This is a genomic window from Methylophaga sp. UBA2496, assembly GCF_002341635.1.
GTDB lineage: Bacteria > Pseudomonadota > Gammaproteobacteria > Nitrosococcales > Methylophagaceae > Methylophaga.
In genome coordinates, this window is record NZ_DDOK01000005.1 from 115,344 (window position 1) to 173,014 (window position 57,671).

52 protein-coding genes and 1 pseudogene (1 of these 53 only partly in view) are annotated in these 57,671 nt (G+C 45.8%); 44 read left to right on the forward strand and 9 right to left on the reverse strand.

Annotated features, from left to right (window positions below):
* Positions 1–70: 70 nt before the first annotated feature.
* A complete protein-coding gene (locus B2W60_RS07675) occupies positions 71–2,365 on the forward strand; it encodes a TonB-dependent receptor (protein WP_292360002.1) in 2,295 nt (764 codons plus the stop codon).
* Between the two features lie 54 nt (positions 2,366–2,419).
* Here the strand turns inward: B2W60_RS07675 and nadC are convergent, their stop codons facing one another.
* Positions 2,420–3,265, reverse strand: a complete 846-nt coding sequence (nadC, locus tag B2W60_RS07680) for a carboxylating nicotinate-nucleotide diphosphorylase (RefSeq protein WP_292360000.1) — start codon at positions 3,263–3,265, stop codon at positions 2,420–2,422.
* 86 nt (positions 3,266–3,351) lie between these two features.
* Here nadC and ampD point away from each other — a divergent pair, with 86 nt between their 5' ends.
* The gene (gene ampD, locus B2W60_RS07685) at positions 3,352–3,903 is read left to right on the forward strand and encodes a 1,6-anhydro-N-acetylmuramyl-L-alanine amidase AmpD (protein WP_292359998.1); all 552 of its coding nucleotides are present in this window, start codon (positions 3,352–3,354) and stop codon (positions 3,901–3,903) included.
* Between the two features lie 43 nt (positions 3,904–3,946).
* Here the strand turns inward: ampD and B2W60_RS07690 are convergent, their stop codons facing one another.
* Complete coding sequence (locus B2W60_RS07690; protein WP_292359996.1) at positions 3,947–4,570, reverse strand: FKBP-type peptidyl-prolyl cis-trans isomerase; 624 nt, start codon at positions 4,568–4,570, stop codon at positions 3,947–3,949.
* 232 nt (positions 4,571–4,802) lie between these two features.
* Here B2W60_RS07690 and B2W60_RS07695 point away from each other — a divergent pair, with 232 nt between their 5' ends.
* The 24 genes and pseudogenes from B2W60_RS07695 (at position 4,803) to B2W60_RS07805 (ending at position 29,784) form a co-directional block, all read left to right on the forward strand.
* Positions 4,803–5,291, forward strand: a complete 489-nt coding sequence (locus B2W60_RS07695; RefSeq protein ID WP_292359994.1) for an SUF system Fe-S cluster assembly regulator — start codon at positions 4,803–4,805, stop codon at positions 5,289–5,291.
* The gene (sufB, locus tag B2W60_RS07700; protein WP_292359992.1) at positions 5,284–6,732 is read left to right on the forward strand and encodes a Fe-S cluster assembly protein SufB; all 1,449 of its coding nucleotides are present in this window, start codon (positions 5,284–5,286) and stop codon (positions 6,730–6,732) included. The genes B2W60_RS07695 and sufB overlap by 8 nt, the downstream gene beginning before the upstream one ends.
* 80 nt (positions 6,733–6,812) lie before the next feature.
* A complete protein-coding gene (sufC, locus tag B2W60_RS07705) occupies positions 6,813–7,580 on the forward strand; it encodes a Fe-S cluster assembly ATPase SufC (RefSeq protein WP_292360230.1) in 768 nt (255 codons plus the stop codon).
* Positions 7,577–8,875: a Fe-S cluster assembly protein SufD gene (gene sufD, locus B2W60_RS07710; RefSeq protein WP_292359990.1), complete on the forward strand. Its 1,299-nt coding sequence runs from the start codon at positions 7,577–7,579 to the stop codon at positions 8,873–8,875. Before sufC ends, sufD begins: the two co-directional genes overlap by 4 nt.
* Complete coding sequence (locus tag B2W60_RS07715) at positions 8,872–10,095, forward strand: cysteine desulfurase (protein ID WP_292359988.1); 1,224 nt, start codon at positions 8,872–8,874, stop codon at positions 10,093–10,095. Before sufD ends, B2W60_RS07715 begins: the two co-directional genes overlap by 4 nt.
* A complete protein-coding gene (sufU, locus tag B2W60_RS07720) occupies positions 10,095–10,541 on the forward strand; it encodes a Fe-S cluster assembly sulfur transfer protein SufU (RefSeq protein ID WP_292359986.1) in 447 nt (148 codons plus the stop codon). Before B2W60_RS07715 ends, sufU begins: the two co-directional genes overlap by 1 nt.
* Positions 10,542–10,545: 4 nt before the next feature.
* Entirely contained in the window at positions 10,546–10,881 is a 336-nt protein-coding gene (locus B2W60_RS07725; RefSeq protein ID WP_292359984.1) for an SUF system Fe-S cluster assembly protein, read from the forward strand.
* A gap of 450 nt (positions 10,882–11,331) precedes the next feature.
* On the forward strand, positions 11,332–13,104 hold the full coding sequence (locus B2W60_RS07730) for a PglL family O-oligosaccharyltransferase (RefSeq protein ID WP_292359982.1): 1,773 nt from the start codon (positions 11,332–11,334) through the stop codon (positions 13,102–13,104).
* A gap of 327 nt (positions 13,105–13,431) precedes the next feature.
* Positions 13,432–13,662: a hypothetical protein gene (locus B2W60_RS07735; protein WP_292359980.1), complete on the forward strand. Its 231-nt coding sequence runs from the start codon at positions 13,432–13,434 to the stop codon at positions 13,660–13,662.
* 189 nt (positions 13,663–13,851) lie between these two features.
* On the forward strand, positions 13,852–14,955 hold the full coding sequence (locus tag B2W60_RS07740; RefSeq protein WP_292359978.1) for a type II secretion system protein: 1,104 nt from the start codon (positions 13,852–13,854) through the stop codon (positions 14,953–14,955).
* Between the two features lie 310 nt (positions 14,956–15,265).
* Complete coding sequence (locus B2W60_RS07745) at positions 15,266–16,090, forward strand: prepilin-type N-terminal cleavage/methylation domain-containing protein (protein WP_292359977.1); 825 nt, start codon at positions 15,266–15,268, stop codon at positions 16,088–16,090.
* Positions 16,091–16,103: 13 nt separating this feature from the next.
* Positions 16,104–16,229, forward strand: a pseudogene (locus tag B2W60_RS14345) (prepilin-type N-terminal cleavage/methylation domain-containing protein); the annotation flags it as partial.
* A 6-nt stretch (positions 16,230–16,235) separates the two neighbouring features.
* Positions 16,236–17,135: a hypothetical protein gene (locus B2W60_RS07750; RefSeq protein ID WP_292363407.1), complete on the forward strand. Its 900-nt coding sequence runs from the start codon at positions 16,236–16,238 to the stop codon at positions 17,133–17,135.
* Complete coding sequence (locus B2W60_RS07755; RefSeq protein ID WP_292359974.1) at positions 17,132–18,919, forward strand: hypothetical protein; 1,788 nt, start codon at positions 17,132–17,134, stop codon at positions 18,917–18,919. The genes B2W60_RS07750 and B2W60_RS07755 overlap by 4 nt, the downstream gene beginning before the upstream one ends.
* Positions 18,916–19,599: a hypothetical protein gene (locus B2W60_RS07760; RefSeq protein ID WP_292359972.1), complete on the forward strand. Its 684-nt coding sequence runs from the start codon at positions 18,916–18,918 to the stop codon at positions 19,597–19,599. Before B2W60_RS07755 ends, B2W60_RS07760 begins: the two co-directional genes overlap by 4 nt.
* A gap of 64 nt (positions 19,600–19,663) precedes the next feature.
* Entirely contained in the window at positions 19,664–21,331 is a 1,668-nt protein-coding gene (locus tag B2W60_RS07765; protein ID WP_292359971.1) for a GspE/PulE family protein, read from the forward strand.
* Positions 21,318–22,541, forward strand: coding sequence for a type II secretion system F family protein (locus B2W60_RS07770; RefSeq protein ID WP_292359969.1), 1,224 nt, complete (start codon positions 21,318–21,320; stop codon positions 22,539–22,541). Before B2W60_RS07765 ends, B2W60_RS07770 begins: the two co-directional genes overlap by 14 nt.
* A 4-nt stretch (positions 22,542–22,545) precedes the next feature.
* Positions 22,546–22,983 (forward strand): hypothetical protein, encoded by a 438-nt coding sequence (locus tag B2W60_RS07775; RefSeq protein WP_292359968.1) that lies wholly within the window; start codon positions 22,546–22,548, stop codon positions 22,981–22,983.
* On the forward strand, positions 22,984–25,140 hold the full coding sequence (locus B2W60_RS07780; RefSeq protein ID WP_292359966.1) for a DUF3438 family protein: 2,157 nt from the start codon (positions 22,984–22,986) through the stop codon (positions 25,138–25,140). It abuts the gene before it with no gap.
* Entirely contained in the window at positions 25,130–26,230 is a 1,101-nt protein-coding gene (locus tag B2W60_RS07785) for a TonB-dependent receptor (protein WP_292359964.1), read from the forward strand. Before B2W60_RS07780 ends, B2W60_RS07785 begins: the two co-directional genes overlap by 11 nt.
* Before the next feature lie 184 nt (positions 26,231–26,414).
* Entirely contained in the window at positions 26,415–27,743 is a 1,329-nt protein-coding gene (locus B2W60_RS07790; RefSeq protein ID WP_292359963.1) for an ATP-binding protein, read from the forward strand.
* Positions 27,736–28,392 (forward strand): response regulator, encoded by a 657-nt coding sequence (locus tag B2W60_RS07795; RefSeq protein ID WP_292359962.1) that lies wholly within the window; start codon positions 27,736–27,738, stop codon positions 28,390–28,392. Before B2W60_RS07790 ends, B2W60_RS07795 begins: the two co-directional genes overlap by 8 nt.
* 228 nt (positions 28,393–28,620) lie before the next feature.
* Positions 28,621–29,058, forward strand: a complete 438-nt coding sequence (locus B2W60_RS07800) for an Hsp20/alpha crystallin family protein (RefSeq protein ID WP_292359961.1) — start codon at positions 28,621–28,623, stop codon at positions 29,056–29,058.
* Positions 29,059–29,223: 165 nt separating this feature from the next.
* Entirely contained in the window at positions 29,224–29,784 is a 561-nt protein-coding gene (locus B2W60_RS07805; RefSeq protein WP_292359958.1) for a PepSY domain-containing protein, read from the forward strand.
* Positions 29,785–29,870: 86 nt separating this feature from the next.
* Here B2W60_RS07805 and metG read toward each other — a convergent pair whose 3' ends face one another.
* Positions 29,871–31,889 carry a methionine--tRNA ligase gene (gene metG / locus B2W60_RS07810; protein ID WP_292359957.1) on the reverse strand — a complete coding sequence of 673 codons (2,019 nt, stop codon included), beginning with the start codon at positions 31,887–31,889 and terminating at the stop codon, positions 29,871–29,873.
* Positions 31,890–32,100: 211 nt separating this feature from the next.
* Here metG and B2W60_RS07815 point away from each other — a divergent pair, with 211 nt between their 5' ends.
* The 5 genes from B2W60_RS07815 to B2W60_RS07835 all read left to right on the forward strand — a co-directional run bounded on the left by B2W60_RS07815 (position 32,101) and on the right by B2W60_RS07835 (position 37,878).
* On the forward strand, positions 32,101–32,604 hold the full coding sequence (locus B2W60_RS07815) for a hypothetical protein (RefSeq protein ID WP_292359955.1): 504 nt from the start codon (positions 32,101–32,103) through the stop codon (positions 32,602–32,604).
* On the forward strand, positions 32,604–33,191 hold the full coding sequence (locus tag B2W60_RS07820) for a succinate dehydrogenase (RefSeq protein ID WP_292359953.1): 588 nt from the start codon (positions 32,604–32,606) through the stop codon (positions 33,189–33,191). The genes B2W60_RS07815 and B2W60_RS07820 overlap by 1 nt, the downstream gene beginning before the upstream one ends.
* On the forward strand, positions 33,192–35,132 hold the full coding sequence (locus B2W60_RS07825) for a fumarate reductase/succinate dehydrogenase flavoprotein subunit (RefSeq protein ID WP_292359952.1): 1,941 nt from the start codon (positions 33,192–33,194) through the stop codon (positions 35,130–35,132).
* Positions 35,129–35,854 carry a succinate dehydrogenase/fumarate reductase iron-sulfur subunit gene (locus B2W60_RS07830; RefSeq protein ID WP_292359950.1) on the forward strand — a complete coding sequence of 242 codons (726 nt, stop codon included), beginning with the start codon at positions 35,129–35,131 and terminating at the stop codon, positions 35,852–35,854. The genes B2W60_RS07825 and B2W60_RS07830 overlap by 4 nt, the downstream gene beginning before the upstream one ends.
* A gap of 101 nt (positions 35,855–35,955) precedes the next feature.
* Positions 35,956–37,878 (forward strand): TIGR00341 family protein, encoded by a 1,923-nt coding sequence (locus B2W60_RS07835; RefSeq protein ID WP_292359949.1) that lies wholly within the window; start codon positions 35,956–35,958, stop codon positions 37,876–37,878.
* A 46-nt stretch (positions 37,879–37,924) separates the two neighbouring features.
* Here B2W60_RS07835 and B2W60_RS07840 read toward each other — a convergent pair whose 3' ends face one another.
* Positions 37,925–38,740, reverse strand: a complete 816-nt coding sequence (locus B2W60_RS07840) for a class I SAM-dependent methyltransferase (protein WP_292359947.1) — start codon at positions 38,738–38,740, stop codon at positions 37,925–37,927.
* A gap of 223 nt (positions 38,741–38,963) precedes the next feature.
* Between B2W60_RS07840 and B2W60_RS07845 the strand changes: the two genes are divergently transcribed.
* Genes B2W60_RS07845 through B2W60_RS07860 form a run of 4 tightly spaced genes read left to right on the forward strand, consistent with a single transcriptional unit; the run spans position 38,964 to position 44,844 of the window.
* Entirely contained in the window at positions 38,964–41,120 is a 2,157-nt protein-coding gene (locus tag B2W60_RS07845; protein ID WP_292359946.1) for an HAD-IIB family hydrolase, read from the forward strand.
* A complete protein-coding gene (locus B2W60_RS07850; RefSeq protein ID WP_292359944.1) occupies positions 41,121–41,978 on the forward strand; it encodes an HAD-IIB family hydrolase in 858 nt (285 codons plus the stop codon).
* A complete protein-coding gene (locus tag B2W60_RS07855; RefSeq protein ID WP_292359942.1) occupies positions 41,975–42,847 on the forward strand; it encodes a carbohydrate kinase family protein in 873 nt (290 codons plus the stop codon). Before B2W60_RS07850 ends, B2W60_RS07855 begins: the two co-directional genes overlap by 4 nt.
* A 41-nt stretch (positions 42,848–42,888) precedes the next feature.
* Positions 42,889–44,844, forward strand: coding sequence for an amylosucrase (locus B2W60_RS07860; RefSeq protein WP_292359941.1), 1,956 nt, complete (start codon positions 42,889–42,891; stop codon positions 44,842–44,844).
* Between the two features lie 8 nt (positions 44,845–44,852).
* Here B2W60_RS07860 and B2W60_RS07865 read toward each other — a convergent pair whose 3' ends face one another.
* Positions 44,853–45,239 (reverse strand): thiol-disulfide oxidoreductase DCC family protein, encoded by a 387-nt coding sequence (locus B2W60_RS07865; protein WP_292359940.1) that lies wholly within the window; start codon positions 45,237–45,239, stop codon positions 44,853–44,855.
* Between the two features lie 134 nt (positions 45,240–45,373).
* Between B2W60_RS07865 and B2W60_RS07870 the strand changes: the two genes are divergently transcribed.
* The 4 genes from B2W60_RS07870 to B2W60_RS07885 all read left to right on the forward strand — a co-directional run bounded on the left by B2W60_RS07870 (position 45,374) and on the right by B2W60_RS07885 (position 49,837).
* Positions 45,374–46,687, forward strand: coding sequence for a DASH family cryptochrome (locus tag B2W60_RS07870; RefSeq protein ID WP_292359939.1), 1,314 nt, complete (start codon positions 45,374–45,376; stop codon positions 46,685–46,687).
* Positions 46,688–46,852: 165 nt separating this feature from the next.
* Positions 46,853–47,821: a calcium/sodium antiporter gene (locus B2W60_RS07875; protein ID WP_292359938.1), complete on the forward strand. Its 969-nt coding sequence runs from the start codon at positions 46,853–46,855 to the stop codon at positions 47,819–47,821.
* 12 nt (positions 47,822–47,833) lie between these two features.
* Positions 47,834–48,718: a mechanosensitive ion channel family protein gene (locus B2W60_RS07880; protein WP_292359937.1), complete on the forward strand. Its 885-nt coding sequence runs from the start codon at positions 47,834–47,836 to the stop codon at positions 48,716–48,718.
* Positions 48,719–48,850: 132 nt separating this feature from the next.
* Positions 48,851–49,837: a sensor domain-containing diguanylate cyclase gene (locus B2W60_RS07885; RefSeq protein ID WP_292359936.1), complete on the forward strand. Its 987-nt coding sequence runs from the start codon at positions 48,851–48,853 to the stop codon at positions 49,835–49,837.
* A 293-nt stretch (positions 49,838–50,130) separates the two neighbouring features.
* Here the strand turns inward: B2W60_RS07885 and rimO are convergent, their stop codons facing one another.
* The gene (gene rimO, locus B2W60_RS07890; protein WP_292359934.1) at positions 50,131–51,441 is read right to left on the reverse strand and encodes a 30S ribosomal protein S12 methylthiotransferase RimO; all 1,311 of its coding nucleotides are present in this window, start codon (positions 51,439–51,441) and stop codon (positions 50,131–50,133) included.
* Between the two features lie 228 nt (positions 51,442–51,669).
* On the opposite strand from rimO, the gene B2W60_RS07895 reads away from it, so the two are divergent.
* Positions 51,670–52,431, forward strand: a complete 762-nt coding sequence (locus B2W60_RS07895) for a TIGR01458 family HAD-type hydrolase (protein WP_292359933.1) — start codon at positions 51,670–51,672, stop codon at positions 52,429–52,431.
* Between the two features lie 2 nt (positions 52,432–52,433).
* On the opposite strand, the gene amrB is transcribed toward B2W60_RS07895, so the two are convergent.
* From amrB to B2W60_RS07910, 3 genes are all read right to left on the reverse strand, one after another.
* A complete protein-coding gene (amrB, locus tag B2W60_RS07900) occupies positions 52,434–53,222 on the reverse strand; it encodes an AmmeMemoRadiSam system protein B (protein WP_292359931.1) in 789 nt (262 codons plus the stop codon).
* A gap of 320 nt (positions 53,223–53,542) precedes the next feature.
* Positions 53,543–54,199: a pyridoxamine 5'-phosphate oxidase family protein gene (locus B2W60_RS07905; RefSeq protein WP_292359929.1), complete on the reverse strand. Its 657-nt coding sequence runs from the start codon at positions 54,197–54,199 to the stop codon at positions 53,543–53,545.
* 71 nt (positions 54,200–54,270) lie between these two features.
* On the reverse strand, positions 54,271–55,176 hold the full coding sequence (locus B2W60_RS07910; protein ID WP_292359927.1) for a LysR family transcriptional regulator: 906 nt from the start codon (positions 55,174–55,176) through the stop codon (positions 54,271–54,273).
* 116 nt (positions 55,177–55,292) lie between these two features.
* On the opposite strand from B2W60_RS07910, the gene B2W60_RS07915 reads away from it, so the two are divergent.
* The 4 genes from B2W60_RS07915 to B2W60_RS07930 all read left to right on the forward strand — a co-directional run.
* Positions 55,293–55,691 carry a DoxX family protein gene (locus B2W60_RS07915; RefSeq protein WP_339612358.1) on the forward strand — a complete coding sequence of 133 codons (399 nt, stop codon included), beginning with the start codon at positions 55,293–55,295 and terminating at the stop codon, positions 55,689–55,691.
* A 2-nt stretch (positions 55,692–55,693) separates the two neighbouring features.
* Positions 55,694–56,275, forward strand: coding sequence for an FMN-dependent NADH-azoreductase (locus B2W60_RS07920; RefSeq protein ID WP_292359923.1), 582 nt, complete (start codon positions 55,694–55,696; stop codon positions 56,273–56,275).
* Between the two features lie 10 nt (positions 56,276–56,285).
* Positions 56,286–57,128 (forward strand): pirin family protein, encoded by an 843-nt coding sequence (locus B2W60_RS07925; RefSeq protein WP_292359921.1) that lies wholly within the window; start codon positions 56,286–56,288, stop codon positions 57,126–57,128.
* Between the two features lie 73 nt (positions 57,129–57,201).
* Positions 57,202–57,671, forward strand: partial view of a MarC family protein gene (locus B2W60_RS07930; protein WP_292359919.1) — the 5' portion only. Its footprint extends 175 nt past the window's final position; 470 of the gene's 645 nt are visible here — the first part of the coding sequence; the start codon lies at positions 57,202–57,204; its stop codon lies beyond the right edge, outside the window.

The window sequence follows — 57,671 nt, forward strand, 5'->3', positions numbered from 1 at the left end:
TAGCATCGCCATAGGCTTCATAGAAAGCTATTAAAAAAGTACTACAAAATATTAATCTGGGAGATTAAAAATGGCGATTCCATTTCGACGCAGCGTCCTGCCTGCGTTATTAGCAACGGCGTTAAGTCCCGGTTTCAGTCTAGCTGCTGAACCGGATCTGCAACTGGAAAACATCGAAGTCATCAGTCTCACACCATTACATGGTGTGGGACTGGAGGCTGATAAGATTCCAAGCAATGTTCAAACGGCTACAGCTGAAGATATCGAACGAAATCAGGCGTTGGATATTTCTGATTTTATGAATCAGACAATGGGTAGCATGAGTATCAACCATGCACAAAACAACCCGTTCCAACCTGATTTGAAATTCCGTGGCTTTACAGCCTCTCCATTAGTGGGTAATGCGCAGGGTATTTCTGTTTATCAGGATGGTGTCCGTATTAATGAACCTTTTGGTGATGCGGTTAATTTTGAATTATTACCAAAATCAGCTATTGCCAGTATGAATATGATGTCTGGTTCAAATCCATTATTCGGTTTGAATACATTGGGTGGTGCCTTATCGATTCAAACCAAAAATGGTTTTACCCATCCTGGACATAGTCTGGAAGCTTATACCGGTTCTTTCGGCCGTGATTCCGGGACTATAGAAAGTGGTGGCAGTGATGGTAACCTGGCTTATTTTGTGACCGGTTCCATTACCAAAGAAGATGGTTGGCGGGATTTTTCACCTTCCAGAGTTGAACAGTTCTTTTCCAACTTAAGCTATCGTAACGAAACCAGCAGTCTGGATTTTGGTATTACAGCCGTAGACAGTGATTTGAATGGCAATGGGGCTTCACCGATTGAACTGGTGAGAGAAGATCGTGAAGCGGTCTTTACTCATCCCGACAATACCAAAAATGAATTACGAATGTTTACCCTCAATGGTTCACATTGGGTAAATGACACCATGATGCTATCGGCCAACACTTATTATCGACGCAGTGATCGTTCTACCTTCAATGGTGATGGTTCAGAACTGGAAATTGATGGTGCCAATATTGTAGACGATGATGGTGAAGTGGTTACGCCGTTTGCACCTTTGGGTTTTGATGGCAGTGAAGAATTTATTGCATTAAACAATACCAGTAAGACTAAGCAGGACAGCTATGGCTTTGGTTTACAATCCACTTTTCTAGATGATTTGTTTGGACGTGAAAACCAGCTGATTGTGGGCGCTTCCTACGACAGATCAGATGTAAAACATGCTTCACAATCTGAAATCGCACAGTTTACCGATAGCCGTGGCACCGACGGCACCGGTTTTATTATCGATGAGACAGTGGTTGATGGTGATATTGAAACGGATACCTTTAGTCTGTTCTTTACCAATACACATTCGTTGACTGAACGTTTGGATTTGACTGTTGGTGGCCGTTACAACTGGATCCAGATTGATATTTCCGGCACCAGCGAAGGCGGTGAACAGGACCTGAACGAAACGGGTAACAAGCATGTATTCAAACGCTTTAATCCGACGGTCGGTTTAACTTATGCTTTGCGGGACAACCTGACGGTATATGGTAACTACAGCGAATCAAATCGTGCGCCAACACCATCTGAGTTGACCTGTTCTGAAGAAAGCAGTCCTTGTTCTTATCCCAATGCATTTTTGGCTGATCCACCGTTGGATGATGTTGTTGCAAGAACTATCGAGGCTGGTTTCAGGGGACAGAATGGTTCAATCAATTGGAATACCGGAGTGTTTTATACTCAGCTGAAGGATGATTTATTTTTCTTCCCGGATGTTGAAGATGATGTGAGCGACCCACGTTTGACCTTGGGTAACTTCGATAATATCGATAAAACAGCACGTGCCGGTCTTGAATTAGGCGTGAATGGTCAGCAAGACAAGCTGCTATGGTTTGCCAACTATTCTTATGTTCGTGCAACGTTTGAAGATTCTTTCCTCTATGCTCGTGAAGTTGATGACGAGGTAGAAACCTTTGAAGTGAAAAAAGGTGATCGGCTGCCGGGAATTCCCGAACACAATATTAAAATTGGTGTCGATTATGCGTTTACACCGAAATTATCTTTAGGTGCAACGGCGTCTTATCACTCAAGTCAGTACTACCGTGGTGATGAAGCCAACGAAGACAAAAAAATCAGTGGCTATGGGCTGGTTAATCTGCACGGTCGTTACAAGCTGAACAAACATGTTCAGTTCTTTGCCAAAGTCGATAATCTGTTTGACAGTGAATATGAAAACTTTGGTTTATATGGCGAACCGGATGAAGCGCCAGGTCTGGACTTGGATGATCCGCGTTTTGTTGGTGCCGGTGCGCCAAGAGCTGGCTGGATTGGCTTTAAAGTTACACTTTAATTCAATCGTTTAGATAAGAAGAAAGGTCGCTATAGGCGGCCTTTCTTTTTTAATTTAATCAATAAACCGCATCGATAAATCTACAGCCTGCAAGTCTTTGGTTAATTGACCGACCGAAATTCTATCAACACCTGTTTCTGCAATGCCACGAATCGTATCCGTACTGACTCCACCAGAGGCTTCAAGAGCGACTTTGCCATTGGTAAAGCTGACGGCTTCTCGTAACATCGTTAACGAAAAATTATCCAGTAATACAATATCAGCAGCGGTATTAAGTGCCTGCTCAAGTTCATTCATGGATTCGACTTCAACTTCAACCGAGACATTGGGATGCAAGGCTTTGGCCTGGGCAACGGCTGCTGCAATAGATCCTGTGGCAAGGATGTGATTCTCTTTGATCAATATGGCGTCATACAAACCGAAACGATGGTTGACTCCGCCACCGCAACGAACAGCATATTTCTGTCCCAGTCTCAGGCCTGGCAGGGTTTTTCGGGTATCCAGCAGTTTGACCGGTAAATCCTGGACCAGGTCAGCATAGCGTTTGGTCTGAGTGGCCGTGCCGGAAAACGTCTGCAAAAAATTCATCGCGGTGCGTTCTCCGCTCAATAATGCCCGGGCATTTCCGGAAAGCTCACATATCACTGCATTTTCACGCAGCAAATCAGCATCCTTAAAAAACCAGTGGATTTGGATGTCTGGATCCAGCTGATTGAAGACTTCATTAAACCAATCCTGGCCACATAAAACAGCAGTCTGTCGACTGATTAATCTGGCTTTGGCTATTGCCCCGACCGGAATAAGATCCGCGGTGAGATCCTGTTGGCCAAGATCTTCTAATAAAGAGAGTTTGACCTGCGAGCTGATAAAGTTTGCCGGAATGAAATTGTGGATGGTCATAGTTTTGCGAGCTTCAGTTTAAACAGCCGATAGGGTAACTGTTAAAGCTCTGATAATCTATTCACAAACCCAAGTTGGAGCAAAAAGTGATTATTGACAGACAGAGTGGATGGCTTGATGCGGCAGAAATTTTACCTTCGCCAAATTATGATGATCGGCCAGATGAAACCGATATCAGCGGCATCATTATTCACAATATCAGTTTGCCTCCAGGCCTGTTCGGTGGGAGCTGGATTGCCGACTTGTTTCTGAACCAACTGGATCCCAATGCGCATCCTTATTTTGCAGAGATCGCTCATTTACGGGTGTCATCGCATTTACTGATAAGACGTGATGGTTTGATGCAGCAGTTTGTGCCATTTCATAAACGCGCCTGGCATGCAGGTGTGTCGTGCTGGGATGGGCGTGAAAAATGTAATGATTTTACAATAGGTATTGAACTGGAAGGTGATGATGAGACAACTTTTACTGAAATTCAATATTCGCAGCTGGCGGCAGTCAGCAAGGCTATTTTTGCTGCATATCCATTATTGTCCAGTGAGCGCATAACCGGCCATGAACATATCGCTCCTGGTCGTAAAACGGATCCGGGTCCTTATTTTGATTGGGCGCAGCTGAAGCAATTATTGCAGACATAAAAAAGCCGCCCGTGGGCGGCTTCAAAATGACTTCTAATAATGGTTACTGAGTGATTGCAATCAGCTCAATATCAAAAATCAATGTTTCGTTAGGGCCAATCATTTCACCGGCGCCTTGTGGGCCATAAGCCAGATTACCCGGAATGACCACACGCCATTTAGCACCTTCCTTCATCATTTGCAGAGCTTCCTGCCAACCTTGAATAACACCGTTAACAGGGAAAGTAGCCGGCTCACCCCGTTGGATAGAGCTATCAAAAACTGTACCGTCTAATAAGGTACCTTCGTAATGAGCAATAACGCGATCAGATGCAGTTGGTGTTGCGCCATCGCCTGCTTCGATGATTTCATATTGCAGACCACTATCTGTGGTAACAACGCCATCTTTTTTCGCATTTTCTTCCATGTAAGCTTTGGATTCAGCCTGTTTTTTGTTCATTAGCGCAGCCAGTTCCTGCGACTTTTTCTGCTGGTATTTGCCGATAATTTCCTGCGCAGTAGCCTGATCCATTTGTGGTTGGCGACCCGCCATCATGTCGGCTACACCGGCACTAAACGCATCCATTTCAAGCTCTACGTTTTCCATCATCATTTGCTGACCGACTTGTATGCCGAAGATATAGCTGAGTTTTTGTTGTTCTGTATCGAGGGTGGCGTTTTCTGCCATTACATTAGCTCCAAATAAAACGGGAAGGAAAGCGAGATATTTCAGTTTCATGTCTTAAGACTCTCATATTGTTATAAAAATAGGTTGTCATGGCTTAGAGATATTATCAGCCGCGAAGTTCGCTACGCGATTGTCTCATATTTTTCTGCCGGTTTCAGATTGAATAGCCGAGTAATACACTTGGTTATTCAGTTAAATGATACTATAATGGTATCAATTAGGAGGGCGTGACATGTTACGCATGGGTAAACTGACAGACTACGGCATTGTGCTGATGAGCTACATTGCCGAGCACCGTAGCAAGCAGCACAGCGCGCATATGTTATCAGATGCGGTGCATATGCCGTTGCCTACGGTCAGAAAAATATTAAAAGTGTTGTCAGCTGGAGGTCTGTTAACTTCCGAGCGGGGAGCGCAAGGTGGCTATATTTTAAGTGGTGATCCAGCCGATATTTCTGTTGCGCAGATCATTACCGCAATAGAAGGACCGATTGCACTGACTGAATGTGTCAGCAGTGCATCGCAGTGTGATCAGGAAACCCATTGTGCCGTGCAGACAAACTGGAACCAAATCAATAACGCCGTTTTCCATGCTCTGGATGAAGTGAAATTAGCCGATATGCTGACACCGACACTTTCAGCGGCTCGTCCAGTTCGATTTTACCCGCCCAGCTACAGGGCAAAAGCAGTTTCTTTACAGGATGGTGATCAACATGAATGATCAAACACAACAACTTGAAGCAATTACGCAGAAAGAATACAAAGCCGGCTTTTTTACTGATATTGAGTCAGATAGTCTGCCACCCGGATTGAGTGAAGACGTGGTCCGCCAGATATCCCTCATTAAAGGTGAGCCGGAGTTTATGCTGGAATGGCGTTTGAAAGCCTACCGTCACTGGTTGACCATGGAGACCCCGGAATGGGCACATGTGCATTATCCGGAAATCGATTATCAGGCGGTCAGTTACTATTCTGCACCGAAGAAAAAAACCGATGGACCAAAAAGTCTGGATGAAGTTGATCCGGAATTATTGCGTACCTACGAAAAACTCGGTGTACCGCTGGATGAGCGTGCCCGTTTAGCCGGTGTCGCAGTAGATGCGGTTTTTGATAGCGTATCCGTATCCAATACGTTTAAAGATAAACTGGCCGAGCAGGGCATTTTGTTTATGCCGATATCCGAAGCCATTCAGGAACACCCGGAACTCATTAAAAAATATCTGGGCAGCGTGGTTCCACAGAAAGATAATTATTATGCGGCCTTGAATTCAGCGGTGTTTACCGATGGTTCGTTTGTTTACATTCCAAAAGGTGTGCGTTGCCCGATGGAGTTGTCGACCTATTTCCGTATTAATGCGGCGAATACCGGGCAGTTCGAGCGTACGTTGATTATCGCCGATGACGATTCCTATGTAAGTTATCTGGAAGGCTGTACCGCACCGATGCGTGATGAAAATCAGCTGCATGCGGCGGTAGTGGAATTGGTCGCTATGGATCGCGCTGAAATCAAATACTCCACCGTGCAAAACTGGTATCCCGGTGATGAAAATGGCAAAGGTGGTATCTATAACTTTGTCACCAAACGTGCTGCCTGCCGTGGTGAGAGTTCAAAAGTATCCTGGACTCAGGTAGAAACCGGGTCAGCTATCACCTGGAAATATCCGAGTGTGGTATTGCAAGGCGATAATTCTATCGGTGAATTTTATTCGGTGGCTGTGACCAATAATATGCAGCAGGCTGATACCGGTACCAAGATGATCCATCTGGGTAAAAACACCAGTTCAACCATCATCTCAAAAGGTATCTCCGCCGGGCGTTCGTCGAATGCCTATCGTGGTCTGGTGCGTATTGGACCCAATGCGGAAAATGCCCGTAACTACACCGAGTGTGATTCGTTATTGATGGGCGATAAATGTGCCGCACATACCTTCCCGTACATTGAAGTGAAAAACCCGACCGCTCAGGTTGAACATGAAGCCTCAACCTCGAAAATCAGCGAAGATCAATTGTTTTACTGTAAACAACGTGGTCTTGATGTGGAAGACTCGGTATCGATGATCGTCAATGGTTTCTGTAAGCAGGTTATTCGCGAATTACCAATGGAATTTGCGGTGGAAGCTCAGAATCTGCTCGGTTTATCGTTGGAAGGTTCAGTTGGTTAAACGTCGTTCCCTAATATAACTACATGTTGGGCGGGTCAGGCTGCTCAACCTATAAAAATGAATAGAGAATAATTATGAAAATGTTGGAAATCAAAAATTTACACGCAAAAATTGAGGGCAAAGAAATTCTGCGTGGTATTAATTTGACGGTCAATGAGGGTGAAGTACATGCCATCATGGGGCCAAATGGTGCCGGTAAAAGCACGTTATCCAATGTGTTAACGGGCCGTGAAGGCTACGAAATCACCCAGGGTGAAGTCATATACAAAGGTGAAAACCTGCTGGAACTGGAACCTGAAGAACGTGCCCGTCGCGGTGTGTTTCTGGCGTTCCAATATCCTGTAGAAATTCCTGGTGTCAGCAATATCTATCTGCTTAAAGCGGCATTAAATGCTGTTCGCAAACATCAAGGTCTGGATGAGTTGGATGCCATTGATTTCCTGACGCTGGTACGCAGCAAAATGCAACTGGTTAAGATGGATGAACAGTTTTTGCACCGCAGTGTGAATGAAGGCTTCTCCGGCGGTGAGAAAAAACGTAATGAAATTTTGCAAATGGCCTTGCTGGAACCCCAATTAGCCATTATGGATGAGACCGATTCCGGACTGGATATTGATGCCCTGAAAACCGTTTCTGAAGGGGTGAATGCGCTGCGTAGCCCTGAACGTTCATTTGTGATGATTACCCATTACCAGCGTTTGTTGGATTACATCGTGCCTGATTTTGTCCATGTTTTATCTGAAGGTCGCATTGTGAAGTCTGGTGATAAAGAGCTGGCTAAAGAACTGGAAAAATCCGGCTATAGCTGGGTGCATGATGCACCGGAACCAGAAGGGCAGCCTGCATGAAAGTATTAACAGACATCCATACCGATTTTGCTGCGGTGGCCAATAGCCGTGATGTCATGGTGGCTGATAATGCACACTGGAAAACATTGCGTCAACAAGCCAAGGAACAGTTTGAGCGAAATGGCTTGCCGGGCAGAAAAGAAGAAGATTGGAAATACACCAGCCTTTGGTCGTTAGGTCAGGAACAGTTTGTTCATCAGGTCTCCCAACCAGGGTATGCGGATATTCATGAGCTGAAACTGGTGGAAGATGCCTATCGCCTGGTGATTGTTGATGGTCGAGTGGATTTAACAGCCTCATATCTTGACGGGCTGCCCGAAGGTCTTACGGTGACGCCATTCTCACAATCAATCGATCGCGCCAGCGAATTTCTCAATCAGCAAGTCAATTTGGAAAAGCCAGGCTTTAATGCCATGAATACCATGTTGATGAATGAAGGTATTTTCATTGAGGTCGCAGCTAATACCAAGGTAGATAAACCCATTGAATTAATCGTGGTAAACAGTGGACATACGGCACACTATGCCATGCATTTACGTAATGTGATTGTGCTTGGAAAAGATAGTCAGGCAACATTTATCGAAACCTATGCCGGTAATAATCAAGCCAATGGGTTAACCGATGTGATTACTGAAATAAGTCTGGCTGACAAAGCGGAATTGTTTCATTACAAATTACAGCGTGAATCCCTGGACCATTATCATGTTGCCACCATGGCTGCCTCGCAGGCCGCTGACAGTCAATGGCATAACACCAATATTTCGCTTGGCGGAAAACTGGCCAGAAATGATGTTCACAGTCAATTACTGGGTGAGCAATCCCACGTGACAATGAATGGTCTGTATCTGGTGACGGGCGAACAACATATTGATAATCACACACGTATTGATCATGCGGTGCCGAATACGACCAGTGAAGAAGTCTACAAAGGCGTGCTGGATGAGCAGAGCCATGCAGTATTTAATGGCAAAGTGATTGTGCATAAAGACGCACAGAAAACCGATGCCAATCAAAGTAACCGTAATTTACTGTTATCCCGTGGTTGTGAAATTGATACCAAGCCGGAAATGGAAATCTACGCCGATGACGTCAAATGTGGACATGGCAGTGCCGTAGGCCAAATCAACGAAGATCAATTGTTTTTCCTCAGAGCTCGTGGTCTGGATGAAGTTAGCGCGCGCAGTTTACTGACTTTTGCTTTCGCTGTTGATGTGATTGAACGTATATCCAACGAGGAACTCAAACAATCCATAACCGGAGTAATTGAAAAACGATTACCCAGGGGAGGCGCATGAGCAATTTGAACATTAATACGATTCGTGCGGATTTTCCGGTTCTCCACCAGGAGATCAATGGTTTCCCTCTGGTATATCTGGATAATGCCGCGACCAGCCAGAAACCGCGACAGGTGATTGAGGCTGTCAGTCATTATTACCTGCATGACAATGCCAATATTCACCGTGGTGTGCATAAACTTAGCCAACGGGCAACCGATCTATATGAAGCGGCCCGCGCTAAAGTACGCCAATTTGTTAATGCCAACTCGGATAAAGAAATCATCTTTACCCGTGGAGCAACAGAGGCAATCAATCTGGTTGCTCAAAGCTTTGTCAGGCCCATGTTGCAGCCGGATGATGAAATTCTGATCAGTCATCTGGAACATCACGCCAACATAGTGCCGTGGCAGATATTATGTGAACAAACCGGTGCCAAACTGAAGGTCATCCCAATGACGCAGTCAGGTGAGCTGGATTTGACAGACTTTGATGCGATGCTCACCGAACGCACCAGGATTCTGGCGGTTGGTCAGGTGTCTAATGCGCTGGGAACTATCAATCCGGTCAAAAGCATGATTGCCAGAGCCCGCGCCAAAAACATTCCGGTTTTAATTGATGGTGCGCAGGCGGTGCCGCATATGACCGTGGATGTGCAGGATCTGGACTGTGATTTTTATGTGTTCTCTGGCCATAAGATGTTTGCCCCTACTGGTATTGGCGCATTGTATGGTCGTAAAGATTTGCTGAACGCGATGCCGCCATATCAAGGTGGTGGTGATATGATTCTCTCGGTCAGTTTTGAAAAAACTATCTACAACGAACTGCCCGCCAAGTTTGAGGCGGGTACACCGAATATCTCCGGCGTTATCGGCCTCGGTGCGGCAATTGATTATATGTGGCAGATTGGCATCGATAATATTGCTGCTCAGGAACACCACTTACTGGATATTGCTACCCGTAAAATTGAGGCATTGCCCGGTGTCAGAATCATTGGCACGGCCGCTGAGAAAGCCGCCGTGATTTCTTTCATGATTGAAGGCGTGCATCCGCATGATGTCGGCACCATATTTGATCAGCAAGGTGTGGCTATTCGAACGGGGCACCACTGTGCTCAACCGGTTATGGAGTTTTATGATATTCCGGCGACAGCCCGTGCTTCATTTGCGTTTTATAACTCAGAAGAAGAGGTCGATGCATTGATTAACGCGATACAAAAAACACAGGAGCTTTTTGCCTGATGAGTGATTTAAGAGAGCTTTACCAGCAAGTGATCATGGATCACAACAAACGCCCACGTAATTTTCGTGAAATTGATCATGCCAACCATCTGGCGCATGGCAATAATCCATTATGTGGCGATAAGCTGGTAGTTTACGTCAAGCTCGATGGCGAAGTGATTGAAGATGTCAGCTTTAAAGGGAGTGGCTGTGCCATTTCAATGGCCTCTGCTTCTTTGATGACAGAAGCCCTGAAAGGTAAAACGATTGATGAAGCCCAGGCTATTTATGATCAGGTACATAAATCCATGACCGGAGAAGAGACAGATCGCAACCTGCTGGGCAAACTGGAAGTGCTAAGTGGTGTCAAAGAGTTTCCGGCACGGGTAAAATGCGCGACTTTGTCCTGGCATACCGTACATGCAGCGATAGACAGCGACCACGATATTTCGATTAGCACCGAGTAATTTTATGAATGATAATCAGGTACAACCTTTTACGGCAGAAGATTTGAAGGAAGACGTCATTGAGATGCTTAAAACCATCTTCGATCCTGAAATTCCGGTCAATATCTATGAACTCGGATTGATCTATGAGATTGATGTCAGTGATTCCGGAAATGTGGTTATCCAAATGACCTTAACTGCGCCAGGATGCCCGGTGGCACAGACCTTTCCGGGTGATGTGGAAAACAAAATCAGCAGCATAGACGGTGTTAATAAAGTGCATGTTGAGCTGGTTTGGGATCCACCCTGGACTCGGGATCAAATGAGTGAGTCCGCTCAATTACAACTGGGTATGTTCTAACTGTTCACGCTACTGAAAACCTGAACCCTCTCGAAATCAGGCAAAAAAAAACCGTGGACAGGTCTATCCACGGTTAATCAGATCACATGACAAATCTGAAGAGGTAACAAACTTTAAGGCTACAGTTAGCAACTAGTTCAGGGCGTCGCCCCTAGAGAATCTCATTAGCAAGCTGTTGGAGCTAATCATAGTCATCTAACGCTATGCCGCATATAGGAGGAATTCCTTTTATCATTCTCATGGCCATTATTTCAGTCGTCCGAAAAAATCATTTATTGCTAACTTAAAATCGCTTTTTTACAAACCATCATTTCGATATAAATAAACCTCCCAAAATAAATAGGGATATTTTCCTAATGCTTTGCGGGAAGTAATTCTCCTATTATGTGCGCACTTTTTGCCAGCAAAGATTTTGCTGGTTGATGAATGACACTATCAGGAGAATGTAAAGTGAGTGAAGCGGCGGGTGCCCCCCCTAATAAAATTAGCAAAATTAATTTGATTACCTGTGGTTTACTGGCTTTGCTCTGTATTCTGCCATTCTTGATTCCGCATCATCGAATACCCCTGACCACGTTTTATAATCAATGGTCAGCGATAGCGCTTGGCGTCCTGGCCATGATTTTTCTGTTGCGGAAACAATCCTGGGAGGAACTGCAGATTCCCTGGTTCGCCCTTATGCCGCTGGGGTTACTGGTGATTGTGGCGATTCAATACAAAGTTGGTTTGTTCAACTACTGGCAACAAAGCTTTCTGGTTTGCCTGTATCTGCTATGGGCAAGTCTGTTGATTACTCTGGGCGCTCAGCTAAAACATCTATTAACGTTGGAGAAGCTAATCCCCACTCTGGCTTGGGGGTTGGTTGTCGGCGGGCTTATTTCAGCCGTTATTGTCACGCTGCAATACCTTGGGTGGGATGATTCGCCACTTATACTGCGTTATAAGTCGGGTGGTTTTGCTGCCAATCTGGGGCAGGTCAACCATCTGGCCACATATATGGCGCTGGCATTGGGCTCTTTGTTATATCTTTATCTGAGTCAGCGGATTAATTTCTGGGCTTTGGCCATTACTGCAACTGTATTTCTGATGGTATTGGCCTTAACCGGGCAGCGAATGAGCTGGTTATACGTCGTTTTACTGTCTGTTGGTGGCTGGTTAATCGCCAGGAAGTCCACTCAATGGCAAATCCATTTTATCTCAAGTCGGTTACTTTGGCTGATCCCGGTGTTTATTCTGGTGCAGTTAGTATTGCCATTGTTCAGTGCCGATATGCCTGCGATGCCTGCGGAGAGGGTGGCTGAAAATGTGAAAGGGGAATCCATACGTTTATTGTTAATCCAGCAGGCCTGGGAAATGTTCATCCATCATCCGCTGTGGGGGATTGGTTGGGGACAGTTCGGTTGGCACAACTTTGAAATGACTGAAAGTTACCCGGGATTAAACGGCTATGCCGATCATGCTCATAATATGTTGTTGCATCTGTTAGCCGAAACAGGCATTTTCGGTGGTTTGATTCTGCTATCGGGCATTATTTTCTGGTTCTGGCAACAACGGGGTGTGGTGATATCAGCTGAACGCTGGTGGCTGTATGCGATCCTGGCCGTGTTTGCTGTACACAGTTTGCTGGAATATCCATTGTGGTATGCCTACTTTCTGGGGCTTGCCGCCATCGTAACGGGGATCAGTTCTGAACGAAACATCACATTGAAGTTGAATCTGGGGATCGTCGTTTCGGCGGCATTGCTGCTTTTCAGTTTATTTATGCTGAGCAATACTTTCATGCAATACAGCAAAGTGGAAAACTGGTATACCAAAGGCAGAATGGGCTTGTTCAATAATGATCAGGCCGTTCCCTTGCTCTATGAAATGGCTGAAACCCGTGATAAATCGTTGTTTGCACCTTATCTGGATTTAGTCATTATTCGGGCGCTTCCCGATACGCAGGAAGTTTTACCTGACAAATTAGCGATGAATACCCAGCTAATGAAATATCTTCCCGGCGAGGAGGAAGTCTATAACCAGGTGACATTGCTTGCTTTATCCGATCAGCCGGAAGCGGCTTCTCATCAGCTTGATCTGGCGATGCGACATTATCCCAAATACATGGACAAGTACTGGAAAGTCGCCACCCGTGGGTTACTTGTGGGGGGGCATAAGCAACTCTTTCCACTGATACAGCAGTTGCAAAACTATCAGGATACGGCTTACCCATTAGAACCCTGAGTTATAAATGCATTCACTGACTGCCGGATGAGCAGGCTCGTTCGGCAGTTTCTTTTTTACGGCATACGACTGTTTTATTTCTTCCCGAATTTTAGTGGGAAATTACGCTGTTCAGGAAAAATTTCCCTTTCCTATGTTTATTTGGAACTTTTCAATAAAAAAAAGAATGCTTTTTTTTGTGACGTAGTTAACTATTTAAAACAGTATGTTACCTGCATTTTTTAAGTAAGTTGTTAATTCCTTTGCAAAATAAGGAAAATCTCCTATAGGGAATAAATTCCCGTTTCACTACTATCCACTCACCGAAACAAATCAGAGCCGTGAGATATGACAAGTACAACAGACACCACCGTCAAACCACTTAAGTACAAATTGATGGAGCTGGTCGATGATGTATTGGCGCATGACGGTTTTGGTGATATTCGGATTGAGGTGAAAATCCTCAAACGCCGTCAGAAAGAGGTGATTTTGCATTGTGGTAAGCAGTACCGTTTTGTGGTCGATATGCCCGATTTAGCGGAAGTACATACCTCCAAACATCGTGCAGTATCAAATTAAACGTCGTTCTTATGAATCTCCCAGTTCTGAACAAAATGCGTAAAAAGCCTGCTCATAACAAAGCAAAAAGACTCAATACGTCGGTGAATGTTGAATGTGTGTGGGACACATCACGTACAAAAAAATTAAATCCAGATGACCAACAGGCTGTATGGGGCAGCTGCGGCATTCAACAGAGAGATATAAAAAATGAACATTAAACAAATGAAAGCTATGGTCAGCCGTTTCCGTCACGCTGATTTCTCAAGTGTACAAGACCCGGCAATGCGTGCAAAAGCCCAAAAACTGCAAGCAAAACAAAAAGGTTTTACGCTGCTGGAATTATTAGTTGTTATCACCCTGTTGGCTATTCTGGCAACGGGTGCTTTGGTTGCCTATGACGGTGTAGGTGAAAACGCTCAGGCCGCTCGTGCTGCTTCAACTGCTGCCACACTTGATCAGGGCGTCCGTGCTTATCGTGCAGTCACTTACGCATATCCGGACCAATGGGATAACTTGGCTGATCCCGATGATGCAAATACACCCGCAGGTGGTACAGATGCAGAATTCCTTCCTGAACCTCTCCAAGAAGTTCTAACCAGTATTGATTTGGCTACAGCCTTTCAAGCTGCATTTTCTGTAGCCGCTTCTGATGTTCCAGACTTTCTTGAAGATTATTTCGATGACAACTTTGGCATGGAAGAAATTCAGCATATCCAGGCTGGAACAACTGGTAATGGAATAAGAGTTGGATTAGCACCAAACCGTAATCACAACGAGGGGGCTAATCCATTTGATGCAACTGACGGTGGTGCTGTTGAAACTGAATATAGTGATTTCGGTGCCGACGTAACTTACATTTCAATTCTGGCTTCTGAAGCATTCGATGATGATGCTGGTACACCACTGCTTTGTAAAGTGGGCGGTGAACTTATGAACGGGACTTTTGCAGGTGGTGCTGCTTCAGCAGATCCATTAGTGATTAACTCAATTAATGATGCGTTAAGTACTGAGCGTTGCAATCTGGTATTGGCACTTGGTTTTGGTGGTGATGCGGCACATAGCACTGTTAACTCTTCTGCTGGTGTAATTCAGTCACCTGCCTATAGCAGTGCAAACGTCAACCCTGCCGATAGTTATGCACGGTTTGTTGGGTTATTCCATTTAGCCAGAGGTAACAAAGGTTCAATCGGTGACCCTGGTGTTGATGATTTGACTCAAGCGGAGTTTTTACAACGTCCACGTCTGCTTGGCTTTATCGATACTGAAGGTAAACCAATTGACCAAAACGTTGCTGAAGCAACAGTGAACTAATTCTTTAAATGAAAAAGTTCAGATAAACCTTGGGGCAGGCGCTGCCTGCCCCTTGTTTATTTAAACCGGAAAAACAGTTCATTGCGTTAAAGCCAACCATCTTTAACAGAATGATCTAGGTAGGTTGGGCTGAGGCACGAAGCCCAACAAACAAAAAGTTTGTGCATAAAACGTCGTAGGTTGGTTTAAGGCAAAATCCAACAAAACCCTGATACAGGAGTATCAGCCATAACAACCACAGGTTTTTGATAAACAGGAAATCAAAAATCCAATTTGAATTGATGGTCTGCCATACATCGGGAACAAGTAAATGAGGTGTTTATTGTTTTACCGACAACTGAAACCGAGCAAACAAGTGCGTCTGCCCGGCAATACTGCACATAATCGGCAGCATTCAATCTGTTTCTCGCAGCCAAAATCCAATATGGCGGGTTTTACGCTGCTTGAGTTGCTGGCCGTAATAGCGTTACTGGCTATTTTGGCAACTGGGGCTTTGGTTGCCTATGATGGCACAGATGAACAAGCCCGTATCGATGTCACAAAAATGGAAATGTCGGAGCTTCGTAATGCTTTGCTGCAATTTCGGCGTGATACCGGTGCTTTTCCCTGCGGTGTTTACCATGAGCCAAATGTTGATGGGGATGTTCGGGCCTATTCTTTAGACATAGATAATATGAATATGCCTGATATGCCGGCCCCATCGGCTACTTTGTCAGAGCAAGCCGAGTGGTGTGAAGTAAATGGTTTGGCCATGTTGACGGAATACCCGTTTGAATTTGAAGAGCCGATCCAACATAAACTCTGGAACCCGGATACGAAGCGCGGCTGGAATGGGAGCTACATTTCACGTGAGGGTTTAACGGATGCATGGGGAAATCGTTTTTTACTCATTAATCCCGAACTGGATTTTGCCCGGCCACCATCTATGTGTATTCCACCAGAACCCTCAGCCCAGTTTTATGAATGCCGTTCAATCAATGATCAGGAATATACAGCCAGTCCTGCCTCCTATTCAGAATTTGGTGATATTGCCCGAATAATAAGTATGGGTCCTAATAACGAGAATGATAGTCAAGCTGCATCAGATCCTTGCGTAGCTGAAGGTGATGATATCGTTCTCTGTTTGTTGCGTTAACAAAGGCTGATTAATGCAACTGCCCAATAAAAATTTCCTGTCTGCAAAATTACAGAATTTGACTAACAGTCATTTTCAATACGGTTTCACTCTACTGGAAATGGTGCTTGTACTGTTCCTGATTGGCTTACTGGCCTCAGCCGGATTGCTATTCACTGAAGGTGTCGAGGATCAGGCCAAATACGATGAAACCAAACGGCGGATGGAGTTGATTCGTAAGGCAATTATTGGTGATGCCACACGCACGATTAATGGTGCACCTGAAGTGAGCGGTTTTGCTGCTGATATGGGGCGATTACCTGAATGTATCAGAGAGTTAATTGTTTCAGAAAAATGCGATGGTACGTCACAAGATCCGTGGGCAATTGATCCTGATACAGGATTTGGTTACGGCTGGCGTGGTCCATACATACAGACAATTGCCGATCGAAAAGGTGAGTTTCGATTTCGGGATGGATATAACAATGATGACGACACAGAAAATTTTGGTTGGCATTTCACCGTTGCAGCTTCAAGTGTACAACTTCAGAGTGAAGGTTTTGATATTGTTTCTGAGTTAGACAATTTTCCTCAGCCAATAAGCTCAGTAATTCCCTCACTTATTGTTAAAAATGATTGGCTGGTGACGTTACCAAATGCAATTAACGTAAATATCAAAAACCAGAGTACGAATTCACTGCCGGTTACAGCGCTTACTGAAAAATTGTTATTAAGAATCTACCACTCTGACTTATCTGACTTCGATGACGCAAATAATGGTAGCGGTTTACCTGTCACACTTGCACAAAGTAGCGTACCGGCTACCGGGATAAAAACCAAAACTTTTGAGTTAGATGATTCAAAAGAAATTCCATTGGGAAATAGAGCATACGCATTAATTTGTTTCGAAGCCGACCCTGTCGATCCAAACGATTTCGTCATCTTTGATGGTGATTGCGACAGTGCTAGTAATAGCAAACCCAATAGCTCAAATATCAGAACATTTAGTGTTGTGCCGCGAAACAGCCTGAACCTGCAACTTGACTGGATCATCCCAACGCCATGAATCTGAATACGCTTTCTGCATTGAAAAATATTTCATTTGGTAAACCCAGCCAGATTCTGGTGTGCGAGAGTGATGGCCTGAGCCTGAGGGCAGCGGTCATCAGTCGCGAAGGGAGTCGATTGGTCACACATCAGCATGCGTTATCCAACCTGCTGGATCCGGGACTTGCACTAACCGAAGTAATAAATACCATCCGTGCCAATGGCTGGTCGGGAAATCAGGCCGTATTATTAACACCCGCGGCTATGTCGAGCCTGATTGAATTACCGATTAACCCCAAAAAACCGAAACCGCTGGCACAGATGCAGGCGCTGATTCGTTGGGAGGCCGAGCCTTTGCTGATGCAACAGCAAAACCAGTGGAGCATCGGTTATCTGATGATCAAGCAGGGTTTGATGACAGCGGAACAGGTCAATCATATCCGCGGCATTCAACAGGCGAATAAACCAGCTGGGATGGGGATTGGTGCTCAACAGCGTACGAATTTTCAGCGATTTGGTGAGCTTGCTCTGGAACATGGCTATGTGGATAAGGAACGTTTGAATGGCTTTGTACAATGCCAGAGCTGGTTGCGTTCCGATGAAGAAGAGATTGAGTGCGGCTGGCAACCTCAAGACGCGGTGAAAGATGCGCCAGGTATTTATAACTGGCTAATCAGCTGTGTTTATAAATCAGTGATAAACCGTTGGGTGGATGCGTTTAAAACACATGGAATAAACCTGTTGCAAGTATTCCCGTTGACCGGGGCGTCAAATGGCTTATTGAAAGCAACCAATAATGAGCAATTATTAATCGAATCAGGCCCGGGAATTGTCACCACAACGGGGTTATCCAAAGGTCTGGTTAATCAGTTTCAGGTGCACCATTCCGCTTCTCTGGAGGCTTATGACGGGTGCCTTGAGGCCTACCATGCCGCCAATACCGATTCGATAGAAGAAGCCTGGCTGAGTTGTCATAGTGAAACCGATAATCAGCTTTATCAAAATTTGGGCGAAGTATTAACCAAACCGATCCATTTTCTGAGTGGGCTTGATGCTTCGACTGGGGTTACGCCCGGCATGCTCGGTGCTGCATCTCATGTTACAGGGATTTATACCGGTACGGCCTGTGTTCCTGTCCGGGTGGGTGGGGAAAAACCACCTCTTATTCAGCGTCAGGAAATACAGTTTGCCGGCGTAGCAGCAATACTTTTGTTAGTAATTATGGCATCAGAAGTGACCATGCATGTTCAGCAAACGCGATTGGTTGAACAAAAAACGGTGCTGGATGAACGTGCCAGAACACTGGATGAAGCGGTCAGACGCATAACCGCCATCAATGAACAAATTGAAGCGCGCAAGAACCTGCTTAAACAACAGCAGACCAGCCAGCAGCGAATGGAAGCCCGGATGGCTTTTTTCGGTGAAGAGCTGCCCGAACGTAACATGCTGCTGCAGGCGGTATTAGGCACTCTGCAAAATGCACTTAATGACCATATCGTTATCAATAGTATTGATGAAATGGGCAAGCGTCTGCCAATGATGGCAGCAAACCAGCCCGTTCAAAGTGATTTTATTGAACTGGATAATTTCAATATTGATGCCTGGTCACTCACAGAGAGCGCTGCACAGGAATTTATTCAGGCCCTTAAAGATTCAGCATCCACCTGGAACCTGATCGTCAGAGATGTGCAGATTCTTGAGCGTTCCGGCCCGCTGAATCTGGATGGCTATGCGGTGGCATTGAGCTTGGTCAAGGTGAAACCCAGACCGTTACAAATCTCTCAATCGGAGCAGAACCAATGACATTGAGAGAGCTGAACAAACGTGAGCGAATCCTGGCAATTGCTATTGCGGTGGTGATATTGCTGGTTAGCTATGGATTGATACGATATCAGCCAGCAAAAGCGAATATTGAATCACTTCAGAAGCAAGTCCTGGCAACACAGGTCCGTATCGGTAAGCTGGAAATCCCGGAAGAATCCGATGAGGTGATTGAAGATATTCTCGATCAACTTGATGAACAGGAAGCCGATGTTGCTGCATTGCAGGAAAGTGCCGCCGTGATTGAAAATCGTCTGGCCAGCCGCGACTCGCAACAATTACGCGTGATGATTTCATCACTGGCAATGGAATCCGGTATCCGTATTCGCACCAATGAATCCTTCCAGGCGTCACCTGTGACGCAGGTTGCTCAGGCCAGTCGCAACAGTAATCGAAAAACAGCCGAACAACCCGCTCAGGATGTTGTTTTGCCTGCAACAGCTGGTTGGATTGCCCGAATGTCGCCGGGGTCGATGTATGCAAGACCTTTGCAAAAACTTCAGCTGGAAGGCAGTTATGAATCTCTGAGACGTTTTTTACATGGTCTTGACGGTCTGCCATGGCAAGTCTCGGTACTGCGGATGAATATTACCAAGCTTCCTGTTTCGCCTTTACGCGGTATGCCTCAACCCTTATCTGTAGAAGTGATTCTGTCGTTATGAGTTGTAAACATCCAGGTTCGGTCAGCGATGCATCAGGACGTTTGTCATTGGTGAATGAGGCGGTATGGCGTTAACTGACGAACTGTTATTACAGGCAGGCGTGGCCACTGAGTTACTTGATGGGGAGACTGTCGAGCGATTAAAAGTGGAAGCCAGACGTCAGCGGGTGCCGGTGTTAAGCAAGGTGTTGGCACATTACCGTATACCTGTTTCAGCACTGCACCGTGCGGTGGCTGAATCAAGGAATATTCCGTTTATTGATCTGACGAAAGCTTCCATTGAACGGAAATTACTGAAAAAACTGCCCGGCAGCCTGATCAAACGTAAGCATTTTGTACCGGTACAGATGGACGGAAATCTGCTGTTGATCACTGCGGATCCGGATGATATGGCCGGGATTACCTCGGCAACACGTTTAATGGGCGCTGAGTTACCCATCGTGATGGCGGAACCGAAACGGTTACAACTGCTTGTCGACAATTATCTGGCGACCAGTGTCATGGCAGCCGTTGAAGAAAATGCAACAGCGTCTCAGGAAACGGATCTGGTGGGGTTGCTGGACACCATTCTGACAGAAGCCTATCTGACCAGGGCATCAGATGTTCATTTACTGACGGAAGAGGAAGGTCTGCGAATTCGCTTACGGATAGATGGCAGCCTGTCTGATTACCCTCTGGCTGCGGATCAAAGTGTGGCATCCGGTCTGGTGTCACGAATAAAGGTACTCGCTGGTCTGGACATCGCCGAACAGCGGCAACCTCAGGATGGCGGCTTTACCTACCACCTCGCGGCACCATTTGATCTGGATTTCAATATCCGGGTGGCAACTGCACCCACCCGTCTGGGTGAACGGATTACCATGCGTCTGCTTGGTCAGGAGTCCGGCGGTCTGACACTGACGGATTTAGGCATGCTGGAACAGGATCTGGCCCGCTTTAACGAAGCCATTCGTAATCCCTACGGTATGATTCTGCTGACCGGTCCGACAGGAAGTGGCAAATCCACCACGCTGTTTGCCGCGCTGCAGGAAATCAATCAACCTGACATCAATATCATGACAGTAGAAAACCCGATTGAATACGTGATGGAAGGGGTGTCGCAGATACAGACCGGCCCCAAAATCAGCTTCGCTGATGCACTGCGTTCCTTATTACGCCATGACCCGGATGTATTAATGGTCGGGGAAATCCGTGATGCCGAAACGGCTGATGTCGCGGTGAAAGCGGCGATGACCGGGCATCTGGTTTTTTCTACCTTGCATACCAACAATGCCGTCAGCGCGGTTACCCGTCTTATCGATATTGGCTGTGAACCGTTTTTGATAGGTTCCACCATGACTGCTGTGATTGCACAGCGACTGGTGCGGCGTTTGTGCAGGCATTGTGCTCGTAAGCGATTTGCGACTGAATCTGAAAGCAAAGCATTGGGCTATGAGGATAAATCAATAGAGATATTTGACCCGGTTGGCTGTGCAGTCTGTCAGGGAACTGGTTTTCGCGGACGTTTGGGCCTATTTGAAACCCTCTGGTTTGATGAACAGCTTGCCAGAATGGTGGCAAAAGGGGCAGATGAAGAAACGCTGGAGCAGGCAGCGGGCGACAAACTTCGTTTCATGTGGCAGGACGGTTGTGAAAAAGTACTGCGCGGTATGACCACGCTGGATGAAATACAGAAAGTAGCCGTGGTGAAACATGTTGCCGGGGATGAGGTGATCTACGATGCCGCTGTATAGCTATAACGCCCTGAGCAGTGCTGGTAATGAACAGAAAGGGTCATTACAGGCAGCCAATGAAAGCATGGCAGCACAGGAGTTACGGGCACAGGGTTTACGCGTACTGGATATTCGTGAACGTAAAGGACAGGGTGGTTTCCTGGGGCAGGCGAATTTTGCTGACTGGCTGGCCACCCAGCGTTCTGTCGGAACGGATTCGTTGATTTTCTATTTCCGGCAGATGGCATTCATGCTCAGAGCCGGTTTACCTGTGGCTCAGGCGCTTGAATTGTCAGCCGGACAAATTTCCAGCAGTCGTCTTAATCTGGCGATAAGAGTCATGCTGAAAGATATCGAAGGAGGGCAATCACTCTCTGCCGCAATGAAAAAACATCGCGATGTGTTCAGCCACATGGTCATCAATCTGATCGTGGCCGGTGAAAACACCGGTGAGCTTGATGTGATCATGGAACGGCTGGCCAGCCATCTGGAGAAACGTTCAGCACTGAAAAAACAAATGATTACGGCATTGATTTATCCGGTCATCGTTGTGCTGGTGGCGATTGGTGTCGCGATATTCATGGTGGTCAGCATTATTCCCAAATTCGCGACGTTTTTGCAGGGACAAGGCAAGGCGTTACCGGCATCAACTCAAGCGCTTATCGATATCTCCGCAGGTATTCGTGAAAACGGCATACAACTTGTCATTGCTGCTATCGCCATACTGATCGCGATCTGGCTGTTTTATCGGACGCCGCAGGGACGTTTATGGATGGATCAGCTTTTATTACGCATTCCGGTGATGGGTAAATTGATGATTAACGGTTCAATGGCCCAGTTGAACTGGGCCATGTCAATTTTGCTGAGCAGTGGTGTCAATATTTTCGATGGACTGAAAATTACAGCAGATTTGATGCCTAATCGTGTCTATGCCGACAAGCTCAAACAAGCTGCAGAGAGGGTTTTTGCTGGTCACGATTTGTCATCCAGTATTCGTCATCCAATGTTACCGGCTCTGGTCACACAAATGATTGCGGTCGGTGAACGCACCGGTACGCTGGACCATATTCTGCAGGAACTTGGCACCTATTATGAAAAGGTGCTGGAAACCGGAATCAAACGACTCACAGCTTTAATTGAACCCGCGATGATACTGGTGATCGGCGGCATGGTGGGATTTGTCTATTACGCCTTTTTCCAGGCGTTGTTTGCGTTGGCTGGTGGGAGGTAAACACGTGCTGCGAAGAAAAGCTTATTACAACGTGATGATGGTCTTGGCTGTCTGGGCAAATGCCGTTATGGCCATTGAAAACGGGGATCCGGAAACAGACAACCTCGCTTTGATGCGTGACCCTTTTACCCCCAGTCAGTTGATGTATCAGATTCGTGGAACAGAGTTAAGCAGCTATTCCAGGGCAGGAACCTTTAACCCGAATGATGCCGTTGCGACAGATATTCCGGATATGCGTCTGCGTGGTTTTGTTTCTGATGACAGCGAGAAAATGCTGGCGTTGCTGGAAGTCGTCGGCCGCGGGGTTTATATGGTCAGAGAAGGCGATGAGATCAATATCAATCCAAGACGCCCTTCAGAGGCGATTCGGATTACCAGTATTACGCGTTTAGGGGTGACGGTGGAAACCGGCACGATTGGCAAAATCCGGGTGTTGAAATAAATGACTATGAAGCAATTTTTCTTTTTTATTCAATTGTTCTGCCTGGTTTTATTACCTCTTAATGCGGTTCAGGCTGCAGACTATATTGATGAGGTTGAATTCAATGATACGCAGCTTGCTGATGTGGTGCGGACATTGTCTGAATTAACCGATACCAACATCATCGCCACACCGGATGCCACTAATCGTCGGCTCACCATCCATCTGAAAAATGTCAGTGTGCTTGATGCTGTTAAATCCATCAGCCGCATCAGCAATTTATGGTATCGCTATGACGAGGATACCAATACCTATCGGATTATGACGCGCGAGGAATACAGTCAGGATCTGGTGGTGCGGGAGAGTGAACATATTGAAGTGTTTACCTTATTAAATGCGAATGTACAGATTATTGCTCAGGCCATTGAAGATTTGTATGGACAGCGCGTCGTTCTGTCACTGGGTCAGGCGCCCGGTGAAGATGTATTTGGGAGTGGTGGACGGAGCGGTAGTAGTCGAGGCAACAACACGGTTCGCAATGTACGTTCATCAAACCTGGGTGGAGTAGGACGTTCAACCAATCGTTTTTCATCAGGTGGCAGAGGAAGTGCTGGCAATACCCTGACAAACGCCGGTTCCCAATTGGATGGAAGCATTTTGACGGTGGATCAGATTTCTCAACTGGCTGCTTCCGTGGAAGCTTCCGGGTCGACCAATATCAGTCAGGAAACCCTCAAACAGGTGACCATCCAGTCACAACCGATTTATGTCACCGTTAACAATGAACACAATATGATTATTGTGCGTACGGATGATCGGGCTGTGCTATCAGCAATCGAAAAACTGATAAAACAAATGGATATTCCGGTGCCACAGGTCATGCTGGAAATGCAGATCCTCAGTGTCATTCTGGGCGAGGATTTTAATTCCATTTTCAATTTCGAGTTACAACCAAGCGGTAGCAATCAATCCTCACAACCCATTTTGCTGGGTAATAATGCCCTGTTGAACTCTGGTACATTTATCTACGAGTTTCTCAACAACCGGCTGCGTGCCAATCTTGAGTTTCTAGAAGAAAACCGACGGGTTCGGGTGTTATCCAACCCGATGGTTGTGGCATCAAATCATCGTGAGGCTGAATTATTTATCGGTGAAGAAACACTGGTTACCGAAGGCTTTCAGTTTTTTGCCTCCGTCATTGATAACGGGGTAGTGATACAGCCAGCTTATGTGCAGGCGTTGGTCAATCGTGAAGATATTGGTATTACGCTGCGCATTACGCCAAGGATAAACTCTGACAGCACGGTCAGCCTGCAGCTCGAACAGGAAAGCTCAACGGTTAATCGTGGTGGCGGTACGATTCCGGTGACCGACGGTGAGGGCGGTGTAACCAATTTATCAGTAGACACTATTAATACAGCAAGGTTAACCGGAACCGTCATGGCCAAAGATGGCCTGACAGTTGCGGTAGGCGGCCTGATTCGAACCAGTGTCAATAAAAATGAACGTAAAGTACCGCTTCTCGGAGAAATTCCGGTGATTGGCCGGGTATTTCGTTCCACGATTGAATCGGAAGAGGATACCGAAACGGTATTGCTGATCACGCCCAGAATCATGAATGCGCCGGGCGAAAGTGAAAAAATTCGCCAGGCAGACAACGCCTATTATCGTTCACATAATGCAGGCTATCCGCCACCAGCTCCTGCACCCAACAGATTTATTGATCGCGATAACGATAACGAACAGACAGGTCCCCAAACTTCTTCAGCTAATACCAATACAGCACCTGTTGTCAGTGAACGTCATCAGGTGTATATGGAAATGAGTCAGTATGCGGCTGAAATGGTGCGTATTCCTGAGGTTGAGCGTATACGGGATAAAAATTACAGTCCGGTTCGGGTCAACACACAAAACAGTCTGCCATTGTTTGCAGATAACCGTATCAGTGCCACACCAGTGGGTAGCTGGAATCGTGGTGGTATGCATGTCACTGCGCTTTCTGTTGTGAATCGGGCCTCTCAGAGTTTGCCGGTCGATTTTCAGAATATTAAAGGCCGCTGGCTGGCTTCATCTGTTGAAAGCAGTCAATTATCACCAGTGGGCCAGACAGAGAGTTCAACTTATATGTATGTGATTTCGGCTCTGCCATTTGATGAGGTTGTGGCTAATGCGCGTTAAGTCGGTTGTCCTGCTATCAGGTGTGGGCTTATTTGCTTTACCGGTATCCACCATATTGGCGGTACCGGCCCTGCAGATGCACGTTTACGAAGAAATGCCTGCTCAGTTGCCGCCGGCCAATCAGGTTGTCGGTCAGGCCGTGGAACCGCAACGGTTGAGGGTACATATCTATGAGAGCCCTCAGAAAATAGCTGAAAAAAAGACGCCCTGGTTACAATACGATAAAGAGGATATTTATTTCAAAACCGGTTATCGGCGTGATGAATTTCGTTGGAATAAAGCAGGATTGGGTGGGCAACCAAACATCCTGTCGGAACTGACCTGGGAAGATCTTGATATTGCCACTGTTAATTTGGGGGCAACGTTATATACCAAAGAAAACTGGTTGGTAAATTTTGATTTCCTGTATGGCGAAATTTATGACGGTAAAAATCAGGATTCGGATTATTTCGGAAACAATCGGACTCAGGAATTCTCAAGATCCAATAACGGGGCCGATGAAGGCAGTGTAATGGATCTGTCTATCGGTATCGGCAAACGATATGAATGGTTGGTAAACGAATCAACACGGACTCGCTTTGAATGGCGACCTATGGGGGGGCTTTATTACTATTCACAGGATTTAAAAATAGTTGATGGATATCAGACACTTTCAGCAGATCCTCGCATACCACCAGTAGGGCCTTTTTCCGGACTGGATTCCAGTTATGATGCGACCTGGTATGGACCATGGATTGGCATGGAAAACCTGTTTATCAAACAGGATGCCTTTGAGCTGGGGTTAAATTTTAAATATCACTATGCTTTTTATGATGCTACTGCACAGTGGAATTTGCGTAGTGATTTTGCTCAACCGGAAAGTTTTACCCATGAAGCTGAGGGGGGCGGATTTGTCACCGAACTGACGGGGGCGTGGCACTTATCGCCTCGGTTAGCCCTTACCTTGGATGTGCATTACCAAAAGTGGATTGCAGACAGAAATGGCAAAGATAAAATCAATTTTGCAAATGGTTCTACCGTGAAACTGAAGTTTAATGAGGCAAAATGGGAAAGTTATGGCATCAGTCTTGGTTTGAACTATGATTTTTAAAATTCAGTTATGCTGTTTCGTCTGAAACGACAAATTTAAAATTTTACATTTCAGGGGCTGTTGATTGATGCATACCCCTGCATATATGTATTTATAAGTCTGTTACTATCTTGGAATATTGCTGTTTCAAAGGTTGATGACTTATGGAAGAAACTAACTATAAAAATATTGTCATGGGAAATACATGAGTTTAAGAGGTCTGATTAATAGCCGGATTTTGTTTTCGGTAATCATTATTAGCATGTTCGGTAGCGTATTAACGATTTGGCAGGCCCGACAATCTGTCGAACGGGAAGTGAATTCTTCTTTCAATCTCGCCTTGCAGATGATGGACCTGGGTTTTAGTCACTTATCCCGTACGTCGATGACAGAGTATGAATGGTTACAGCAGATCAGCGCGATTCAGCATACCCGGCATTTGCATATCAGTATTTTCAATGAAGAAGGAGAAGAGGTGGAATGGTTTGTTCCGGACAGCATTGAGGACGAACGGCCACCCGAATGGTTTGTGAGGGCTGTCAAAACGACTTATCCCTCTGCAAATTATGACATCAGACTTGCTGATGGCCGGTTGAAGCAGATTATTGTTCGTGCTGATCCATTGGATGAGATTGTTGAAACATGGGAAGAGTCAGTCGCTTATTTCTGGTCGGTGATGACAATGATCGGGGTGATTTTTCTGGCCATTAATATTGTGTTTAACTCAATGTTGCAGGCGGTTCGAAGTATTGTTGTGGGGCTACGCAGAGTTGAGTCCGGTCAATATGGACGTAAATTACCGCCTTTTAAAATCAGTGAGTTTGATGCAATTGCAACTGAGATCAATCACTTGTCAGATGCGTTGAAACTGGCCAAAGATAATAATCAGGCATTGGCACGGCATACCATGCAGATCCAGGAGTCCGAAAGACGCAATTTATCCCGGGAATTGCATGATGAGATGGGGCAATCACTGACAGCAGTAAAAGCCATGTCTACAGCTATTCGTCAGCCAGGTGCTGATGTCGCTAAAATTTCCGAATCCATTGCTGATATATGCAATCATCTGGCGGGAGTCGTGCGATCAATGATGCGTACCCTGCATCCACTGAGTCTGGCGGATTTAGGACTCGGGGCAACCTTGTCCGATTTAATAAATGAATGGCGACGTCGCTATCCTGATTTGGTAATTAAACTGGATTATGACGAACGGCTGGATCAGGTGGCTCATGAACTGGCGATTCATGTTTACCGAATTGCACAGGAATGTCTGACAAATGTCGTGCGCCATGCCAATGCAACTGAGGTAACATTAGTCATCCGACAGGAGGGAGAACACACTTCCCCTCGAGTGGTCATGCGAATTCGTGATAATGGTCAGGGAGGTGAATCATCAGGGCATGGGTTTGGCGTGTTGGCTATGCGAGAACGGGTTGAAAATATGGGAGGCCGCTTTAGATTTGAATCTGAAGCGGGTAAAGGCGTTTGTGTAAGCGCATGGATGCCAATTATTGAGAAATCAGATAATGAATGAAAAAAAGATTAGTGTTTTGCTGGTGGATGATCATCAGGTAGTACGTGCAGGATTCAGAATGTTATTGGATTCACAACCCTTTATCGGCAGCATTGTTGATGTCGATCGGGGTGAGTTAGCCTGTCATGAATACGAACGTCAGCGCCCTGATGTCGTGGTGATGGATTTATCAATGCCGGGGATAGGCGGTTTGGAAACCATACGTCGTCTTAAAAAACAGGATTCTCAGGCGACAGTGCTGGTTTACAGTATTCATGATGAATCTATCTATGTAGAACGTGCCATTCAGGCCGGCGCTAAAGGCTATGTCACTAAAAACAGTGCGGCGGAAGTGCTTGCGGAAGCCGTTTTAGCCGTCTCACAAGGTAAACGCTATATCGAACAGGATATCCTGCCGAATATTGATGATTTCAGACATCCTTCCGACACCTTGCATTACGGTCAGGTTGTCGAGCTGTTATCACCGCGCGAGTTTGATGTATTTTGCCTGACCGCTAAAGGCATGACGGCACATGAAGTTGCTGCAGAATTACACTTAGGCTACAAAACCGTGGCTAACTACAATACACAGATTAAAAACAAGTTGAATGTAAACACTACTGCGGATTTGGCAAATATTGCGGTTGTTTTGGGTATTATCAAACATTAATCAGTGCGGTGCTTTGATGCCGTGAGCCATTATTTTTAATGAGCTTATCTGACAATATCAATTGTCCCAAAAAACACAGTTGAGTAATAGTCTTTGTCGGCAAGTTATTGATAGTTATATTTTTATTTTAAAATATTCAAGCCTCTTGAATTCTTTTAAAGACATCCCATCTTCTTTATCAGAAGACAATATTCGTCTTCATGATGAACTGAATTATGGAGGTGTTTTATGGCTATTCAACGTTACAGACCTTACAGTCTGTTTGATAATCTACAACGCGAAATGTCGTCTTTATTGCAATCGTCTGCAACAGAAGCCAATTTTAATGAAGAAGATTGGACCCCTGCAGTGGATATTCAGGAAACTGCCAGCAGTTATATTATTCACGCTGATTTACCGGGCGTTAAAGCCGCAGATATTGAAGTGACTGCCGAAAATGGTTTGCTGACAATTAAAGGTGTTCGCGACAGTAACAAAGTGGAAGAGAAAGAAAATTACAAGCGCATTGAGCGATTCAGTGGCACTTTTATGCGTCGATTTACCTTACCCGAAACCGCTGATGTCGATAATATCAACGCCTCTTCGCGGGATGGCGTATTGGAGCTGACTATTCCTAAAATGGCGCAACTTCAACCCAAACGCATTGAGGTGAATGTTCAGCAGTAAGTTAAATAAAAAAGGCTCCCAAAATTATTTGCGGAGCCTTTTTTGTGTATGGGAAAAATTCCTAATATAATGGTTTTGGAAATATCTGAACGACAAGAAAGATAAGTAACATTGCTCTTGCGGGTAGAGAATGGAACATCCGGATTTTTTAACTAAGGAGCAATCATGAAAAATACAGCCAAATTTTTAACTGCTGCAATCACCATGTCATTATCTTCAATGGCACTGGCTGATAACGACAACTATGATCTTGATGACATCCGTGGCTGGAAACTCGTCAAAATGGAAACGTGTATGGATGCTGCCCTGGATACCATTCCGGGTAACGTGCGTAAGCTGGAAATGAAAATGGAAGGTGATGATCCAGTATACGAGTTTGATATTGAGGCAACTGCAGATGGCAACACATACAATGTTGAATGTAATGCCGAAGAAGGTTTTGTCACCGAAATTGAACGTGAAGTAGAAGCCAACGATCCTACGTTCCAGAAATATGCCAAAATCACCGAAGCTGAAGCCCGTGAAATTGCTTTAGATTTTATTCCAGGTGAAGTGGTGGCCAATGAATATGAACTAGGGTTCGATGGTTCAGTCACTTATGAGTTTGATATTGTGAATGTTCACGGTCGTGAGTACAAAGTCGATGTTAATGCCATCACGGGTGAGATCGAAGAAGCCAATTTAGAGTTATACGAAATTGGTATGGAAAAAGAACTGAAACAGTAAGATCAGTTCAGGTAACATTAAAAAGCCGGCTATCAAGCCGGCTTTTTTATGCGCGTTACATCAGTGGTAGAGCAATAGCCCCTGGTTTATTTAACACGCATTCCAGGTTTTGCTCCATCATCAGGATTGAGAATAAATAAATCCTTACCACCGGGGCCGGCGGCCAGCACCATACCTTCCGATAAACCAAAGCGCATTTTACGTGGTGCCAGGTTGGCGACCATCACGGTTAATTTACCGACCAGTTCTTCAGGGGCGTAAGCCGATTTAATACCGGCAAATACCTGTTTTTCAGCCAAGCCGATATCCAGAGTCAGTTTCAGCAGCTTTTCAGCACCTTCGACATGCTCGGCAGTGACGATTTTGGCTATACGTAAATCAATTTTGGCAAAGTCATCAAACTGAATTTCATCGGCAATCGGATCTACATTTTCAACTGGCTTTCCTGGTGTAGCAGTTGCGGTCATATTTTCTTTGGATTCCTCGATGATGGCATCAATCTTATCCTGCTCAACGCGAGTCATTAGCGGTTTGAAAGGCTCAATAGTGTGGCCCGATAATGGTTGAGCTATATCCGCCCAGCTTAGCGAGTCAATATTCAGGAAGGCTTCGGCCTGTTCTGCTGTGCGGGGTAATACCGGCTTCAGATAGGCAATCAGCACTCTGAACAGATTGATGCCCATGCTGCAAACGGCCTGAACTTCAGCATCCTTGCCTTCTTCTTTCGCCAGCACCCAGGGTTTTTGTTCATCAATATACTGATTGGCTTTATCAGCCAGCGCCATGATTTCACGCATTGCCTGAGCGAACTCGCGATTGTCATAACGTCTGGCAATCGACTCGGATTGATCGGTAAAAGTCTTAAATAAGGCTTCATCAGTCAGTGCATCACTTAATTTTCCATCAAAGCGTTTATTGATAAAGCCGGCACAGCGACTGGCAATATTCACGACCTTACCGACTAAATCCGAATTAATCCGGCTCTGGAAATCTTCCAGACTCAGATCGATGTCTTCAATGGTGTTATTGAGCTTGGCAGCAAAGTAATAACGCAGATATTCCGGGTTCAGATGATTCAGATAGGTGCGGGCTTTGATAAAGGTGCCACGTGACTTGGACATCTTTTTGCCGTCAACCGTCAGAAAACCATGGGCATACACACGATTCGGTAATCTGAAACCGGCACCTTTCAGCATGGCTGGCCAGAACAAGGCATGGAAATAAATAATATCCTTACCGATAAAGTGCACCATTTCAGTCGGACTGTCGGCACGCATAAATTCATTAAAATCCACACCGCTACGGTCGCAGTAATTTTTGAAGCTGGCTAAATAGCCAATCGGTGCATCCATCCACACATAGAAAAACTTGTTTGGCGCATCGGGTATTTCAAAACCGAAGTAGGGTGCATCACGTGAGATATCCCAGTCCTGCAAACCACTGTCAAACCATTCACCAAGTTTGCGGCCAACTTCGGCCTGCAGATGATCGCCTTGAGTCCATTCACGTAATAATGGTTCGAAATTACCCAGTTTGAAAAAATAATGTTCAGACTCTTTGGTGATCGGGGTGGCACCGGAAACGGCAGAAACCGGATTTTTTAATTCAGTCGGGTCATAGGTCGCGCCACAGACTTCACAGTTATCACCATACTGATCGGCGGCACCACATTTTGGGCATTCACCACGAATAAACCGATCCGGCAGGAACATTTCTTTTTCCGGATCATAAGCCTGACTGATGGTACGGCTTTCAATATGTCCGGCATCACGATTCGCCAGATAAATCTGGCTGGCCAGTTGGCGATTCTCTTCGCTGTGGGTACTGTGATAGTTATCAAAACCAATCGCAAAATCGGCAAAATCGGCCTGATGTTCTTTACTGACGTCAGCAATTAACTGTTCCGGGGTGATGCCCTCATTTTGTGCGCGCAACATGATGGGGGTGCCATGCGCATCATCGGCGCAAACATAATGACATTCGTGGCCTTGCATCTTTTGAAACCGCACCCAGATATCTGTCTGAATATATTCAACAAGATGTCCCAGATGGACAGAACCATTGGCATAGGGAAGTGCGCTGGTGACCAGAATCTTTCGTTGCATAAATAAACCGGAATTAAGCCGTTAGAAAACCGTCAAAGATAACAGATTAACCAGGGACTGTTAATCTTTCATGGGCACCATGAACGGTTAACAGACCCTCTCAGACTCTATTTTCAGTTATGTGGCACGGTTGCGTTGAAAAGCCATGCCAATTGCTTTAGATTGAGGCTATATCTGCCGTGACGGCAATTCCTAGCAGTAAGAGAGCCTGATGGATCTGAATTTACATGACATACATGCCGAGTCAATTGAGCTGGCTCTGGATCGGGCGCGACAATATCGTTCATTGTTGGAGCCAGAAATCGCTGAAAGTATCTGTCTGGATATCCTCAATATCGAGCCGGAAAATCAGGCGGCATTAGTCGTTTACATTCTGGCACTCACGGATCAAATTAGTATCAGCGGCAGTCAGTCGCCATTTCAGGACATTGAAGTGGCTATTGCCAAACTCACCAGCGAATATAAACAGATTTACTACACTGGTATTGTTCTGGAACGGCGCGCCCGTTTTATGCTGACACAACCGATGTCCCGTGCCTTTGCCTACGATTATTTTATTAAAGCGTTAGAGTGTTATCAGCAGGCTGAGCAAATGCGTCCTGATCATAATGATGAAGCCATTCTGCGCTGGAACAGCTGTGTGCGTACCATTCAGCGTGAAAAACTCGAACCGTTGTCGGAGACTGATCAGATTGTTATGAGCCGGGAAAGCTGATGGCCTTATTGCAAGTTAAAAAGCGTCTGATGGCGATGGCCGGTCTGGTGCTGACCGCTTATCTGATTTTTCATATGCTCAGTAATCTGAGCTTTTTCAGCCCCGAGCAATATCAGGCGTTTTACGATTTTTATAATCAACCGCTGATTCGCTGGCCCTTATGGCTATTAGTGGCAGCGTCATTGGTGTTTCATGTGATTGTGGCGGTGCAAATCCGACTGCATAACAGTAAGGCCAGAATTCATGCCTATCATCACCGGCAACATCATTTTATTCCCGCCTGGCTGGTATCCATTGTTATCACGCTGATTCTGCTGTTTATTGTCTGGCATATGGCGCAAATGTGGTCATTTGGCGGTGCTGATATATACGGGCAGACAGTCACCTTATTCAGCTCTGTCTGGCAATTAGCGATTTATCTGGGGGGCGTGCTGTTAATAGGACTGCATTTGCAGCATTCGTTAACCAATGTGTTGCAAACCCTGGGCAAAACTTCTAAACAGTTTTACTGGATCAGCACAGCAATTGTCGTGTTATTGGTGGTGGGATTTGCCATCGTGCCAATAGTGGCCTACTGGAAAGCATAAATGACTGACGAACAACCATTAGACAGCTTTTCCCCGAAAGGTCCGCTGGAACAACGCTGGACCCAGCATAAATACAATCTGCGAGTAGTCAGTCCGGCTAATCGAAAACGTTACCGGGTGATTGTGGTAGGAACCGGTCTGGCAGGCGCTTCTGCAGCGGCGTCACTTGCCGAAATGGGGTATCAGGTTAAGACTTTCTGTTTTCAGGATAGTCCGCGCCGGGCACACAGTATTGCGGCTCAGGGCGGTATTAATGCTGCCAAGAATTATCATAATGATGGTGACAGTGTCTGGCGGCTGTTTTACGACATGATTAAAGGCGGCGACTTTCGGGCCCGTGAATCCAATGTATTTCGTCTGGCGGAACTGAGTACGTCGATTATTGATCAGGCTGTAGCGCAAGGTGTGCCATTTGCCCGTGAATACAGTGGTTATCTGGCCAATCGTTCGTTTGGGGGAGCGCAGGTATCCCGAACCTTTTATGCTCGCGGTCAAACCGGTCAGCAATTATTACTCGGGGCTTATCAGGCGATGAGCCGGCAGATTGCTGAAGGTCATATCGAACATTTTTCCCGTTGTGAAATGCAGGATCTGATCAAAATTGATGGTAAGGCCAAAGGCATTGTGGTCAGGGATTTACTGACCGGGGAATTAAGTTCGCATCTGGCCGATTGTGTAGTGCTTTGTACTGGTGGCTACAGTAACGCTTTTTACCTGTCGACCAATGCCAAAGGCTGTAACACCTCGGCTATCTGGCGTGCCCATAAACACGGCGCGTTATTTGCCAATCCCTGTTTTACACAGATACATCCCACCTGCATTCCACAACATGGTGAGCTGCAATCCAAACTCACGTTAATGAGCGAATCATTGCGCAACGATGGTCGCATCTGGGCACCGAAAAATCCTGCCGATTGCGGACGCGATCCACGGGATATTCTGGAACAGGATAGGGATTATTTTCTGGAACGCATGTATCCGGCGTTTGGTAATCTGGTGCCACGCGATATTGCCTCACGGGCGGTCAAACATATTTGTGATGACGGACGTGGCGTTGGGCATGAAATCAATGGTCAGAAACTGGGTGTGTATCTGGATTTTGCTGATGCCATCAAAGAACAGGGTGCTGATGTTATAAACGAAAAATACGGCAACCTGTTTGATATGTATCAGCGGATCACTTCTGAAGATCCGACCCAACAGCCCATGCGCATTTATCCTGCGGTACATTACACCATGGGGGGATTGTGGGTGGATTACAATCTGATGACCTCAGTTGATGGTCTGTTTGCCGGTGGTGAAGCCAACTTTTCCGATCACGGTGCCAATCGACTGGGTGCCAGTGCATTAATGCAGGGTTTGGCAGATGGTTATTTTATTCTGCCAACCACAGTTTCTGATTATCTTGCCCGACAAACGCCTTTGGAAGATAAAGACTATCCCGAAGTGCAGCAGGCTATGAACTATTCGCAATCGCGTTTGGATCGACTGTTAAATGCGCCTGAACCTAAACAAACGCCCGATCATTTTCATCGTCGGCTGGGTAAGATCTTATGGGATCACTGCGGCATGGCACGTAATGAATTTGCTTTAAAGCAGGCGATTGAAGAGATTCAGCAACTACGTGAACAGTTCTGGCGTGAAATCAAAATCAGCGGTAACGATAAACAGCTGAATCAAACCCTGGAAAGAGCAGGCCGGGTTGCCGACTTTATGGAACTGGGTGAGTTAATGTGTATTGATGCCCTGAGCCGTGAAGAGTCCTGTGGCTGTCATGCCCGTGTAGAACATCTGACCAGCAACGGTGAAGTGCAACGGCGTGATAACGATTTTGGATTTGTTTCTGCCTGGCAATTTACCGGTGACGTTGTGCAGCCAAAACTGATCAAAGAGCCTTTGCATTTTGATTTTGTCAGCCCCGGGATACGGAATTACCAATGAATTTTATTCTGCATATATGGCGTCAGGCTTCTCCCCAAGACGACGGGTTTTTTGAAAAGCATGAGTTGGAAGTGGAAGCAGAATCTTCTTTTCTGGAAATGCTTGATGCCTTGAATGAACGGCTTATCGGTCTTGGAAAAGAAGCGATTGTCTTTGATCATGACTGTCGTGAAGGGATCTGTGGCAGTTGCAGTCTGGTGATTAACGGTGAACCGCATGGACGGCATCAGGCCACTACGACCTGTCAGCAATATATGCGTGACTATCATGATCAGAATGAATTATGGATTGAACCCTGGCGAGCTACAGCGTTTCCGGTGATAAAGGATTTGATGGTGGATCGCAGTGCGTTTGATCGTATTATTCAGGCGGGGGGCTACATCCCTGTCAGAACCGGCGCTGCGCCGGAAGCCAACACTCAGCCAGTCGCTAAACCCGTCGCTGACAAAGCGTTTGATGCAGCAACCTGCATTGGCTGTGGTGCTTGCGTGGCGGTATGTCCCAATGCCTCAGCTACATTGTTTATCGCAGCCAAAGTCAGTCATTTGAGTAGTCTTCCACAGGGACAGCTGGACACAAAGCGTCCCGCCAGAATGTTAGCCCGTATGGAAGCTGAAGGCTTTGGCAGTTGCAGTAATTACCGGGAATGTGAGCGGGTTTGCCCTAAACAGATCGGTACAGATACCATTAGCAAAATGAATAAACTGTTATACCAACGTTAACCTCGGCAACATTCATGATTAAATAACCCCGGAATCTGCCATTACGGCAAGTTCTGTTACATCATTGTATAACGCGCTTAACCCCCTTCCGGAGCCTCTAGATGGTAGAAGATCTGCTCAGCAAACTTGATTCAATTACGGATAAACGTCGGGTGGTGCTGATATTTTCGGCCGAAGATGAGCAGGAAGTTCAAGATCAGATATTGCCTAAATTACCCGAGCAGCAATGGGAAATCGAACTCAGCAATTTTCAGGCAGCACAACAGTATCAATTTGCTGATGATCAATTGGTGATCAGCTACCTCAATGATGAATGTCTGCGAGATTTGATGTTACAGGCGCGTGAACAGGAGTGGACAATAGGCCTGTTACCGCATCCCGGAATGAAACACGCACGTTACGGGTTTGGCATTGCTGCCAACTTAGATGATGCCCTCAGCGATATTATGAATAACGATGCATCGCAACTGGATTTGTTGCTATGCAATCAACGTCCGGTTTTCAATTCGGTCATTGTGGGACAAACTTTTACTCTGGTGCCCGGTGAAGCAATGGTTGAGCCATTCTGGGCTCGCGTTCGACGTTTCTGGCGTTTAATGCGCAGTCTGAAAGAAGTGCGTTTTACCCCCTTTACCATTACCACACAGAAAGAAAAGGTTGTTGAAACCGCTGCTTTCGGAATCGTGGCGGTTGAGCATGGCAGAAGTTCAGTTTTATCACGTCGTTTTATGCCCGACTCCAACGCCAATGATGGCATGTTGCATGCTTTAGTACTGGCGCCGCGAAGCGTATTTGAAATGTTACGGTTTTTATTTGCTTCATTGTTCATGCGCAATATCTGGAGCCGAAATAACCCGCCGTTTATAGGTTTTATTAAAAGCAGCCAGTTAAAGCTGGAAACCAGTAAACCTATTAAATACAACCATGATGAAATGGTATCTGAAGCAGAGCAATTGGAATTTAACGTTGAGCGAAGGGCCGTTCGCCTGATACCCGGACGTTTGCTGGCATTAGCTGAAAGTGGCGGAGAGCAGAAGGAAATCGTTCGAACACAGGCATTGCCATTGGGCAAAGCTCGTAATGAACTGATCAGTTATCCATTGCCATGGATGCATCATGCTGCTCCGGAAGAGTTCAAAGATTTATTTATGATGATGCGAGAGAGTGCCAAGGCAACGCCTGCCTATCTAACGCTGATGGTGCTATCTACATTACTGGCTGCGTTCGGTTTATTTGCCAATTCCATTCCAGTGGTGATTGGTGCAATGATTCTGGCACCGTTAATGGGACCAATTATTTCGATGTCACTGGGCACTCTGCGTCAGGATGATTCTTTGATGCTGGAAAGCGGTAAAAGTATTGCGATAGGTACAGGACTTTCCTTGCTATGTGCCATGCTTATCGCCTGGTTCATTCCGCTCAATAATATTAATACCGAAATTGCAGCTCGTATCAGTCCGACGTTGTTGGATTTAGGTGTCGCGGTGGTGTCTGGTATTGCCGGTGCTTATGCGCATGCTCGTGCTGAAGTGGCCAAAAGTCTGGCCGGTGTGGCGATTGCGGTGGCCTTGGTGCCGCCATTAGCTGTTGCCGGTATTGGTCTGGGGTGGCTCGACTTTACCGTGTTTTTCGGGGCATTTCTGTTATATCTGACCAACCTGGTGGGCATTATTCTGGCGGCGTTAATTACCTTTATGGTTCTGGGATATAGTCCATTCCATCGCGCTAAACGTGGTTTGATGCTGACCCTGGTCATGGTCGCCATTCTGGCTATTCCACTGGCCATTGGTTTTGAGAGAATGGTGGCGGAAAACAATGTGTTACGTCAGCTGGATGGTCAGGAAATAGCAGGGGTCAAGCTGGTGGATGTCAATGTCAGACCACGAGATCCACTCATTATCAGTTTGACGATGGTATCGAAAACCGCAGTGGATGATGCGGTAATGGATGAAGTGAAACAGGAAATTGAACGCCGTTTACAGCAGCCGGTTGTATTGGAAATTGCCGTCAGGGTGATTCGATAAAAAACAGCTCAGACCCCAGAAAAAACAGGGTCTGAGCTGTCAATCATTAAGGTTTGCGAAAACGTAAGGTCATACGATCACTTTCACCAATCACCTGATATTTTGCTTTGTCTTTTTCGTTATCGACTCGCAGGTTTGGTGGCAATGTCCAGACACCATTTGGATGATCTGCGGTATCAGCAGGGTTGGCATTGATTTCGGACTTTTCTTCCAGCACGAATCCTGCCTTTTCAGCCATTGAAATGACATATTCTTCGGTTAGATAACCGCTTTTTTTCATCACGGCCAGGGGGGTGCCCGGTTTGGCCCGATGGTCTGTTACGCCGAGAATGCCCCCGGATTTCAGAACATTAAAAATAGCGGTAAATGCCTGATCAGCGAAATCTCCCTGAACCCAGTTATGGACATTTCTGAATGTCAGTACAGCATCTACACTGTTTGGCTCAGCAAACTGCCAGTCAGTTTCCGGGCCAAATTCGGTCACCAGCACTTCATCATATAGTTCTGGAGAGGCTTTCAGCCAAGTGTTATATTCCTCACGAAGTGTTTGTCTGTAGGCAGATTGTGTGTCAGCAGGAAATCCCGCCGCGATTAGTTGGCCTTTACCATGTTTTAACCATGGAGCAAGGATTTCGGTATACCAGCCACGTCCAGGCCATATTTCAGCGACCCGCATATCAGCAGTAATGCCAAAGAACATCAAGGTTGCTGATGGATGGCGAAACATATCCCTGAGTCTGTTGCTTTCAGCACGTTGAGGACTATCAATTGATCTTTGCAATGAATCGTCAGCACCAGCTATTTGATTGAAAGGCAGAAGAGCCGCAAAGAGCACAATAGAAAAGATACGTTGCACATACATAATGAACTTCCTGTTTAAATCGAGGTTAATACATTACTAACTGACTGCATGATACGCTCAAGGTTGCTGGAAATAGTTACGTTTTCCGGCTTAAATTTGTCTTCTGGTAACTTAGCGGGTAGTTTGAAAGGGAAGACCACCATACGCCACACACTGATATTCTGTATCTGCCTGTCGCAAGTGTGTCCAGAGTAAACTCATTGTGATTAAGATATAAACAAATATGTCAGATAACAAAGATAAACTGAAAATTGCCTTATTAAACATCCATGGCTTGATTCGTGGCCACGACCTGGAACTTGGTCGGGATGCCGATACCGGTGGTCAGACACTTTATGTACTTGAACTGGCCCAGGCCTTATCCGAACAGGAAAAAGTCGGTGAAGTGTTACTGATTACCCGGCGAGTTGTAGACGAAGAAGTCTCACCGGATTATGCCCGTCCTGTCGAACAGCTTAACGATAAACTAAAAATCATTCGCATTGATGCCGGACCTGATGCTTATCTGGCGAAAGAACAGATCTGGGAACATCTGGATACGTTTGCCGATAATCTGGTGGATTATTTCCGCAGACAGGCGTTTTTACCGGATATTTTGCACAGTCATTACGCTGACTCCGGGTTGGTGGCATCACATATCGCCAACCAACTAGGCATTCCTCTGATACATACCGGTCATTCATTGGGACGTGTTAAACGCAGAAGACTCTTGGCCAGTGGCGTGGATATTGCCCAACTGGAACAGCAGTACAAAATGACTCAGCGCATCGAGGCGGAAGAAATTACCCTGGCGACGGCAGAGCGGGTAATAACCAGTACCCATCAGGAAATTGAAGAGCAATACGAGCTGTATGATCATTATCAGCCAGCACAAATGCGTATTGTGCCGCCGGGTACCAATGTTCAGCAATTTACCCCGCCAAAAGGCGATGAGTTGCAAAGTGAATTATTCAAACGTATTACCCAGCATCTGGATGAACCGGAAAAACCGATAATTCTGGCGTTATCCCGTCCAGATAAACGTAAAAATATTGTCAGTTTGATTGAGGCCTATGGTCAGTCTGAAATATTGCAGCGACATGCCAATATATTGATTATTGCCGGTAACCGGGATGATATTGATGATCTGGAACGTGGTGCGCAGGAAGTGTTCCATGAACTTCTGGTAGCGATTGATCGTTATGATCTTTATGGCAAAGTCACCATCCCCAAACATCATCGTCGTGATGAAGTGCCACTGATTTACCGTATTGCTGCTGCCACCATGGGAGTATTTGTCAATCCTGCCCTGACTGAGCCTTTCGGTCTGACACTGATTGAAGCGGCTGCCAGCGGCTTACCGATTGTTGCCACTGAAGACGGTGGCCCCAGAGATATCATGGCCAATTGTTTAAATGGTGAATTGATTGATCCTCTGGAAGTTTCCAGCATCAGTTCAGCGATTGAAAAGTTGATTCTGGACCAGGAATATTGGCAGCAGTGCCAGCAAAATGGATTAAAGGGCGTAACGCAACATTATTCCTGGCATGCCCATGCCAAACGTTATCTGGAAATCATTGAACCGATAGCCGCCCGGACGGAGAAACTGTTACGCCTTCCGGTTGAACGTCGTGAATCCGGACGCGATGAGAGGGCATTGGTCACCGATCTGGACTTGAATCTGGTGGGTGATGATGAATCCTTGCAGGCGTTGGTGAATTTGCTTCGTGAACATCGTAAAAGTACCAAGTTTGTGATTGCTACAGGGCGGCGGCTGGATCAGGCTCTGAAGTTGATGAAAAAACATCGTATTCCAGAACCGGATATTCTGATAACCAGTAGTGGCAGTGAGATTTATTACGCACCCAAACTGACACCGGATACGGCGTGGACCAAACATATTGATCATTTATGGTTGCCACACCGGGTCAGCAAACTACTTGATGAGGTTCCCGGTCTGGAGCGTCAGCCCAAGTCAGAACAAAGCCAGTTCAAGCTGAGCTACTACATCAATCGTGAGCAGGTCGATGTTGAAGAGGTCAAATCGTTGTTGCACCGTGAAGAATTATCAGTGCATGTACAATTAGCATTTGGTCAGTATCTCGATATTATGCCGTTAAGGGCGTCGAAGGGCATGGCCTTGCGGTTTGTGGCTGATCGTTGGCAAATGCCATTGGAACGTATCTGTGTCGCAGGTGGTAGTGGGGCGGATGAGGATATGATGCGTGGTAATACCCTGGCTGTCGTAGTGGCAAACAGACATCATGAGGAACTGTCACAGCTGGAGGATTTCTCACATATTTATTTCGCCCATAAACCATTTGCTGCAGGGATTATGGAAGCAATTGAGTATTACAATTTTTTTGAAATCCATTCTGAACAAGCAACAGGTTCACGTTAAATGAGTGCAAGACTATTACTCTGTACCGATATGGATCGCACGGTGATCCCTAATGGAATGCAGGCAGAACATCCTGATGCACGCCGGCGGTTCCGTAAGTTCTGTCAGTCTGAGCAGGTTTGTCTGGTTTATGTGACTGGGCGTCATCGCCAGTTGGTTGAAAAAGCGATTCGTACCTACAGCCTGCCTTCACCGGATTATATTATCAGTGATGTAGGCACCAAAATATTTCAGTTTAAAGATAAACACTGGCAAGAAGTGCAGAGTTGGTGTGATGAAATTGCAAAAGACTGGAACGGGCGGTCACACTCAGATCTGAAAGCCTTACTGAGTGATATTAAAGATCTGCAATTGCAGGAGTTCAGTAAGCAAAACACACACAAGCTGAGTTTTTATCTGCCGCTCTACCTCAATAAAGATAAGGTCATAAATGAGGTGCATAGCCACCTGCAAAAAAATGGCATTAACGCTTCGGTGATGTGGAGTATTGATGAACTTACTAATGTCGGTTTGCTGGATGTGTTACCAGAAAATGCCACCAAACTACATGCGATTGAATTTCTGCAAAACCGGCTGGGCTATGCTGATAATGAGGTGGTTTTCGCCGGAGACAGTGGCAATGACATGCCGGTATTGGCGAGCCCCATACAATCAGTGGTGGTCCATAACGCATCAGATGAAATCAAAGCCATGGCGCAACAACTGGTCGCCGAAAATGGTCATCCACAATCACTCTATATTGCTGTCGATCCAGGTCCACTTGGGATGAACGGCAATTACAGTGCCGGCGTTTTACAAGGTGTCTGGCATTACATCGAGGGGTTAAGACAGCAACTAGAAGCGAGAGATCATTCATGAGCCAGCAACCCGCATTAGCCATTTTTGGTGAAGTTTTATTCGATTGTTTTCCGGATGGTGCAAAAAAACTGGGAGGGGCACCGTTTAATGTTGCCTGGCATTTACAGGCGTTTGGTGATCAGCCTTTATTTATATCCAGTGTGGGCGATGATGAACAGGGGCAGCAGATCCGCAAGGCAATGCAACAATGGCAACTTGCAACTGACGGCCTGCAAACTGATAAAAATCACAGTACGGGAGAAGTGAAGGTCAGTCTGCAAGGCAGTGAGCCCTCCTATGAGATAACAGCCGATCGGGCTTATGACTTTATTAGAACAGCAGAGCTCCCTGGTCTGCGCAATGATGCCATTGTTTATCATGGTTCATTAGCCTTGAGGAATCCTGTATCGCAGGAAGCTTTTGAGTTTCTGACACGGCCAGCATCCGTTTCCGTCTTTATGGATGTCAATTTACGCGCTCCCTGGTGGAATAAAGAAGATATTTATAAATGTCTGGAGCGGGCTCGGTGGTGCAAGCTTAATCAGCATGAGTTAGTCGAACTTGGTTTTAATTCAGCCGATTTGCAGCAGGATATGACTAGAATGCAAACGCATTTTCAGCTGGAACAGCTTATCGTGACGCGGGGTGAAGACGGTGGCATTGTACGTTGCAATGATGGAACGTTTTATGAGCAAAAACGTATTGCTGCTGATAAGTTGGTTGATACTGTTGGGGCTGGCGATGCCTTTAGTGCCATGTATATTCATGGTCTGCTAGCCGGCTGGCCAGTGCAGAAAATATTGCTGCATGCCCAGCAGTTTGCCAGCAAGGTGATAGGATTACGTGGAGCGGTCAGCGAAGACCCTGCCTTTTATTCTGAATTCACATAACGATTTGTCAGAATTATCCGACTCTTAAATCAGGAAATTACATGTACGAACAGCAATCTCATTCGCTTCTGAATGCCATCCTGAATCAGATTGAACCTGAGTTTGCCAAAAAGGATCTGCGTTATTTTTATACGCGGCTTGGTGCCAATTTTTATGCCATTCATTCGTTGTTTGAAAGGCTCTATGGTAAACGTCCGGATTTTGCTGAACAGGCGCAACGACTGGTTGAAACGCTGGCCAGACAATATATTGATCGCTCTGATGAATTACGTGCCAAAGATATAGAGCGGGAACAGGATTACAACTGGTTTCTTAGTCAGAAATGGGTTGGTATGGCCTTGTATTGCAATGGTTTTGCCAAAAACCTGCAAGGCATGCGTGAGCATCTGCATTATTTTCAGGATTTGGGTATTAATCTGGTTCATGTCATGCCGATTATGAAATGTCCTGAAGGTAAAAGTGATGGCGGCTATGCGGTCAGTAATTTCCGGGAAATTGATCCTCGTGCCGGTGACTTAAATGATTTGCGGGCATTAGCTGACGATTTACGTCAACGCGATATGTTGCTGGTGATGGATGTGGTGTTAAATCATACCTCGGATCAGCATGAATGGGCACAAAAAGCCCGTGATGGCTATTCGCCTTACCGTGATTACTTTTATACCTTCGAAAACCGTCATGTCCCGGATATGTTTGAACAAAGCATGCCAGAAGTGTTTCCGGAAACCGCACCGGGTAATTTCACCTGGAATAAGGAAATGCAACGCTGGGTCATGACGGTGTTTAATGAATACCAATGGGACCTGAACTACAGCAATCCCACTGTATTTATTGAAATGCTGGATATTATTCTGTTCTGGGCCAATCAGGGGGCTGATATCGTGCGTCTTGATGCGGTGGCTTTTTTATGGAAAAAAATTGGCAGTACCTGTCAGAACGAACGTGAAGCGCATTTGATTTTGCAATTGATGAAAGACTGCTGTCAGGTTACGGCGCCGGGTGTGCTGTTTATTGCTGAAGCCATTGTCGCCCCGGTAGAAGTCACCAAATACTTTGGGGAAGATGCCGTTATCGCCAAGGAATGTGAAATCGCCTATAACGCCACATTTATGGCTTTGTTATGGGATGCCGTGGCGACTAAAAATGCCAGGTTATTAAATCAGGGCATTAAAAGTCTGCCTGTGAAACTGGAACGTGCCACCTGGTTAAACTACATACGTTGTCACGATGATATCGGTTTGGGCTTTGATGACAAGGATATCGAGCTGGCGGGTTATGAGCCGCGAGACCACAGACGGTTTCTGATCGACTACTTCACCGGTCAATTTGCTGATTCACATGCCAGAGGTGTGCCGTTCGGTCAGAATGATAAAACCGGTGATGCCCGTATTTCCGGTTCTTTGGCATCTCTGGTCGGACTGCAGCATGCGATGGATATCGGCGATGAAGAGGCAATTGATGATGCTGTGCGCATCATTGTGTTATTACATAGTCTGATCCTTTCATTTGGCGGTCTGCCATTGCTTTACTATGGGGATGAAATCGGTACGACCAATGATGAAAGCTATCGTAATGATCCGGTCAAAATGGATGATTCACGATGGGTGCACCGACCATTTATTGATTGGCAAAAAGCAGAAAAACGTAATGTGCCTGGTACGGTTGAGTATCTGATTTTCAATCAGCTGAAAACCTTGATTGCCGTGCATAAAGAGCTGGATGCGTTTGCGGATTTTAATAACCGCGATCTGGTGGATGTAGATAATCCGCATTTATTTGTATTTGAACGCTATCACTTGCAAAAACCGGCTGATCGAGTGTTGGTAGTGGCGAACTTTGACCGTAAATCACAACGGCTGGATCTGGACCAATTACCCAGATGGTCACAATCCCATCAAGGACAATTAGTTGATGCCGTTACTGGACAAACTCCGGAAAAATTCGGTAATACCGTGGTGATTCCACGCTTTGGCTTTTACTGGTTAACCGAAGTCTGATCTGGTTTTTATAACTTGCAATTTTCGTCTGGACAGGATTTTCCACCAAATAAACGCGAAATCGGGTGTCGGAAGCGGGCAAAAAACAGATAGGCCAAATCTGCGAACCAGCGAATGACCGGCCACCGCAAAATTTGCAACCATTTATGATGGCCGACCAGTCCCCAAGCCCTGGCAGTTACATCCAGACCAGTGATGATTTGTCCATTGGCTAATTGACCATGTAAACGTTTATCGGCGGCGACCACATCGATATAGGGATAACGATACACAAAGTCGATGGCGTGAATATCTTCAAAATGCAGTCGTTTTCGATTATCCAAGCGTTTTAGCATCGAAATTTCTTTACTGCACAAAGGACATTGTCCATCAAAAAATATCGTTAACTGATGCATCTTGTTTTCTCGGTTGAAAGCATGTGCCAATCAGACGTTATTTCCTCGGCTTAGTTCTCTGGGGCCGAACCTATGCCAGGTGGCGCAGTCTCTGAACTGAACACGTTTTTGTCTTCACTGGAGTTTTGAGAATCATGAGCACAGGATTATTCTGGTTTACCAATGATCTGCGACTGCATGATCAGCCTGCATTATGGAAAATGCAGTCGGTCGATAAACTTATCTGTGTGTTTTGTGTTGATCCTCAGTGGTTCAGACCAAATGGATTAAATGCTAAAGCGATGGGTGAGCGTCGTTACCAGTTTCTGTATGAATCCCTGTCGGATCTTAACCAGCAATTACAAGCAGTAGGGCAGGTGCTGATTATCCGGCAGCAAACGCCACATTCCGCACTGACAGAATTAATTGAAATGTATCAGGTCGATGTAATTGGCCGTAGCCAGCATGCTGGCGTCTATGAAAACCGGCACTGGCATTTGTTGCAGCAGCAATTTCCAGATCATCAGTTTTTCACTGAAGTCAGTCATACGTTATTTACTGCCGAAGATCTGCCATTTGCTGTTAAAGATCTTCCAGGAAGTTTTACGCAGTTTCGCAAACAGGTTGAAGATTTGCCACTGCCAAGACCTATGTCATCCCCACAGCAGTTACCTCCTCCACCTGGGCCGATGGCAATCGAGGCTCTGTCATCACCCGTTTTAAAAAAATCTGTTTTTAAAGGTGGAGAAACGGCTGGCTTAATGCATATCAGTGCGTATTTTGCAGCAGATTTGCCGGCAGATTATAAAAATGTCCGAAATGAACTGGATGGCTGGAACAATTCGACCAAATTTTCACCCTGGCTGGCTCAGGGGTGTCTTTCAGTCAGGCATCTGCTTTCCAGACTCAAACAATACGAACAGCAGAAAGTCAGTAATGATTCAACTTACTGGATTTATTTTGAACTGTTATGGCGTGAATATTTTCAATGGTATGCCCATCGATATGGTGCCAGATTATTTCGTTTTGACGGTATCAAAAACACCAGAAGCCGCCGTTGCTATTATCCGGAGCGATATCAGAAATGGTGTAATGGCAACACGCCTTATCCGTTAGTGAATGCCTGTATGAAACAGTTAAATGAAACGGGCTATATGTCCAACCGTGGCAGACAGATTGTCGCCAGTTATTTTATTTATGAGTTGAACCTGGACTGGCGGTTTGGCGCGGCCTATTTTGAACAGCAATTGCTTGATTATGATGTGGCTGCCAATTGGGGCAACTGGCAATATATCGCTGGAGTGGGGGCTGACCCGCGTGGTGGACGACAATTTAATATTGAAAAACAAACGCGACAGTATGATCCTGAAGGGGAGTTTATCCGCCGCTGGCAGGGTGATATTGATATTATTCCCCTGGATTCTGTCGATGCTGCTGACTGGCCAATTATGCCACCTCCCAGACAATGACACTGTGTTTGAGATAACAAAGCCAGGACCATCTACAGCAAAAAAATCAACGTATAATGCGGCGTCATTTAAGATTGACCAATAAGTAACATATTTGAATTGCCATTACGGCGTTCTAACACTGATAATTGCTGTAAATACCTCAAAATGCTATCCGGAGAATATATGACACTTGCCTTTGCTGCTGTGGTGCTCGGTCTTGCCTTGCTGGTTTGGAGTGCGGATCGATTTATTGATGGTGCTGCCGTCTCGGCACGCTATTTTGGAATGCCACCGCTGTTAATCGGTATGGTGATTGTTGGTTTCGGCACTTCAGCCCCTGAAATGGTGGTTTCTGCTTTGGCTGCAACCCAGGGAAATCCGGGATTGGCTCTAGGCAACGCTTATGGCTCAAACATAACCAATATTGCATTGATTTTAGGATTGACTGCCGTATTGAGTCCTATAGCAGTACATTCACAGGTCTTACGCAAAGAACTTCCTATATTAATCGCGGTAACCGCGCTTGCTGCGTGGCAATTAGCCGATGGTGAATTATCCAGATTTGACGCCGGTATTTTGATACTGGTGTTTTTTGTATTGATGGGCTGGACCATTTATCAGGGAATGCAGAAATCGCCGGATGCATTCGGCACTGAGATGGAAGCGGAATTTAATACCGAATCAATGTCTTTGAAAAAAGCCCTGATATGGTTATTTGTCGGTCTGGTATTTTTGATTATCAGTTCACGGGTTTTGGTTTGGGGTGCGGTTGAGATTGCCACGGTTCTCGGCGTCAGTGATTTGATTATTGGTTTAACCGTTGTCGCTATCGGTACATCATTGCCTGAACTTGCCTCCTCGTTGATTGCGGTAAAAAAAGGTGAGCACGATATTGCGTTAGGCAATGTGATTGGCTCCAATTTATTCAACACGCTGGCGGTAGTAGGTATTGCCGGATTGATTCATCCGTTTGCAGTGCCAGATGAAATATTGACCCGTGATGTAGCGATGATGGCGGGGTTAACTATCCTGTTGTTTATCTTTGGCTTTGGTATCGGCAGACAGGGACGAATCAACCGATTGGAAGGCGGCTTTTTCATGCTGGCCTTTGTTTCGTATACTGCTTATCTAATCAGCACTATCGTTACCTGAGCAGGCCTAGACATGATGGATTGGTTAATACAACTGTGGGAACAGAACTCGGCATTAATTCTGGCCATTGGTTATAAGCTGGTGATGACGGTGGTGGTATTGATAGCGGCTACCATCATTTCCCGTTTGATACGACGTGTATTTAATAATGCCAATTTCAAGTTTAATAGCATCGATCCGGCGGTCATCAAACTATTCAGTTCAACCATGGCTTATCTGGTCTATGCCGTTGCGGTTTTAATTATTCTGGATATGTTCGGCTTTAATACGACCAGTATTATTGCTTTGCTTGGTGCGGCAGGATTGGCAGTGGGTCTGGCGTTGAGAGAGACACTGAGCAATATTGCTGCCGGTATCATGTTGTTGTTTTTAAAACCTTTCCGGCTCAATGATTTTATTCAATGTGGTGAACTGGTCGGAGGCGTGCGTGAAATCGGTTTGTTTACGACTATTCTGGAAACACCGGATGGTTTGTATATTTCAGTACCCAACAGTCGTTTGTGGGGGGCTCCCATCACCAACTTTACCCGTAACAGTAAACGGCGACTGGAAGTGATTGTTGGTATTTCCTATAGCGATCCCATTGATGTGGGGCTGGAAGTTCTCAACAATATTGTGAAAAGCCATCCAGCTTTACTGGAAACGCCCGCACCACAGATTTTTGTCTCTTCAATGGGCGAGAGCTCGATTCAATTACATATGCGAGCCTGGACCACTATTGATGTGTACTGGAATACCTATTGGGAGTTGAACAAGATTGTCAAGGAGCAAATTGAAGCGGCTGGATTGACAATTCCATTCCCTCAGCGGGTGCTGACGCTTGCCGATAATTTAACCGTTTCGCAAAAGCAAAATGATCCTGAATCCGAAGCCAACACCAAATTGAGTCAGCACTAGGGCTTGTTGATCTTTCATCTCCAGCATTGGTCGCTTTGAAATATTTGCAGCCCAAATATATTTGTGACTTGCATCACATAAATTTTTATAAGATACTCCCGCTCTTAAGTGTTTGATTACTAAGGATTGGGTATGAAGACGGGGCTTGGCGACGTAGATGATGAATGTCTACAGGTCGTACTGGACATAATCAGTGATGGCGTATGGGATTGGCACGCAAACACAGGATACGTATACCGTAGCCCTGGATGGTTTCGGATGCTGGGTTATACTGCCGCAAATACACCTGCTACTGTCGCATTTTGGGAACAATGCCTGCACCCGGAAGATTCTGGGCGTGTTCTGGAACATTTTGATAATTATATTCATAACCATGCAAGCACCTACCAGATTGAATACCGCCTGCGTAAGTCTGATAATAATTATGTTTGGATAGAGGATCGCGCCAGAATCATTGAATGGAATGAAGATGGCTCGGTCGCGAGGATGATTGGAGCGCACCGTGATATCAACGAGCGTAAACTCAATCTGGAGCGACTGGCGCAGCAGAATCATTCGTTGGAAGATTTGGTAGAAGAACGAACTCACCAGCTTATCCAAACCAATGCCGAGTTGGAAAGTAAAATTGCTGAAGTTCAACGTCTGGCCGAAACAGATACACTCACTGGTGTTGCCAATCGTTATCGGTTGGAAAAAACACTGGAACTGGAAGTGGAACGAGCTGAACGTTTTCATCAACCGTTATCGGTGATTGCACTTGATATAGATGATTTTAAAATCGTCAATGATGAGTTTGGTCATGCCAATGGCGATATGGTTCTGGTACAAATGAGCCGGTTGTTGAAAAAGAATATCCGTGAAATTGATTTGCTGGCGCGCTGGGGCGGTGATGAATTTATGATTCTGTTGCCAAATACCGCGCTTGAAGCCGCAGCACATACCGCCGAAAAACTACGTCAACTGATTGTTGATGCCAATCTTGATAAACGTGCGACGATAACAACCAGTTTTGGGGTGGCACAGTTACGTCAGGGCGAGTCCGCCATGCGCTTATCGATTCGTGCCGACAACGCTTTGTATCAGTCTAAAGAATCCGGAAAAAACCGAATCAGCTCCTAGGGATTGTTGATCTTTCATCTCCGCCTCTGTTGTGAGCTGAAAAAGCCTCAATCAAGGCATGATGAACGCAGTTTGTGAGATACATCCATCTATCTCACCCCCTTTGGGGCTGACGCTCAAAAACGTTTATCTCCATGGATGGATGTATGCAAAAGCAATGTCTGGAACATTGCTTGTCCCGGCGTTTTTGTAGTTATTCTGAAAAAGCGACGAGAGCGCAGACCTCCCTGGCGCGCCGGCATACTGCCCATCCGTGGAAATAAGTGGCGCTTTATTCAGTTACAACAGAAGCTTTAAACTAGCCTGGCCCAGAGATCATGTTCATCGGCTTCTTCAAATTCAACTTCTACAATATCGCCGACGTTTAAATGCGTTGCATGATCGATAAATACCTGACCATCAATTTCCGGCGCATCAGCACGACTACGACCGACCGCACCTTCTTCAACCACTTCATCAATAATTACAAAATCACGTTTGCCGACTTTCTGTTGCAAACGTTGAGCACTGATTTCAGCTTGTTTGGCCATAAAACGGGCCAGACGTTCTTCCTTAACGTCTTCCGGAACCGGATCAGGAAGCTGGTTGGCCACTGCACCATCTACCGGTGAGTATTTAAATGCTCCGGCTTTATCCAATTGGGCTTGCTCCAGAAAATCCAGTAATTCTTCAAACTCACCTTCGGTTTCACCTGGAAAACCAACAATAAACGTACTGCGTAAGGTAATTTCCGGACAAATCGCGCGCCAGGCTTGAATCCGTTCCAGATTATTCTGAGAGGAGGCCGGACGCTTCATTAATTTCAGGATACGCGGGCTGGCATGCTGAAATGGAATATCCAGATACGGCAAAATCTTGCCTTCAGCCATCAACGGAATGACGTCATCAACGTGCGGATATGGATAGACATAATGCATCCTTACCCAAATGCCGAGTTCACCTAAAGCTTTGGCCATGGCGGTAAAGCGGGTGGCAATTTTTTCACCCTGCCATTCATATTCAGCGTATTTCAGATCCACACCATAAGCACTGGTATCCTGCGAAATCACCAGAATTTCTTTTACGCCGGCATCCGCCAGGCGTTTGGCTTCTGCCACCACCTGATTAACGGGGCGGCTGACTAAATCGCCACGCATTGACGGGATAATGCAGAAGGTACAACGATGATTACAGCCTTCGGAAATTTTCAGATAAGCATAGTGGCGGGGAGTAAGCTTGATACCTTCTGGTGGTACCAGACTGATAAACGGATCATGGGGTTGAGGAAGGTGTTTATGCACTGCTCCCACCACTTCCTCCAGCGCATGAGCACCAGTGATTTCCAGCACTTGAGGATGTTTTTCACGAATGGTGTTGTCACGGCTGCCCAGACAGCCGGTCACAATAACTTTGCCATTATGTGCAATGGCCTCGCCAATACTTTCCAGTGATTCTTCCACCGCGGAGTCGATAAAGCCGCAGGTATTTACCACGACTAAATCTGCATCGTCGTAATTTGCAGAAATCTCATATCCCTCGGAACGCAGTTTGGTAATAATACGTTCGCTGTCGACCAGCGCTTTGGGGCAACCGAGACTGACAAATCCGACCTGTGGAGCTTTCATAAGCGTAACCTGTGACTGGTAGAGTGTAAAAGGCCGCTATTCTATCGCGTTTGATGGGATCTGTTGATCTTTTCATGGTCTCCGGCAGTGTGGCGATCAAAGATCAACAGGACTTCCGTTGATTGCAAATCCATAAATGCAAAGCAGCCAAATTGTACTGAGCAATTGTGTGTCCTGGTTTATCCGCGCATAATTTACAGTACCAGTGGCATACCCGAGGTGACTGTGATGATAAAAGCGATTTTATTTGATATCAGTGGTGTATTACACATGGATAACATGCCGATTGCCGGTGCCATTGAAGCACTTCATCTGGCACGCAATGAGCAATTGGTGGTGCGTTTTGTGACCAATACTTCCCGTAGCACCAGTACCGACACACTGCAATCCTTACTGCGAATGGGGTTTGATTTAAGCGTTGATGAAGTTCTTACCGCACCGGGTGCTGTGAGATTAGCATTGCAGCAACGCGGGTTACGTCCATATTGTCTGGTGCATGAAAAACTGCGTCCGGAATTTGCCGATTTGGATCAGAATTTGCCTAATGCGGTTGTGGTAGCGGATGCGGCTGAAGGTTTTACCTACGAGAATATGAACCGGGCATTTCAGCTGATAATGGATGGCGCGCCTTTATTAGGTATAGGACTGAATCGTTATTTTCGCCAGAATGAACAACTGCTTTTGGATGCAGGCCCTTTTATAACTGCGCTGGAATATGCCTGTGATGTCGAAGCCGAGATTTTGGGGAAACCGGCCAAAGGCTTTTTTCAGACAGCGGTTGAGTCAACCGGATTTACAGCAGAAGAAGTGTTGATGATTGGTGATGATGCTTTTGCTGATGTAGAAGGGGCTTTGACAGCAGGATTGCGGGCATGTCTGGTGCAAACAGGCAAGTATTCACCAGGCGACGAAGATAAAATCCGTCAGCCTGGTGCCTGGGTCTGTCATTCCGTTGTCGATGCTGTTAGTCGAGCGGTGAAACAACCTTAATCTCATTCAAACAGATAAGCGCCATAGCCGACAACACTGTCTTTTTTGCCAACCACATCACCCGAGTTACTCAAGGACATGATTTGACCTGACATGTTTTCATTTCTGGCGTATTCCAGAAATCCCCGGATAGCGTCACATCCGCAGGCATGAAATTTATCTATCTCATGGTTATCCATACTGATAATGGCCTGAGAAGTAAACTGATCAATTTTGCGTGCCGTTTCATAATCCAGATAATGGCTAAGATCCGAACTGATCACAATTAACGATTTAGCATCTTTGGTGGCTGTTCCCAAAACGTCAGCTATCAGTGAAGTACTGGCCTTGCCGGTTAGCAAAGGCACAATTTCAAAATGTTTTAATGAATACTGCAAGAAAGGTAACTGTACCTCCAGACAATGTTCGTTGTCATGCGGACTTTCGTAGGTTTCTACACCTTTAATCCGACTTAAATGTGGGTAGATTTTTTTGTCTATCGCCACACTACCCATAGGACTTGCAAAATAATCAGCCTCACTCATTGCAATGCCCTTAAAGTCTGTTCGGTGAGATGGACCAATTAAGATGACACGTTCGATATCATCGGCAATCTCACCCAGCGACTGATAGGCTGCGGCGGCCACCTGACCGGAATAAAAATATCCTCCATGCGGCACAATAAGTGCTTTGGCACGATGATGGATATGGTCTGAGGGTTTATCAAACTGTTTGTCCAACAACTCTTCAAGCTCTGTTGAACGGGCGGGATAATACAAACCTGCAACTGCACTCGGGCGAATCGAAATCATGGTATTTATCCTCAAGTCTATGGTCTGCGATGCTCATTATTTATTAAGAGCAACTCAACGGCATTCCTTGCGCCTTGCCTGATATATTTTCAGCCACAACAGAGCTGGCTCTGAAAGAAAACATACCCTAACGAAGGCTTTGGATGATCGAGTATTCGCTTCAATTTGATGATTTTCAAGCGGGCTTTTTGCCGTTCAAAACGATCAATCCCCGGACGCTAGAGTTGCTGGGCATTGATCGTTTACAGGAATTTTTCCCTAAATATTATTGTGGTAGAGATGAGACAGAGTGGTGCGCAAACCACTTATTTTTCAATGATTTACGCTTCCCCTTTTTGCAGTAATAGTTCATATTCTTCCATGGTGATAATGCCTCCTTCCAGGGCCACTTTGGCTTTCTCCGCATCATCGATGACATCCTGAACCGCGTCCAGACGTTTCCAAACGGGTAAGGGGGTCTGACATTCAGCTTTGGGTACGTAACGTGATTCGCTGATACGTTTATAGCGATGAATATAACGCGGACAATTCTGAAACATATCTTCAATGGTCACTTTAACCACCAGTTCGGCTTCATGGAATAACGCGAGATCTTCAGGATCACGGCTCAGTTCAGCAGTACCATGAACCCGAACGCGATGCGGCGTTTCAAAATCGATAAACAGCATGCCGATTTTTTTATTGGCATCAATATTCCCCATCGACAGATACATACCGTTACCATCAAGACTTGGAAAGGCAAGTGTTTTGTCATCGAGAATTTTTACAAAGCCAATATCGCCGCCTTTGTGCGAACAGGTTGGAAAACCACGGTGATCGACTGTGGACAGGAAAAAGAAATCACGGCTGGCAATAAATTCACGATGCTGATCAGTAATGTAGTCCGTGATAATGGCTTCACCAACCCGATCGGCGAGTTTTTCTTTATTGAATTCCTGTTGTAGCTGTCGATGTTGTGCGCCATAGATTTCAGTCATAAATTTTCTCTCTGTTGTTTGACTTTTGAGTGGTCGACAGTTGAGCATTGTCTTGGTGGACTGTCAAATGGTCAACAATCCAGCCAGGGCGCATTTCGTGCGAAATAATTTTGTAAATAAGCAATGAGAATCTGACTACGCCGTGGCAGGTAACGTGTTTGAGGATACACCGCAAAGATACCCAGCTCATTGTCATGCATATAATCCCGCAAGATAACCTGCAGTTGTCCAGACTGTACTGCCTGATAACAGATAAAGTCTGGTGAGGTGATGATGCCTTGTCCGGCAATGGCGGCATCACATAGGAAATTGCCATTATTAGCCGTAAGTTTGCCTTGTAAGTGCAAGTTAATCAGGCTTCCATCTTGTTGAAACTGCCAGCTTTCAGAGGTATTCCTATAATGCAGAACCGTGTGATTGTTAGTGAGATCGGTTGGGATGATGGGGGTTCCATGATAGGTCAGATATTCCGGACTGGCACAGACCACCAAACGGGTAGAAGACAGTTTTTTGGCAATCAACGTTGAATCCTCAAGCCTGGATATACGTATCGCTAAATCAAATCCATCCGCAATCAGATCCACCAGTCGGTCATTAAAGTCGATCGACATTTCAATTAATGGGTGTATCAACTGAAATTCCTGTAAGGCGGGTCCCAAATGCATCAGACCAAATGATACCGGGGCCGAAATCCGCAGTTTACCGCTGAGTTCTGCTTCAATATCAGAGATCTGTGCTTCTGCTTCGGCGATATCATCCAGCAGACGTAGGCAATGTTGATAATAACGATGTCCGGCCTCTGTGAGCGTCTGTCGTCTGGTGGTGCGTTGCAACAAGGTGACATTCAGCCGTTTTTCCAAGTCCTTGAGCCTACGGCTGACAGCTGACTTAACCGTATCAAGTTGATCAGCTGCGAGACTGATACTGCCAGCTTCCACAATCCGTTTAAAGGTTTGCATATCTTCAATCTGGTTCATTGCCGCTTCCTTTATTGTTCATTTTATATCAACAATAATTTCTTTATAGCATTGTTTATCTAAATATCAAGAACTATAAAATGGCACCGTACTTATCTAATAAAGGATATAAAAAAATGTTTAGCAATATTACCGATCTGGCGGGACGAATTTTTCTTTCCCTGCTTTTTCTCACGGCAGGTTTAAGCAAGCTTGGCGCAGGTTATGACGGCACTGCCCAATACATGACTGCAATGGGCATCTCATCAGCGTTACTACCGGTGGTGATTGCCACTGAAATCCTCGGGGCAATTGCGATTATTGTTGGATTTCAGACTCGCATAGTGGCCTTTTTACTGGCTGGATTTTCGATGTTATCGGCCTTGTTTTTCCATCTTGATTTTGCCGATCAGATGCAAAGCATTTTGTTTATGAAAAACATCGCCATTGCCGGTGGTTTTTTAGTACTGGTCAGCCATGGGGCGAAACGCTTTTCTATTGATGCGGCTTTTGCCACACATAACAGAGGAATTTAAAGATGACACAATTAAACGTATTACATATTAACGCCAGCAGCCGTTATGACGGTTCACTGACCCGGGCGGTTTCAACACAATTGACAGAAATCCTTGCGGGACAAAATGAAATGACATTGCAGCAACGTGATGTGGCTTCAGGACTCACGTTTATTGATGAAAACTGGATCAACGCCAATTTTACCGACCCCGCTGATCGTAATGCAGCACAAAAAGAAGTTCTGAGGTTTTCTGATCAGCTGATTAACGAAGTCAAAGCGGCGGATGTACTGGTTCTGGCAGTACCTATTTATAACTTTGGCATACCGGCTGCTTTGAAAGCCTGGATCGATTTGGTCGCCAGAGCCCGTGAAACCTTTCGTTACACTGAACAGGGTCCGATCGGATTGCTGGAAAATAAAAAGGTCTATCTGGTGATGGCATCAGGTGGAGTATCGTTAGAAAGTGATGTGGATTTTGCCAGTAATTACCTGAAATTTTTTATGCAGTTTATTGGTATTACTGATGTCACACTGGTTAATGCCAATCACTATTTTGAACAGCCGGATAGCAGCGATAAATTGGCTGCATTAATTGCGGCGTAAGGAGGCCATCATGGCACAACAACGTGAAGTAAAAAAATGGATCCGTGGCCAAATGACTTCGGATGGAGCCGGGGTAACGTTAAGACGGTTAATTGCCTCGCATGAAATTGATATGTTGGACCCGTTTTTGTTATTTGATGCATTTGGCAGCGATAAACCGGAAGATTATATCGCTGGTTTCCCGCCACATCCGCATCGTGGTTTTGAAACGGTTACCTATATGTTAGCGGGCAAGATGCGGCATGAAGACAGTGCCGGTAATGCCGGTGTGATTGAAAGTGGTGGAGTGCAGTGGATGACAGCAGGACGTGGCATTATCCACTCGGAAAAACCTGAGCAGGAAGATGGGTTGTTAGCAGGTTTCCAGTTGTGGGTGAATCTGCCATCCGAGCAGAAAATGATGCCACCGCGATATCAGGAAAAAGCGGCCGATGAGATCGCAATAGAAACTCGTGAAGCTGGTTTGACCGTCAAAGTCGTTGCCGGTGAAACCATCAATGGCACCAAAGGCGTTATAGATAACAGCTTTGTCGAGCCAGTGTATTTCGTGATTGATGCGCCGGCTAGCAGTGTGTTTGAAGACAATATACCTGCAACACATAACGCCTTTGTTTATGTGGCAGCAGGACGAGTCAACATTGGTGATAAACCGACCTCCATCGGCGCCTCGCAGCTGGCAGTATTAAAAGAAGGCGATACGGTAAAAGTAGAAGCAGAGCAGGACAGTACTTTTATTATCGTGGCGGGCAAACCAATTAACGAACCGGTTGAGCGGGCGGGACCCTTTGTGATGAACACCCGTGCTGAACTGGAGCAGGCATTTACAGACTATCGCAGTGGCCAGTTTGCCTGATATAACGAACTGCTCAGTCGTTTAATGTTCTTTAATTTATGAGAGGATAAGCGTTTAAATTATGGAGTTCGCTATGAATGCTGGTGTTTTGTTCGACTATTGGATCATTACGATTGCCGCATTGTTTGTCATTGTGAATCCGCTAACAACAGCATTTATGTTTGTTTCACTGTTGCCACGAACTTCAGAAGCCACCCGCAAAGCCGTCGCTAAACGCTCAAGTCTGATTGCTACGGGAGTGTTTTTTGTCTTTGCTTTGCTGGGTGGTCTGATATTCAAGATCTTTGGTATTACGATTGAGGCATTTCGCATTGCCGGCGGTCTGATTTTATTCGGTATTGCCATGAGCATGATTCATAAAGGACTGGATGAAAGCGAAACTAGCAATGCTTCTGATCCGGCTATTGATGGCAAGATTGCCAAGGATATTTCTGTGATTCCTCTGGCTATTCCCTTTATGAGTGGCCCCGGGGCTATCGCCACAGTGATGATTTTGACCAGTGAAGCGCCAACTGCCTGGCATTTATTACTGGTGTTTGCTGC

What these genes read in the sequence shown, in the direction of transcription:
- B2W60_RS07675 (WP_292360002.1), top strand. Translation starts at nt 71, where the DNA reads ATGGCGATTCCATTTCGACGCAGCGTCCTGCCTGCGTTATTAGCAACG.
- B2W60_RS07910 (WP_292359927.1), bottom strand. Translation starts at nt 55,176, where the DNA reads ATGAACCAGATTGAAGATATGCAAACCTTTAAACGGATTGTGGAAGCT.
- B2W60_RS07925 (WP_292359921.1), top strand. Translation starts at nt 56,286, where the DNA reads ATGGCACAACAACGTGAAGTAAAAAAATGGATCCGTGGCCAAATGACT.
- rimO (WP_292359934.1), bottom strand. Translation starts at nt 51,441, where the DNA reads ATGAAAGCTCCACAGGTCGGATTTGTCAGTCTCGGTTGCCCCAAAGCG.
- B2W60_RS07735 (WP_292359980.1), top strand. Translation starts at nt 13,432, where the DNA reads ATGACAAGTACAACAGACACCACCGTCAAACCACTTAAGTACAAATTG.
- B2W60_RS07715 (WP_292359988.1), top strand. Translation starts at nt 8,872, where the DNA reads ATGAGCAATTTGAACATTAATACGATTCGTGCGGATTTTCCGGTTCTC.
- B2W60_RS07825 (WP_292359952.1), top strand. Translation starts at nt 33,192, where the DNA reads ATGACTGACGAACAACCATTAGACAGCTTTTCCCCGAAAGGTCCGCTG.
- B2W60_RS07820 (WP_292359953.1), top strand. Translation starts at nt 32,604, where the DNA reads ATGGCCTTATTGCAAGTTAAAAAGCGTCTGATGGCGATGGCCGGTCTG.
- B2W60_RS07880 (WP_292359937.1), top strand. Translation starts at nt 47,834, where the DNA reads ATGATGGATTGGTTAATACAACTGTGGGAACAGAACTCGGCATTAATT.
- sufC (WP_292360230.1), top strand. Translation starts at nt 6,813, where the DNA reads ATGTTGGAAATCAAAAATTTACACGCAAAAATTGAGGGCAAAGAAATT.
- B2W60_RS07905 (WP_292359929.1), bottom strand. Translation starts at nt 54,199, where the DNA reads ATGACTGAAATCTATGGCGCACAACATCGACAGCTACAACAGGAATTC.
- B2W60_RS07770 (WP_292359969.1), top strand. Translation starts at nt 21,318, where the DNA reads ATGCCGCTGTATAGCTATAACGCCCTGAGCAGTGCTGGTAATGAACAG.
- B2W60_RS07725 (WP_292359984.1), top strand. Translation starts at nt 10,546, where the DNA reads ATGAATGATAATCAGGTACAACCTTTTACGGCAGAAGATTTGAAGGAA.
- sufD (WP_292359990.1), top strand. Translation starts at nt 7,577, where the DNA reads ATGAAAGTATTAACAGACATCCATACCGATTTTGCTGCGGTGGCCAAT.
- B2W60_RS07870 (WP_292359939.1), top strand. Translation starts at nt 45,374, where the DNA reads ATGAGCACAGGATTATTCTGGTTTACCAATGATCTGCGACTGCATGAT.
- B2W60_RS07805 (WP_292359958.1), top strand. Translation starts at nt 29,224, where the DNA reads ATGAAAAATACAGCCAAATTTTTAACTGCTGCAATCACCATGTCATTA.
- B2W60_RS07835 (WP_292359949.1), top strand. Translation starts at nt 35,956, where the DNA reads ATGGTAGAAGATCTGCTCAGCAAACTTGATTCAATTACGGATAAACGT.
- B2W60_RS07765 (WP_292359971.1), top strand. Translation starts at nt 19,664, where the DNA reads ATGGCGTTAACTGACGAACTGTTATTACAGGCAGGCGTGGCCACTGAG.
- B2W60_RS07915 (WP_339612358.1), top strand. Translation starts at nt 55,293, where the DNA reads ATGTTTAGCAATATTACCGATCTGGCGGGACGAATTTTTCTTTCCCTG.
- nadC (WP_292360000.1), bottom strand. Translation starts at nt 3,265, where the DNA reads ATGACCATCCACAATTTCATTCCGGCAAACTTTATCAGCTCGCAGGTC.
- metG (WP_292359957.1), bottom strand. Translation starts at nt 31,889, where the DNA reads ATGCAACGAAAGATTCTGGTCACCAGCGCACTTCCCTATGCCAATGGT.
- B2W60_RS07840 (WP_292359947.1), bottom strand. Translation starts at nt 38,740, where the DNA reads ATGTATGTGCAACGTATCTTTTCTATTGTGCTCTTTGCGGCTCTTCTG.
- B2W60_RS07875 (WP_292359938.1), top strand. Translation starts at nt 46,853, where the DNA reads ATGACACTTGCCTTTGCTGCTGTGGTGCTCGGTCTTGCCTTGCTGGTT.
- B2W60_RS07740 (WP_292359978.1), top strand. Translation starts at nt 13,852, where the DNA reads ATGAACATTAAACAAATGAAAGCTATGGTCAGCCGTTTCCGTCACGCT.
- B2W60_RS07865 (WP_292359940.1), bottom strand. Translation starts at nt 45,239, where the DNA reads ATGCATCAGTTAACGATATTTTTTGATGGACAATGTCCTTTGTGCAGT.
- B2W60_RS07850 (WP_292359944.1), top strand. Translation starts at nt 41,121, where the DNA reads ATGAGTGCAAGACTATTACTCTGTACCGATATGGATCGCACGGTGATC.
- B2W60_RS07845 (WP_292359946.1), top strand. Translation starts at nt 38,964, where the DNA reads ATGTCAGATAACAAAGATAAACTGAAAATTGCCTTATTAAACATCCAT.
- B2W60_RS07695 (WP_292359994.1), top strand. Translation starts at nt 4,803, where the DNA reads ATGTTACGCATGGGTAAACTGACAGACTACGGCATTGTGCTGATGAGC.
- B2W60_RS07885 (WP_292359936.1), top strand. Translation starts at nt 48,851, where the DNA reads ATGAAGACGGGGCTTGGCGACGTAGATGATGAATGTCTACAGGTCGTA.
- B2W60_RS07690 (WP_292359996.1), bottom strand. Translation starts at nt 4,570, where the DNA reads ATGGCAGAAAACGCCACCCTCGATACAGAACAACAAAAACTCAGCTAT.
- B2W60_RS07800 (WP_292359961.1), top strand. Translation starts at nt 28,621, where the DNA reads ATGGCTATTCAACGTTACAGACCTTACAGTCTGTTTGATAATCTACAA.
- B2W60_RS07785 (WP_292359964.1), top strand. Translation starts at nt 25,130, where the DNA reads ATGCGCGTTAAGTCGGTTGTCCTGCTATCAGGTGTGGGCTTATTTGCT.
- B2W60_RS07860 (WP_292359941.1), top strand. Translation starts at nt 42,889, where the DNA reads ATGTACGAACAGCAATCTCATTCGCTTCTGAATGCCATCCTGAATCAG.
- B2W60_RS07760 (WP_292359972.1), top strand. Translation starts at nt 18,916, where the DNA reads ATGACATTGAGAGAGCTGAACAAACGTGAGCGAATCCTGGCAATTGCT.
- B2W60_RS07745 (WP_292359977.1), top strand. Translation starts at nt 15,266, where the DNA reads ATGAGGTGTTTATTGTTTTACCGACAACTGAAACCGAGCAAACAAGTG.
- amrB (WP_292359931.1), bottom strand. Translation starts at nt 53,222, where the DNA reads ATGATTTCGATTCGCCCGAGTGCAGTTGCAGGTTTGTATTATCCCGCC.
- B2W60_RS07815 (WP_292359955.1), top strand. Translation starts at nt 32,101, where the DNA reads ATGGATCTGAATTTACATGACATACATGCCGAGTCAATTGAGCTGGCT.
- B2W60_RS07855 (WP_292359942.1), top strand. Translation starts at nt 41,975, where the DNA reads ATGAGCCAGCAACCCGCATTAGCCATTTTTGGTGAAGTTTTATTCGAT.
- B2W60_RS07895 (WP_292359933.1), top strand. Translation starts at nt 51,670, where the DNA reads ATGATAAAAGCGATTTTATTTGATATCAGTGGTGTATTACACATGGAT.
- sufB (WP_292359992.1), top strand. Translation starts at nt 5,284, where the DNA reads ATGAATGATCAAACACAACAACTTGAAGCAATTACGCAGAAAGAATAC.
- B2W60_RS07780 (WP_292359966.1), top strand. Translation starts at nt 22,984, where the DNA reads ATGACTATGAAGCAATTTTTCTTTTTTATTCAATTGTTCTGCCTGGTT.
- B2W60_RS07790 (WP_292359963.1), top strand. Translation starts at nt 26,415, where the DNA reads ATGAGTTTAAGAGGTCTGATTAATAGCCGGATTTTGTTTTCGGTAATC.
- B2W60_RS07920 (WP_292359923.1), top strand. Translation starts at nt 55,694, where the DNA reads ATGACACAATTAAACGTATTACATATTAACGCCAGCAGCCGTTATGAC.
- sufU (WP_292359986.1), top strand. Translation starts at nt 10,095, where the DNA reads ATGAGTGATTTAAGAGAGCTTTACCAGCAAGTGATCATGGATCACAAC.
- B2W60_RS07755 (WP_292359974.1), top strand. Translation starts at nt 17,132, where the DNA reads ATGAATCTGAATACGCTTTCTGCATTGAAAAATATTTCATTTGGTAAA.
- B2W60_RS07795 (WP_292359962.1), top strand. Translation starts at nt 27,736, where the DNA reads ATGAATGAAAAAAAGATTAGTGTTTTGCTGGTGGATGATCATCAGGTA.
- B2W60_RS07830 (WP_292359950.1), top strand. Translation starts at nt 35,129, where the DNA reads ATGAATTTTATTCTGCATATATGGCGTCAGGCTTCTCCCCAAGACGAC.